Source organism: Rothia sp. HMSC064D08 (assembly GCF_001809525.1).
Lineage (GTDB): Bacteria > Actinomycetota > Actinomycetes > Actinomycetales > Micrococcaceae > Rothia > Rothia dentocariosa.
Genome location: NZ_KV797887.1, coordinates 4,852 through 60,965 on the forward strand (window position 1 = coordinate 4,852; position 56,114 = coordinate 60,965).

Below are 56,114 nucleotides of genomic sequence, written 5' to 3' on the forward strand. Positions count from 1 at the left end.
AGAAACCATCAAAGATTTGCAGCGCTGGCTCAAAGTGACCCAGGATGGGCTCATGGGCTCGCAGACTATATCTGCACTTCAAGCGCGTTATCACCTCCCTCAGGATGGGGTATTGAGCGAGGAGTCTCCCACCATTAAGAAGCTTCAGTCAGAGCTTATCGCGGTTACCTATGACTAATTCAACATACTGAAAATACATCGGTTACCCGATTTTTCTCCGCAATTTCTATATATGTGAGGAGGATAAAAATGATGAACGAACATTCTGGTATTTCTCGCCGTAAGCTGTTGCGTACCACCGCTATTGGTGTTCCCGCTGCTGGTCTGCTCGCCTTTGGTTCGACCTTGGTAAACGCGACGAGTGCGAATGCGCTTGAGGTTGATGGTTACTGGGGTACGGAGACGACGGAACTTCTCCAAAGTGTCCTTATGCAAGGGGTTCTTGGTCAGAGCGATCTTCTTCCTTTTGGGGATCCTTCGGGGACTATTTCTTCTCAGCCAATATCACGTGCTGAGGAGAACCCCGGTCTGGCTTCAGGCTGGCAGTGGGTTTCCGATGAACAGGTGAAGGGTTCAGGTACTATCGCTAGGTTGCAGCGTGAAAAGCTGGGCTTCGAGAAAGGCGATGGGATTATTGGTCCTCAAACGATTAGTGCTTTGCAGACCTGGCTTGGGCAAACCGCTGACGGCGTGCTTGACGGACCTTCGCCGACGATCGAGGCTCTGCAAAACTATCTGAACTCTCAGGCAATTGAGGCCTAAAAGATAAATTATCGCGAAAATGGCGTGACATGTTCTCACCTCGTATGTGGTGATGTGAAGAAGGGATATTATGACTCTCGAAAATACCGATCTTTCTCGCCGTAAGCTGCTGCGTACTACCGCTATTGGTGTGCCCGCTGCCGGTGTGGTTGCTTTGGGAGCGAACCTGGTGATGGCCCCAGCTGCGAATGCAGAGACTGACTTGGGTGCCAAGATGAAAGTAGAGTCTGAGAAGCTTCAGGAGAAAGCTCAGAGGGCTAAAGAACTAGCAGACAGCTTCGATCTTGATGCCGCAGCATTTGATGATCCTGCCCTTGAGGCTGCTGTCAAAGATATCAGCGGCCAGCTGCATGATGCTGCTCAAAAAGCCGAAACGTTGGCTCAGCAACGAGCCCAAGAAGCTCAGGCATCTGAAGATGCTGATCGTGAAAATGCCAGCCGCTTTCAATAATTCGCAGCCAATTGTGTGAGGAAGCGAGATTGGGGCTCGTGGACTTTTGACTGGTGCCAAGATCGCTTCAAACTTTTTATAAGTTTTAGTTGAGGAAGGAGTATTATGACTCTCGAAAATCCCGGACTTTCTCGCCGTAAGTTGTTGCGTACTACCGCCATTGGTGTGCCCGCTGCAGGTATGCTCGCTTTCGGCTCGACCCTTGTGACCGCAACGAGCGCGAATGCTCTTACAGATGATGGTTACTGGGGCTCCGAAACGACGGTTGAGCTGCAGAAGCGTCTCAACAGCATAGCTGCCGTAAACTCTGCGGTGGAGGGCGGTCTTTCCCTCGATGGGCAGATCGATAGTCAGCCCGCATCCCAGTCAAGTGCTAATCCCGGTTTGACGAGCGGTTGGCAGTGGGTTTCTGACGATGCCGCCTCCGGCTCAGAAACCATCAAAGATTTGCAGCGCTGGCTCAGGACGGATGTTGATGGTTTGATCGGACCCTCTACAATCAGTGCTCTGCAGAGCTGGTTGGGTCAAACCGCAGACGGGGTTCTTGACGGTCCCTCACCGGCCATTGTTGCGTTTCAGCGCAAGCTTATTGAAGGTAACTACTCTTAAGGCGTGAGAACCTACACAGCACACAGTCTGTAACCTGCTCGACAACACGGTAGTGCATAACCGTACCCTGACTAAAAAACGTGTTCAGGTGAGTTACGGTTAAAAACTACCAACCGGTTTACCGGTTTCGCATCATGAGGTGCGGCGTTGGCGCTTATCCTAATGGCGCTGACTCTGCACCTCATGGTGTTTTAACACCGCATAAATAAGGAGGACATATGACTGAACTGGGTACCTCACGCCGCCGATTCCTGCGCGCAGCCGCTGTTGGCATTCCCGCTGCGGGCGCGCTCGCGGTTGGTTCGACTCTGACCGCTCCGGCTGCGAACGCCGCGCAGGCTTCGTCAACCCCGTCGAATCAGAACCAGAACCCCGAAGCTCAAGGCGCGGCAACCAACGCGCAGTACCTCAGCGAGAAGGCGAAGAACTTCCATATTCTGCTTGATATGTACAAACAGGCTGGCGACGCGGTAGACGCAACCCAGCTGACCCAGGAGGCGCAGCGCATCCGGGGTGCAGCGGACGAATCAAACAGCCCGTTCCCCAGCAGGCCCGTCTCGTGGGCTGGTGTTCAGCTGGAACGGGACAGGATGCAGCTTGCCGCCAAGATCAACTACGCCGCCATGCGTGCCGAAGAGTTAGCCGATGAGCGTACCCGCGCTGGCGGGGGAGTGCCGCAAGGTCGGGATGCGGTGCGCCAAGCTGCACAGAGGCGCGTGATCTATCGTGTGCTCAGCAGCGCATCCCGAGACACTGATGCGCTGGTGACCAAGCTCGAAAACCTGGCAAAGGGTCGGTAAAGCAACGCTCGTCGTGAGTAGATTCCTGCATAAAAAGGCTCTTTATTCCAATAAAGATGGGGAAAACCCGCTTTATTGGAATAAAGAGCCTTTTTACAGTGCGCAACCCCCGGTAAACATGGCTGGCTCCGGGAAAGAGAACGAAAGGAACCCCTCCGGGAAGGACGGTAAAGAACCCGGAGGGGTTAGCTTAGGGGGCTTACACCCTACTTCTTAATCGGTTCGCGCGAGATAACAACCTTCACCGCGTTATGCTCGGCTGCGTTTGCGAACAGGTCGTATGCCTCCTCGAACTGGTCGAAGGTGAAGTAGTGGGTTGCCATCGCCTTTGCGTTCAGGCGGCCCGAACGCACCATATTCAGCAGGTTGCCCACGGTGTTGCAGTTCACCAGACCCATGTTGATGTTCACGTTCGAGATCCACATGGTGTTAATCGGCAGCTCTACCGGCTTGCCGTGCACACCCGCGTTCGCAATGTTGCCGTAGGGGCGCACGATCTTGGTGCAGGTCTCGAAGGTCTGCGGCACGCCCACAGCCTCAATCGCCACATCCACGCCCAAACCATCGGGGGAGAGGGCCTTAATCTTCTCGATAAAGTCTGGATCGGCGGCGTTTACCTTATCGGTTGCCCCCAGTTCCAGCGCCTTGTTCATGCGGTTATCGTCCATATCGACGGTAATCACACGCCCGGCACCGCACAGGTTCGCCGTCATAATTGCGCCCAGACCCACCGGACCTGCGCCGATAACAGCCACCGTATCGCCCGGCTTGGTGTTGCCGTTGAGAATACCCATCTCGAAACCGGTCGGAAGCGCATCCGTGAGGAAGAGAACATCTTCGTCGGTCAGTCCCTCGGGAACCATGTGAACCGACGTCTCAGCGTAAGGAATGCGCACATACTCAGCCTGGGTGCCGTCAATCATGTACCCGAAAATCCAGCCGACACCGCCCACGGTCTGGCAGTGCGAAGGCTTATTGTCCTTACAGTATGAGCACTTGCCGCAGTTCGTGACCGCCGGAATAATGATGCGGTCGCCAACCTTCAAATCGGTGACCGCAGAGCCGACTTCGGTAATCGTGCCGATAGCCTCATGACCCAGGATGCGCCCTTCTTCAACCTCGGGAACGTCACCCTTGAGGATGTGCAGGTCGGTGCCGCAGATGGTGGTGGTATCAACGCGAGCAATGACGTCGGTGGGTTCAAGGATGGTGGCGTCTGGAACTTCTTCCCAAGCTCGCTTGCCTGGACCGTGGTAAACAACTGCCTTCATGGTGACTCCTAACTGAGATTTTATGAGGGGCTGTAGCTACAGCGTCATCGCTTATAGTCTCAACCTATCAAGGGTTCTTTATAGGTTGTACCTTCATTAAACCGGAAAAATCCATAACTTCCTAGATGTTACGCAGATTACATTTAAGGTTATGGTGACTGTAAGAATGGCAGGCTTATGCGCGATGCGCTCTATACCGCGAGCAGGTGGTTTAGGTATGCCTTGGAAGTCGAAAACAGCCCTACGCTCATGGCCTCAGCCGTTGTTCCGGACTATATCTGTGCTGTATAGTTAGGGCAGTGAGGAACCCATACTGGCAGGGCTGGGTGCCTCACTGCGATGGCGTTCATCAACTAGATTTACCAGTTGATAACGTCTACTAGGTTAGCAATCGCCCGGATCACGCGTGCTAGTGCATTTAAGACACGCGCGATGTCACGGGCGATTTTGCTTTGCCTCTTCGACAATCCGCCAACACCCCCTTCCGCTCATCATCCCTCACGACTAGGTTCAGTACATAGCGATTCGTGGGGTGTAGCCGCGGGGGCAGTACAAGCTTACCTAATTAAGTCAGGTTTAAACGTGAGCAGGTGGTTTTTGGTACGAGCAGGTAAGATTTTCTTACCTGCTCGACCAAAAACCACCTGCTCACGTACATGCAAGAGGGGGAGCGATACAGCACGGTACCGCGCCTCATAGCTTAGATACTTGCGCTATGACCCACCTTCACGTGGCTGTGGCGATCACGTTCCGCATCGTGATAATCCGACTTGAAGCCCTTGAGCACCACCTCAATATCGTTTTCCTTCGCATAAACATTGGAGAAGTCCTCAATCAGCTCCAGCACATCGCTGGCAATATACGAAGAGTTCTCGGCGTTGATCGTGACCTTCGAACCGGGGCGAATATTCTTCAGCGTCTTCTTAATAGCCGCCTTGTTCAGGAACGACACCTCTTCCGCCAAATCCAGCGTAATTTCGTCGGCCTCTGCAAGCTCCTCACGGCTGAGGTAGTAGGCGCGCTTCATATTGCCCTGCAGCACGAAGAAGATACTGATCGCCAGACCAATACCCACGCCCTCCAGCAGGTCAAGGGCAACCACGGCATCACCGCGCGGTGCCGGTAAAAGCCCTCATGGGCGGCAGAAAAACACGACGATAAACGCAGAGCCACGCGCCTCGTAAATGGTAGGGTGGTTGCTAAAAATAGGCTGCATATGGGGGATAGCATGGCGGACAACTACACATACCGGGATATTGCCAGCGGTGAAGCATTCCGCGAGCACCTGGGCTCACTGGGCTGGTCGAAACCACGCAAAAATCAGCCCGGATTCACCCAAGAATACGGTGAAGACCTCATATTTCGGGCTGCTTTTCTCTACGCAACATTCAACCATACGCCGGGGAACTACAGCGGCATCCCGGCGTTTTATGTGATGTCTAAAAAATGGCGTAAAACCCTGCGAAAAATATCGGCACACCTCGATCAGCCTCTTAAATCTGTGCCCTCCCCGCATGACGGCGATATGTACTTTATAAGCGTTGGCCACCCCCGCTACCACGAATTTGTAGATCACGAAGCGAGAATGACTTACCTGAGGTCCGACGGGACACTCAATATAGAAGCACTCACTCGTTTCAGCACCGCCGCTCATCGGTTCATGGAAACCTTTGATCTGGCGGACTATGTGGCGCTCACCGAGCAGGAGCTGCAGCAGCAGCGCCTCGATACTGTGCTGCCGGATGTGCTCGGGTATTTGTCCGTAAACACGATGAACGACCTGCGCGATGAACTCTACCGGAACGTGCACGCACATCTTACCGACCGCAGCGCCACGCTCTTCGCGGATCAGCACGTGCTGCGCCGCCGGTGGGATGTTATCGCAGACTATTTCTCGCTGACCTGACAGGCGATGGTGAGAGCCTTGAGACGGGCGCGGCAAAGCCTAAACCGGCAGGGAATGGGCGGTCTCAGGAATGCGCCTGGCCCGCTGGCGCATCCAGGTGAACACCCACACCAGCACGAAAGCGGCGACCATCGTCAGCACAATCGTGCCGCCAGTCGGCAGGTTAAACGCCCACGAGAAGTACAGCCCCACCGTCGAACACAGCACGCCGAAAACCGGTGAGAACAGCATCATGGTGCCTAAACGGCGGCATGCGAGCCGCGATGCGCTGGCCGGAACCACAATAAGCGCAAGCACCAGCACATTCCCGAGTGTCTGCAAAGAAATCACCACGGAAACCGTCACGAGCACATACAGCAAAATATCCAGCCACAGCACCGGCAAACCCAACGCGCGAGCACTTTCACGATCCAGGCTCACCGTCACCAGCTGTCGATGAAATAGCCACAGAAGCAGCAGAATCCCGGCGGACATAGCCGCCGCCTGGGCAATATCGCCGCGTGAAACCCCCACAATCGAACCGAACAGGAAATCCTGAATCGACCCCGAATACCCCGGTGCCAGCGAAATAATCACAATACCCAACGCGAACGAACCGGCAAAGAAAATACCGATTACCGAATCCTCACGCAGCTTCTGGTTCTGACTAAAAATAGCCACCAAAACCGCCGTGATAACGCCCGCGATCAAGCCCCCGAACACCAAGTTGCCGCCTATAACGAACGCAACCGCCAAGCCGGGAAACACTGAGTGGGCAACCGCATCGCCAATAAAAACCATGCCGCGCATCATCACATGGCACCCCACCACGCCCGTCACCAAAGAAGCCAGCGTCACTGCGGCGAGGGCACGCGGCAGAAACGCCAGGGAAGGGTTGAAAAGGTCAAACAGGAAATCGAGGGGAGTAATCATGCCGCTGCCTCCTGCGGGGTTACACGATGACCGGCAGGATGCCCCTGCCGGGTGCCGCCTGCGCCCGGAACGCCAATCTTAGGCGATGGGCTTGTGCCCGCGTTTCCGCCTTTACCTGTGCTTTCACCCTCGCCCTCAAGTTCGCGCCCGTGCACCCAGGCGTAAAGCTGCTGCGGCGAAAAATCCTCGGCTTTGCCGTCCAAACTCAAGGAACCGCGCACCCCGCACAGCCGCGAACAAGACTCCTGCGCCGCCACAATATCGTGGGTAGACATCAGAATCGTCACGCCCTCGCCCGCCAGCTGCCGGTACAGCTTGGTGAGCGCGGATTGGGTGGGCGCATCCACCCCCGTGAAGGGCTCGTCAAGAAGCAAAAGCGCCGGTTCAACCGCGAGAGCACGCGCCAGAAGCACCCGCTGCCGCTGCCCGCCGGAAAGCTCTCCGATGGGACGGTTCTTCAGCGGCATTAAATCCGTGCGTTCCAAAGCGTGAAAAACCTTGACCCAATCCGCAGTTTTAGGGCGACGAAACCAACCGATCTCGCGGGTTCGCCCGGTCATGACCGCATCCTTGACGGTGATCGGGAAATCCCACTGAAACTGGTGCTTCTGCGGCACATAGCCGATGCGCGCCCGCGCGGTGCGCGCAGTACTGCCCAGCACCCGAATACTCCCCGAAGCAGGATGCAGCAGCCCCATAATGGCACGTAACAGCGTGGTTTTTCCGGCACCGTTCGCCCCGAGAAGACCCACAAATTCGCCGGGGTTCAGGGTGAGCGAAAAGTCCCGCAGCACCGCCCGCCGCCCGTACCCCGCATAGAGGTTCTGGATGCTCAGCGTCGGATTTTCACTCCCCGTCGCAGGGTCGTTTTTGGAGCCTAGCACGGTGGTACCTTTACTCATCCCGCGCACCCTTTCCGCTCGTCATGATGCGCTCGGCCTGCGCCTGCGCGGCCTTATTGCGGCGCATCATGAAGAGCCCTGCTGCGGCAAGTACCGCCACAGCCCCCGCGCCGAGCGCCACCGGAAGGGCAGGGAACCCGCCGGATGAGGCCCCCGGACTATCGGAAGCAGCCGCAGAGTGCGCGCCCTCCGATTCGCCCGCCAGCGTCTGATCCGCGGCTTGCTGCGCCAGAGCGTACACCTCATCCGCAGTCACCGAATCCCCGATGGCGAACTTCATATAGCGGGTATCGGAAACAACCGAACCATCCGCAAGTTCCGCACGAGCCGTCACCTTCAGCAGATAGGCGCCGGGCTTGGTAAACACCCAATTGGCGTGGGTATGCGTGTTCTTCTCAACCCATATATCCTGCGGCTCGTGCTTGGACGAATCCCACAAAACCTGCGGTTTCGAGAAGTTCCCGTTCTCCAGGTACAGCGTGAACTGCCCCGGTCCCTGAACCTGCTCTAGGGTGAGGGTGACCCCGCGCGGGGTTTTCTGCACAAGCCCCGGATCCTGAGTGGTCCAGCCAGGCCAGACGACCCCCTTCGTTTCGGTCTGCGGAATCACATACACCTGCTCGCCGGGCTGTGCACCCACAAACGAATAACGGTCATCGTCAGGAACCTGGCGTAGGGCCGCATCGGAGCCGCGGTACAGCACATCATCCACGCTGCGCCAGATGGGTGTAGCGGCATGATCGTCATGGATCATGAGCTGAAACTTACCGTCGGTAAAACGCGGGCCCATATCAACATGCCCGCTCGAAATTTCGGTGCGTCCCGTGCCCACCGGCTGCTCGGGCGAGAGCGTTTGCTGCAGAGCCTTCTGCTCTTTGCTGAGGTTATCGCTTGTGGCTGCCGTGCTTGACGATGCACCCGGCGCGGGCGTGTGATCGGCATATGCCGGATTGGCTATAGAGGCTGTGAGACCCACGCATAAAGCGAATGAAATAACCTTCTGACTAGTTTTTATTCCAAAAATAGAATATTTCATGTATGTCTTCTTCCTCAACGTTGATGGATGTATATGCATATGTGGCTATGGACGAGAATACGACTTCACCGCCCAACCGCTCGCTGGATAGTATGTGCGTTAGCGCGCATCATATCCGCATAGTGGGGTGCCTCATCATCGAGCGAATCGGAATATAAGGTACCCACCTGAACCCCGTTTTCATGGGCGACCTCACGCAAAACTGGGCTTCGCATGCGAGTATTCCGATCGAGGAATATAGCCGGTACACGCAAATCCCTGATAGTGCGCTGCAGCCGCTGCCGCTGTTGGATGCTTGGCTCACTGCCCGCCACCGGCGTCACAAATCCCGCCACCGTCAGCCCATAAGTACTTGCCAGATAGCGGTACCCGTCATGGGTGGTAATCAGGTTTTTCGAGGCTTCGGGCAAAGATGCATAGATGCCGCGAATCTCCCAGTCCAGCTCATCAAGCTCGCGCATAACACGCTCGGTATTCGCCGTGTACAGGCTGGTTCCGGGTGGGTCAGCTTCGGCGAGAGCATCACGCATGACCTGCGCGGCCGCCTTCATATTTGGCACCGAATGCCATATATGCGGGTCTATCTCGCCGTGCACATGTTTGCCGAGCACCGCCTGCGCCAGCAAATACACCTGCCCCCGATGCTCGCGCGAAGACCCCCTCAAGAACCCGTATTGGCCACCCGCAGGAACCTCCTGCAGAGTGCGCGAAGGAACCGCAATGATCGTGCGAGCCAGGTCGTGTTCGGTGACTTTCCCGCCGCTATCGGCGCGAATTACAAGCCGCCCCGTATATGCCTGAACGGCTATATCCGCATGTCCGGAGGCTAAAACGGTCGTATTTGCGCCCAGACGAGAGGCAGCCTCGGCAGGGTCCTCACCCACCACAACATGCAGTGTTCCCTGCGCCTGCCGCACCCCCTCGGGTGCGTTGCGGGGCGTTGCCAGAACATCAAGTTCGTACACACCGGCATCCGCAAAAGCCCACGAAAGATGCGTATGCGCCTGCAGCGGAAGCTCCAGCGACCCCATATCGCCGGTACGCACCCTCACACCATCCTGCGTGGATTCCTGCGTGCCGCGCGCCTGAGAATCGCACATCATCTCGACCGCGCCGAAGGTCTGCGTAATAAACGCCGCAACCTGCCCGGGACCCTTCACCCGGGTAACCGAAAACGCGACCGAAGCATCCGAATCTGAGGGCGACTCAGCGGAATGGCTAGCGGATGCGCCCGAAGGCTCGGTGCCCTCAACGCGCAGTCCCAACCAGATAGAATCCAGCGAGGCATCCTCCACCACGGGTTCAAGCTTGCCTCCGTACTGCTCAATCCTCTCGGCAACCGCAACCTGTGCCGAACCCTGCGGCAGGTTAGAGCTCACCATCGCCGCCATTTTGCGCTGTTCCAGCAATAGACCGTTGGTGAACGCCAGCCGCGCGTAGGCGACATCGCGCACATCCCGCAGGCTCGGCTCATAGGAATGCGGGTCTGCGCCATTGGGAATGAGGGCGTGTACCCGCGCACGCTCGCCGCCAACAGCACGCGCCACATCCGCCAAAATCGGGGTTGTCGCCACCACCTGAAGACGTCCGTCGGCATCAAAACCTGAGGACGTATTCTGTGCAGTGCAGGCGCTTAACGCCGCGCAGACGGGCAGAAAACCCAGGAAAGCGCGGCGGCTGAGCGGAACTTCGAGTGAGCGCTGCGGTGTGCAAGACTGACGGCGTGAACCTCTAGAGCTCATGACGTTTGCGGCGGCGCACGGTGTATACGATCATGCCTCCCAGCGCGACGGCAAGCACAGAGGTGCTGACCATAAACGGATTAAACCCTGCCCCGGTGTTGGCGAGCTTCCCGGCGGCAGCGGTCTGCTGCGCGTCCTTTAGCTCCTGGTTGGTGAGGGCGCAGTCCTTGCCCGAGGCGGTCTTGCCGACAATGCGCACCTTCGTGCCGTCCGGCTTCGTGACAATACCGCTTGCCGCATCCACGGTGCCCCGCTGGGATTGCTGTTCGGCAGGTTTATGAGTGGTCGAGTTTTCGGCGTTCTCAGGCGCGTTCTTCTCATGATGCGCGGGTGCGGGGTTTGCCGGATTATCGGCATTACCCACCGTAAAGTTCAGGGTCGATGTGCTCTCGACGGTCTGCCCGTTCTTCAGATGCACCTGCCAACCGATCGTCACCCGGTAGCGGCCCTCAGCGGTAAACACCCAGTTGCTGTGTTGGTGCGTATTCAGTGGAACCTGAAATGAGCCGCCACGAGAATCGAAGACTTTCTGACCGGCGGATCCGAAATTGCCCGAAAGGAATACCGACATTGATCCGGGGCCGTCGAATCCCTTCAAGCTCATGGTGACCGGTCCATCGGCCTGTTTGAGAAGTTCGGGATCCTGGGTACTCCACCCCAGCCACGGCACGCCCGCCTGCTGGGTAGCACCAATCATGTGCACGGTACTTCCCGCGGGGGCAATATCTTCCATGCCCGCCGGGAATTTCAGCTTCGCAGCATCGCCGAGGACGAACTCTAAAGAGCCGGGTGACACATGTTTAGGTGGGCTGAACCGATCATCTTTGACGGCAGAACTCAGCGTGGAACCGTTCAAGACCGGACCAACGTCAAAATGCCCCTCGGTAGCGCGATCCGCCGCGGCATGATCCGCAGTCGTTACCATCGGCAGAGTGCCGGGAATATTTGCCGGGCTTTGGGTGCTTCGTGACTGCACGGAATCCTTGACGACAACCTCGGTCGGAATGCACTTCTCGGATTCGGTTCCGGGATAAGACCCGCCGCGAGAACCCGAAGACGGCGCGGTATTGCCCGAAGCCCCTGAACCGCCAGAACCCGCACCCCGGACGGTCGGCGCGGTAACATTCTGGGCATTTGACCCGTTAACCGTGTGGTTCGGTGCACTTGCATTCTGACCGGCTTGTTGCGGTGCCGGGGCGGGCGCATCGGGCGCGGGGGCATCGCCCGTTGCAATCTGGGGGTTGGGCGCCGCATCCGCTGAAGATTCAGGCTGAGCCGGGGCGGCTTCCACACTCGACGAATCTTGATGCGCGGGCTCGATCACCTGATGCTGCGCGCGGGAATTACCCGCGCCGTGATCTTCCTCTGATGAGCGCTCATTCGGGGCGGCATCCCGATGCGCCTGCTCACCGCCTTCCTCATGCTGCGGCTGAGCGGCAGCTGATTCGGCGGAGTCCTGCGGGTTTTGTGCCCGATGCCCCTGCTCGAAAATATCCTGCGGAACTTCGCCCACCACAACGGTGTAGGTCGTCTCAGCGTGAACCTGCGTGCCGTCCGCGAGCTCGGTGCTCGTGCGGAAGGTGAACCGGTAGGTTCCGGCGGCGGTAAACGCCCATGCGGCATGCACATGAGAACCCGCCTCAAGCTCGTAGGGTGCTAGCCGATCCGCCGTGCTGAACATGCGCGATGCCCCGGACAGGTCCTCCTGAAAGACCTCGGCGCGTGCACCTTCGGGAACCTCGCTTTTGACGAGTTCAACCGTGATCTTATTGTTTTTCAGAGCGCCCTGCGGAATGTTTTCGGCACTAAAGCTGGGGTAGAGAAGCCCATCAGTATGCTTCTGCGGAATGTACCAGATGGGGGTGCCTTCGGGGGCAATGAAATCATATCCGGCGGCTACGCGGGTTTGGGACTGATCGTTGGCGGGTAGGTTGAAAACAGTGGTGGAGGGGTTGAAAAGGCCTTCACCATTCTGCGTTTCGGCCTTGGAGTTTAGGGCGAGTTTTCCGTTGTGAAGCTCTGCGTTGAGCAGTTCGGTGTGCACGCCGCGCACGATGTAATTCCCGGTGTAACTGCGCGGTTCTGCCTGTGCTGTACCCGCGCTGTGTTCTTCGTGTGCGAGCGCCGCCGGTGCCGTGTTGAATGCGGGCAGGGCAGGGGAGAGAGCTAGTGTGCATCCCAGGGCGGTGGTTCCGATGATGGTAAATGTTTTTTTGTGGCTGCGTTGTTCTCGCGGCGGGGTTTGCGGGGCGGATCTGCGCATAGTTTTCCTCCAACGACGGTGTGGTGTGTGAGTTCACGACGCATCGGCGCGTGTGATTATGAGAATCACTATACATATCTATTTTGATTATGACAATTATTCTCAATTAGTGATAGGCTGTGTATGCAAAATGAGAAAGGTTGTCATGTACACGAAATACACACATCGTCGTGCGCTGAGTGCATCCCTTGCTCGTATTTCCGCAGTAGCTCTGCTGGCTCTCGCTGGCGCATCGCCTATGCTCCCCGCGCATGCGGGACCCGACGACGGGCGCATTATTACTACTCAGGGCCATGTTGATGCCCCGAAAACCTACTGGGAAAACGGCGGTTTCGCACTCAAAAACGAAGCAAACCCCTATAAGACCGGTGCCGATCTCTACGACCTCGATAAGACCGTCAACTGGGTAGGGAAGGGATGGGATGGCCGCAACGGTGCATCCCAATACACTTTGACCCTCACCGATTCACCTAATCTGCGTTTTCTGGGCGAACCCGGGCAGACCCTCTACATGGCGCCCACCCTGACCTGGGGTAATCACGATCCCATCTGGGCGGGGCTGGGTTCATCCGTCAAAATCCCTACTGAAAACTTCCGTGACGGCATTTATGCGACCGATATTCTCTCGGTTGAAGGCCCCGGCCGCATGGAGCTTTTTCGCTACAACCCCGATGAAGGACCTGCGGACGTAAACCGCATCCTATCAAGCACGAGTACCGGGTGGCACTCCTGGCTGCTCAGCAAAGGAAGCCACACGCATAACACCACAACCTTCACACGACCCGGGCGCTATGTGGTGACCTATCGCACGGTAGCGCGCGGCACGGACGGATCGATCATCCAATCCCCGCCGCAAAAACTTGTGTGGCAGGTGGGTGGGCGTAAGCCCATTCTCGGTGACGGAACCCCGAACGCGGTACCGACCATTGACCGCTACAATGCTGCACCCGTCGGGAACCTGGACTTAGCCAAATACGTGCTTTCCGTGGCACCCCATAAGCTCGACCCTGACCTTGCGAAGAACAAGGATGCCGACGATAAACTCAGCGACATCACCTTCACCGCAGCCGATAAAAACCTTAGTGGAACGTTGACCCTGTACAACAACGGGTACTTCCTCACCGACCTTGAGGTAAAGAACGGCACCGCCACCTGGAGCGAAATGATGGGCGGCGAATCCTCGCATCTGCAGGCTGTCTTCACCCCAAGCGGGAACGAGGGCGCGCGATGGATTTCGCATAAGCTCGCCTATGAACCCGGGCACGCCGAGAGCGTATACAGCGACGACGGCACTGGAGACTGGCCCGTTGAAGAGCCCGATGGGCGCAATACCGTGCTTCCTACCGCTCAATACACCCCCGCCAGCGGCGACTACACCGTACGCACCGTGCCCTCCACGCAGGAAGGGTACCGCACGCTTGAGGTGACCTTCGCCGACCCTAACGTTCGCGGGTTTATCCGGGGCGGATTCTACGCCCCCAACGACTACGAATACCCCAAATTCGATATAGAAACCACGATCGACAACGGGGTAGCGCGCTTCACCTATCGGGAAGACAGCTACTTTGAGAACAGCGAGCTTATCGTGAAAGTGCTGCCGCATCCCGATATGAATGCCCGCACTTCACAGGTGAAACTCACCCAGAATTATCAGCGCGGCGGCGATTACAGCGCCACGGGAACACTGGGTGCGGATGCGCCCGCCGCAAACCCCCAGCCGGGCGACTCGCACACCCCGGAACCCCAGCCAAGCCCTTCCGCTGATCCGAGCGATCCCGGCACCAACGATGCGCCGCCCAGTGCATCCCCCGCCCCGGCGGCTCCCGAGCAGCCGAGCGCAAGCCTGACTCCCTCACGAGATGGGGATGCACAAAACACGCAAAACCCCGCACCGAAGGCGCCCGCCCCCATGCCAACCTGCGAGGCGGGGAAGATCGACGGCCGCTATAAAATCGGCGACGGGCACCTGGACCTTCAAGCACAACTGCGTGATAACCGGCTGGAACTGGGGCTCAAAGACGATAGCGGACTCATAGATGCGGACTCGGTGGTGCGCCCGCTGGATACCGTGGTGTGGACCGTTAGTGATCGTGCCCGCCGCAGCCGCAACGAGCACATGAACTCGCCCAAACTCGACTTTATTGGACCGGTCGGAACTGCATTTTATGGGCTTCCGCAAACCCAGATGCGCGGGCTGCCTTGGCCCGGGTACAGTACCCAGGATGTGGACTACAGTAGGCTCGACGGCGGCGTAACCCTGCACGTTGTGCCCCGCAGCATGCCGAAGGGCGCGCGGTTCGGTGTCTTCACCGAGTCGCTGACCGGCCCCGAGGTTCTGCTGGATTCGACCAAAAATCAACATAGTATATCGATTGACTACGCAACCCACGCGCACGCCAACTGGGTGTTTACCGAGCCTGGGCATTACATGTTTGACGTTCAGTACACCGCAAAACTCAAAGACGGTACCGAGATCACAAGTAAAGTCCAGCATCTTGCCGTCGCCGTCGGGGATGAGGCAAGCAACGCATGCTCCTTTACCGCAGCGCCAGAACCGGGCAAGGGCGCAAACGGCGGTTCATCCTCAGGGCAGAAGACCGGGCAAGACTCCTTGGCACGGGTGGGTACCCCTCAGGGTGCCGTGCGCGTTCCGGATGCCTCGGCGGATGCGGCGCATCCGCACAACCCGACCGAACCGCAGGATGCCTCGGCAGCCCCGCAGAACGGTACAGAGGGCACGAACCCGCAAGGTTCTGAGCAAGCGGCGAACCCGGGAACAGCTCAGAGGGCGGGTACCCAGGCTGGTACAGAGAACGGCACGGTCACCGGATCGTCAGGGAACGGCGTATCGGGCGGTTCAGGTTCGGGCGCATCCGGCGTAGTTCAAGGGGCCGCAGGAGGCGGTGCATCCGCGGGCTCGAACGCCCTGGCACATACCGGATTTGCCGTGATTCCCGTGGTAATCGCGGGCGTTGCGCTTCTGGGCACTGGTGCCGTTTTGGTGATTCGTCGTCGGCAAAAGTAGCCGCAGCGTAAGACACCGAACACGCATCACGCCTTATGACCTCACCATTTTTGCGAAAACGGTGAGGTCATAACCGTTTAAGAGCGTGTTGAGCAGGGGTTTTGGCGGGTAGAGCGCCAAGAGCGCCATCCGTTTTAAATCCCCGCTGACCGTGAGCAAAAGGCTGAATCTTGCGGATGCGCCGGTTACACTAGGTATAGCCGTGAGACCTACCCGAGCACTAGAGCGTGAGGAGCAACCGTGGACGATGCAATAACCGGCATGCGCGAAGGAGCGCCGCTAGGATCTGCCTTCACGCTCATTCGTGCGGTAGGTTCCGGCACGGTCGGCACCGTCTGGGCGGTCTCACGTAAAGGCTCATGGGCGCTGTATGCTGCTAAATTCCTCAAGCCCGAGTACCACAAAGACAGCGAATTTCTTGAGCGGTTCGTGCGCGAACGCACCGTGCTCTCGCAGCTGCACCACCAGTACATCGTGCCAATCGAAGACATGGTGGTTGAGGGTGACAACCTGGCGATCGTCATGGAATACCAGCATGGCGGAAGCGTGCGCGAGTTTTTGCAGAAGCAGAAGAACCTGCTGCCCGGCGAGGCCTTCGGCATTGTCGAGCGCGTGCTTTTGGCGCTGGAATACGCGCATCGTGCCGGGGTTTTGCACCTAGATATTAAGCCCGATAACGTGCTTTTATCGGGGCATTACGGCGATGCCCTCGTGGAGCAGGTGCGGGTTGCCGACTTCGGTATCGCCACGCTCATGGGGCAGACGGAGAGCCAGGGTTTTTACGGTACGCCCGCCTACATGTCGCCCGAGCGTAAAGCCTATGGAAGCTCGGATTCCTCAGCCGATATTTATTCCGCCGGTGTTATGCTGCACGAGCTTCTGGTCGGCGCCGTTCCGCTGGTGGATGCGGATTCTGCCGTTCAGATCAGCGATCACCTTCCCGAGGATGTGTGCACCGTCCTTGAGAATCTTATGAGCCTATCGCCCAAGAACCGCCCGCAGGCCGCGCAGGCTGTGGCGCAGGTTCGGGCTCTGCGCAAGAAATACCAGGATGCTGACCGGTTCGAGTATGAGGAACGTGCCTCAGAAAACCAGAGCACCGGTGGTCGTCAGCGCACGGTTATTCGCGGCGGCGAGCAGGCACCCGCTCAAGCCGCGTCGGATAACTACAGCACCCAAGTACCCGAACTGGGTGAAGCCTCGCATCAGACGATTATCCGCCCGGTGACCGAGGCGCCGGTTGTCGAAGAGGAAGAAATCGACGAAGAATTTGAGAATGAGCAGCCGAGAACGGTTGCCTCACAGCTCAAACGCCCGCTCGTGTGGGGGTCGATATTAGGTATTTTGGCGCTTATTTGCGCGTGCGTTTTCGTCTTTATCAACAGCTCCGGTGAGAAGAAGCAAGAGGGGCCAAAAGAGCATTGGACCGCATCCTCAGGCACGAATTCGCCCCTGCCGAGCGGTTTAGGCACCCGCCTGGAAGCCGACTATGACCCGTCTTCTCATACGGCGACCGTGAAATTTGAGTACTCGACGCAAAAATCCGGGCTGCACGGCGATATTCTGCAGGTCATTCCCGGACTGAGCACCGATTCCTGCCCGCAAACCACATGGAACCAGGCGAGTGAGGCCGAGGAGATCCGCAAAAATCAGGCCGCTATTACCGGGCTGGATACGAAATGCGCCTGGAACGTGAGTAACCTTAAGATTCCGGCGAACTCTGCCGTAACCATGAGCGCCAAGGTCGATATCGATATTCCCGATCAGAAGAGCCTCGAAAAATGGCTGGGCGAGATCACCAAGAAAACCCAGACCGCCATTAGCGACCCGGACGTGAAGTCGGCTTCGTACCCCATTCAGCGCATCCAGAAGATTGAGGTGCAGGTGCCCAACCGCGTGGTTAACCAATCGGCGGTACCGGTTACCCTGCTGCCGGTGTGGCCCAGCGGCAAGGATGACCTGAACCCGCTCATGAAGCTGCCGCAGACCGGCACGCCCTCCCAGGCCATTACCTCGCTGGCGCCGGACACGGGCGATATCGCCTTCACAGACGGATGCTCCGGTCACCTGTCGATTTCAGCGGATCAGAAAAATGTGACGGCCCTATCAGTTGCTCCCCAGTGCAAGCTCAACGTTCAGGTGGGTAACTTCACAAATCTGCAAAGTAACGCTTTCAGTATTACATCACGGTAATTGAACATCTGTTGATCGTGCGACAGAGCGTTAAGATTGGCATATTTCCCGCACATTCTACTCATAGCGCGGTAGAATACCTTTAAGTTGCCTCGAACGGTTTACTCAACGCCACACACATACGATGCAACATTACTGTCCATAAAATCAGCCACCTTCCGGAGTGCCATATGTCTACACGCTTCGACGCGTCAGAATCCCGGCTGACGTGGAAGAGCCGCTGTGTGCGGGTGCCTTTAACCATCGGGGTCATTGGCAGTTTGCTCCTTGCGGCATGCTCCTCGTCAGACCAGCAGAATAGTGATCCTACCTCGCCCGGGCAGACGACCCAGCAGAGCGAACAGCAGGTGCAAAACCCCACGCACGTGCTGCAGAACGTGAACCTTAAACTTGCGAGCAACGGTAACGTTTCTGCTATTGACACCAATAATATCTATGTCAATGAACAAGAGCACAAGAGCTCCAGCAAAACCATCAACTTCAAGGTCAAGGACGTTATTAACGACGTCCCGGTGCGCGTCAGCACCCAGTACCAGAGCTCCAAAGGTACCGGTACAAACCTGAAAGACCTGAACGGTTACTCCGGCGAGCTGACTATTAAGGTCACCGTCGAAAACCTTACGCTCAAGTCCCAAGAGGTAAGCTACGATGCGGGCGGCACCAAACGCACCAACCAGGCGCTCGTCGGTGTTCCGTTTACGGTGGCAGGGTCGGTTTCACTCGATAACGTGAAATCCAACCAGATCATTACCTCCGGCGATAAGACGGACGACAGCGCAACCAACGGCGTGATCAGCACGACCGGGGACGGCAAAGCGAACGTGCAGTGGGGCGCGATCTTGGCGCCTCCGACCTCCGGGGCGAGCACATCGTTCACGCTGAAGGTGAATGCGCAGGACTTCAAGGCACCCGATTTCGATATCGCGGTTCAGCCGGGGTTCGCCTCTGACCTTTCGGGTGAGAGCGTGCTCAACAACAGCTTCAATAAGAACGACGCCAACCAGGTTGCGATGCTTCAGCGCACTATCGACTTGGTGAACAATGTCGATTCGACGATTACCAGTGCCAGTTCGCAGGTGAACGAACTGCGCTCCAGCCTGGACAACACCTCGGACACCCTGGGCCAGGATGCCGCGAAAAACCTGCAGGCTAACAGCGAGAGCCTGACCAAACGTATGGCGGAGCTTGACGGGCAGATTCAGTCCCTCAAGGATGACCTTGCCAAGACTGCTGACGGCAACAAGAACCAGCTCATCAGCCAGCTGGAAAGCACCGTGAACACGATGGATACCCTGCTGGGTGATACCTCGCAGGTTCCGAATGTCTCGGTTTCGCATCAGAACGGGTCATGCACCGTCGATCGCGGTGCAGCCGGAGGCGGATCGAGCGTATACGGCAACCTCGTGCAGCTTTCCCAGATTCTCAACAACTATGCCGATGCCAGCGGCGATTGCCAGCATGCCCTCGCGGACTCGCTGCGCCAGACCATCGGGCCGGACAATCCCAGCCCAGAGGTCTGCCGTGATGGATCTTCGGTCACCTGCTCCCTGTACGGTGCTTCGGTCACCTCGCAGGCAAGCCTGATTGGCCTCGTCGCTAATGGTGAGAAGCTTGTGAACGAGCTGCAGCCCGAGTACCTCAAGGGCGCCAACAAGAACTACCGCGCCCTGCGCGGCGAGGTAGACAACCTGACGAAGTACCTGCAGAGCGATGAAGGTAAGAAAGCCATTCGAGATCACCAGCAGAACGGTGACGTCACGGAATCGCTCAAGTCTAGCCGCCGGTCGGTAGATGAGCTCAAGAAAACCTCGGATGAGCTCACCAAGGCGCTCAACAGCCTGCACAGTAAGGCCGTGGCGGCGCGCAACGACGTGAGCGGAAACTCGAACTCTATAGACCAGCAGAACGAAGATATCGCTAACGAACTCTGCAAGCTCTCGGTAGAAAACGGCGGCAAGCTCTCGCAAGAGGAAGTAGACCGCCTGCGTTCCTACCTGACCTCTACGCCTTGCGGTGAGACCCCGAGAACCCCGCAGCGCGATCAGAATAACCAGAACCAAGGCGATCAGAACACCCCGAACAATAACCAAAACGGGAACAACGGTAACCAGAACGACCAGAACCAGGGTCATCAGGATAATAACCAGAACACCCCCAATAACAACCAGAATGGTCAGAACGATCAGAATGGCCAGGGCGGTGCGCAGGTAACCCCGCAGAACGACCCGACTGAGAATGGCCAGAACGGCCAAAACGATCAAAACGGTCAGAACCAGAACACCCCGAACAATAACCAAAACGGGAACAACGCTAACCAGGGCGGCACCCCCGTAGTCCCGGCGGCACACCGATTTGCTGCCGACAAGCTCCAGGCGCCCGAAGGTTACGGGCAGGCTATGGACGAGCGCCTGAACAACCAGGCACGCGCTTGGGACGAGGTTATCAAGGAAACCGACCTGCAGAACCCGACCACCCCTCTGGCGCAGAACGCAAAGGGATTCTCCGACCAGGTGAACTCCCTGGACTCCGCGCTCAGCTCGGTTGAGAAGGCGTATGCGGGCGAAGGTGACGACCAGAACCGTGATCGCGATGATCGTCAGAACGATCCGAACTCCCTGGATGAAAAGCTCAAGTCGCTGACCAGCGCATCCGACGAATTGGGTAAGAATCTGGATGAACTTTCCAGCCAGCACTCCGAACTTTCGGAAGCTCTCAAGAACGCGTTCAAGGATTCGGCTGACGAAACCAGCAAGAACATCAACAACCTGATTTCGCAGGAGATCCGCCAGGTATCGGCTCAGGGTTCGGCAGGTGCCGATTCCATTCAGAATTCCTTCACCAGCTCGATCTACGGGCTGGCGGAAGCCTCGAACGTAATCGTGCGCGATGCCGGTAACTCTCTGGAAGCGCAGCGCCGTGACATTGCCGGTAAGGTTGAGAACCTCAAGGCATCCTTGGACGGGGTCACCCAGAGCTCCCTGGAACAGCTGGATGCGCGCACCGGAAACGCCAGCCGCGACCTGGCGGGTGCATCCGTGCTTCTTGCCGACGACCTCAACAAGGTTATCCTCGATTTGGGCGATAGCCGAGTCGATGGTTCGGGTCTGTTGGGCGCGTTGAAGACGAACGCCGCGAAAGCTGGCGCCGCTGACTTCCAGCTGGCCCTTGCCTCGCAGAACGCGCAGGGTTACACCAGCGTTCGTGCCGAGGATATTGCGGCCGTGCAGCTGCGGCAGGCACAGTTCAAGGCGTCCTTGGAAAAGCTCAAGTCCCTGCCCTCCTTCCACCTGCCTGACGGTGGTAAGGCCGAAGTGAAGGTGGTTTACACCTTCCACATTGGGGACATGTAGCGTGACCCCAGAGCCTCAGCTTGAGGAAGAACAAACCTCCCGAAGGGTACCCCTGACCATCATTGGCTGGGGTGCCCTTCTGGGGGTCTTGTTATTGGTTATCGTGGTGGCAGCTCACCTGCTGCGACCGGATATTCGACCTCTGCGCGCACCCGGGGATACCGAGGCGATAGCCCCCGTTGTTCCGCAGGAAATTACGCTGCCGAACAACAATAATCGCGACGCTAAGATCGGGATTATTATGACCTACGGCGAGGATGCGGAAGGCTCCGAATGGGTGCTCCCTGCCCAGGGTGCTGCGGTGGCTGCGCACCGTCTGGATCTTGGCAAAACCCCCGTTCAGCTGACAGTCGCTAACGATAAGGGAACTTCCGACGGGGCTCGTGATGCCGTCGAAAAACTCAAATCTGAGGGCGTTCAGGGGATTATTATTTCTTCCTCGGGTGAGCATATTAAGGGTGCGACGAACGCGGCTCGTGAGAGCAGCATCCCGGTAATTGAGGTTTATGACAGCGTAGATACTGGGCGCGGAGTCTGGAGCCTGGCGCCCAACCCCGAGCAGCTTTCGCAGGCGTATGTGCAGGCTTCGCAGCCGAGTACCCAGAGCATCGTGATAGCTCCCAAGGATACTGAGGTGAAGATTCCACAGGTTGCCGCCAAACATGCGTACGACCGCGATACCGATGTGCGTGAGCTGGCGCAAGACGTCAAGAAAGAGTCCCAGAGCTACGGGGCTTCGGCGAATATCTTCGTTTCGGGTTCGGCAATTCGTCAAGCTAAAATCGTCAAAGAGCTGCAATACGCCGGGGTGACGGCTCAGATTCTTTTGAGCCCGCAAGCCGTATCGCCCATTTTCGCGCGAACCCTTGTAGCTGAGGGCGGCACGGTCTCGGCAAACCTGACGACCGTCGGGTACAACATGTCAGACTCTTTGGCTTTGCAGTCCGATGACCCCGGGCGCGGACTCGCCGCCTTCCTCGAAGCGGTGCGTGTTATGGGTCAGGATTCATCCTACATGACCCTGCAGGATGACCAAGCATTCAAATCCGCTGCCCCCTATGCGGATGCGCGCTCCCACAATGCGGTGCTGGCGTTTGCCTATGCGATCGATAAGGTGCACGAACGCAAGCCGGAGGCGGTCACCCGCGTGCTGGAGAGCATGAGGCTCGATGCCGCTCAGGCAATTGCGGGCGACGCACTTGATTTCACTCATGAAAACCCAACGACTGCGCCCGTGCAGACACTCCATGCTACAGAGCAGAGTCTGGGGCTACGGCCCGAGCCGAGCAACGATCAGGAACCGCGCATCGTCTGGTTTGCAGAGCGTGGAACTCGAACGGAAACCTACAATGAATAGCAATTGACTAGTATATATTCCAAATAAAGAATATAAGATGCCGTCTTGTACAGGGCTGTGAGATCGTCAAAGGAACAGTATGCGAATCCAAATATCCCTCGAATCTTTTCAGAAAAGTATCGAACTCGATTCGTGGCAGGAGAACACCACGCTGCGGCAGATCGTCTACACGGCGGGCGGCCCAGAGATAGCCGCTGACGACCCGCTCTATGTAGACTCCCAGCCGGTCACCGGTGACACCACGATGGATACCGTCGTGCTGCTCGAAGGCAGCACCATCGGATACGCCCCCACGCCGGTTGCCGAACCCATTCACGGATGGTCCATCACCGTCGCGGGTGGGTTGCATGCGGGGCGCATCCTGCCCTTGCCGAGCGGTCGCGCCCTCGTGGCGGGACGTTCACCCCAAGCCGATGTTGTACTGGAAACCGAGAGCGCATCCTGGGAACACTTCACCGTCACTCAGACCGATGACGGGGTACTCGTCAAAGACTCGGGATCCACCAACGGAACCTATGTGAACGGCGCAAAACTGGGCGAAGATGGGGTAGAAGTAGACGACGAAGCCGTTATCTACGCCGGGGGAGTGGCATTGCTTGTGCGCCCGCAGCTCACCGAAACCCTGGCACCGCGCGCAGGATCGCTTCCCAACCTGACCCCCAGCCGCACGGCACCCTTCAACCGTCCGCCGCGCGCGGCGCTCATGCCCGAATCAGATACCGTCAAAATACCGAAGCGGAAGAATGTTAATAAGCCCAGCCGATTTAACATTGCTACGGTAATCGCACCGTTGATTTTTGCCGGTGCGATGGTTGCTATTATGCGTGAGCCTCGGTACGGGCTTTTTGCCCTGTTGAGTCCGGTTGCGGCTTTTGTAATGTGGATAGAGCAAAAATGGCGTTTTAAACGCGATAAGCGAGAAGAAGAAAACCGGTTCGAGAAAGAGATTGACGAAACCAAACAAAAATTTGAAGATATCTATAATTATGAACGTCTGCGTCTGCAGGAACTTGCCCCTGACCCCGCCAGCGTAGCCCGGCGCATCAAGCTTCCCAGTGTAGAAGTATGGCAGCGGCGCTTTACCGCGGCTGATTTTATGACCTTGCATGTGGGGTACGGGAACTACGCCTGGATTCCCAAAAACGACCTTTCGACAACGCAAGAGCCCGAAAAAGAAGTAAAAGACCTTCTCGATTCTTCTCAATTACGGGGTGTCCCAATGATTGCCGACCTCACTGACGCCGGTGTTATCGGTATCGTGGGGGATAGGGAAGGGGCCCTTGCCCTAGCACGCAGCCTCGTGATGCAGTCCGTGACCCACTGCGGACCCGCAGACCTCACCCTCGGCGTCTTCTTCGACCGCGGAAAAGAAGACGAATGGTCGTGGACCTCGTGGCTGCCGCATACCCGACAGAGTGGATCTTCCACGGGTGGCCGATGGATTTCGCAGGACTACGAGCACTCCACAGCTATGCTCAAGAATCTGCAGCAGAGCATCGACGGACTGCTCAGCCCCGGACTCATGCTCGTTATTGATTCCGAAACTTTGACTGAAGGGCGCGATGCACCCGCTCGTAAACTCCTCGGGTTTGGGCGCGGTATTAACGCACGTGAAATGGCTCGACGAGACAAGCCGGTCCATAAAGTTACCGGTATCGTAATCGCCTACTCTGAAGAGCAGCTTCCCGCTTCCTGTACCGTAGTTGTTACAGTGGACGAAGACGCCGCCGCAACCTTCTACGAACCCGAGAAACGCCGTACCGTCAACGACGTTATTATCGGCGGCATTGACCTTGACTACGCCACAAAACTGGCGCGGATGCTCGCAGAATTCGACGACCCCGAGCTCATCATCCCCGGTGCGGGTCTGCCCGGGCTGGTGCGCCTACCCGAACTCACCGGCATCGGCACGCCGCCCACCGCCCAAAAGATTATTAACACCTGGCAGAAATCCACCGGATACAGCACCGAAATCGGCGTTGGCGACCAAGGCGTATACACCCTCGACCTCGTCAAAGACGGTCCGCACGGTCTCGTCGGCGGTACCACGGGTTCGGGTAAGAGTGAATTCCTGCGATCCCTCGTCGCCGGTCTGGCGGCCCATAACGACCCCACGCGCCTCAACTTCATTCTGATCGACTTCAAGGGCGGCGCGGCGTTCAAAGCCTGTGAACGGCTGCCGCACACCATCGGCACCATCAGTAACCTCGACGAACAGCTCGCAAACCGTGCGCTGATCAGCCTCGAAGCCGAAATGGAGAGGCGGCAGCGGCTCTTCGCCTCCGTGGGTGAAGGCGTCGACAACATCATCGAATACCACGCCACCAACCCGCCAGAACCCATGCCGCGCCTGCTCCTCGTTATCGACGAGTTCGCCATGCTCGCCAAAGATTTCCCCGACGTGCTCTCATCACTCGTGAGCATCGGCGCCGTGGGCCGTACCCTTGGCGTGCACATGATCCTGGCAACCCAGCGGCCTGCCGGCGTGGTGAACAACGACATCCTGGCGAACACCAACCTGCGTGTTGCACTGCGCGTGCAGTCTAAAGACGACTCCTCCAACGTGATTGAGGTGCCGGACGCCGCATCCATCGAGCGCTCGCAGATGGGTCGCGCCTACATTAAATTGGGGCAAACCGACATCACCCCCATTCAGACTGCGCTGGTAACCGGGTACAGCGGCGTTGTCGAACGAGACCCCATCGAAATGCGTTCAACGAGCGTTTTCGGCATTCCGTCGGCACCGCGTGCCCTGCCGAAACCAAAGAAGACCGATGCGAACGACCTCGACAACCTGATCGACGCTATCGTCGAAGCCAACCACGAGCAGCGCTATGCCCCGCCCCGCAAAGTCTGGCCCGAAGCCCTCGGCGATAACCTGCCGTTGAACGGATTCGAGAAGCCCCTTTACGGGATTGACGAGCCCGCACCCGCAGATGGTGACACTCCGATTGTAGGTACCGTTCAGGGCAGTACCGTCTTCTTCGGTCTTGCCGATATACCCGAAGACCAGGTTCAGGTACCCGCCGGTTGGGATACCAACGTCAGCAATATGTTCCTCGTCGGAACTCCCGGTAGCGGCACTAGCACCGGGCTTGCCTCCATGGCTCTTACCCTCTGCCTGAACACACCTCCTGATCAGTTCGATATGCTCGTTCTTGACTTGGGACCGGGCTCTTTAGCCCCCTTGAAAAACCTGCCGCATGTGAGCGCCTATGTGGGTCCCGGTGAAGGTGCCAAGGAACGTCAGACCAGGTTCTTACGGCATCTTATGGTTGAGCTGGAACGCCGCCGCTCCAATCCGGCTAATACGCGTAAACTCATTATCCTTATTGACGGCTACGGCACCCTGCGCGACGAATTCATGGAGTACACCGGAACCGACTATCTGGGAGCTTTCCACCGCGTATACTCCGAAGGGCCTGCCTTAGGAATGCACTTCATGATGGCGACAAGTCGTTTGAAGGGAATTCCTGCCGTTGTCAGCGACGTAACCCAGCAGCGCTGGCTTTTCCACCTCTCCGATTCCTACGACTACACTACTTACAGGATTCGAGGAACCGACATCCCAGCCGCTGTGCCCGGACGTTGCGTCGATAGTGATACCATCCGACAAATTCAGGTAGCAATACCGCAGATGAGCCTTGACGATGCCGTTCAGCAGGTCGTGCAGCGTTGGGGTACGGTCGATAAGCCCGATGTTATTGGGCAGCTGCCTTCCCTGGTGCATCGTTCCCAGCTAGGTGTAGAGCCAGTGATTGGCGGAGAAAACTGGATTATTCCGGTGGGTATTGCCGAGCATAACCTCAAACCAATAGCATTCGAGCTTTATGAAGGGGAAAGTGCGCTCATTGGCGGCTCACCGCGTTCCGGTAAATCGACCCTGCTCCAGGCTATCGCTGACTCCGTCATGAAACAGCGCGACCGCGGAGAAACGAACGCTCAAGTGTGGGTTATGTGCAGCAGGCGCTCGCCGCTGGCGCATCGTGATTTTGATCGGAAGGCTACGACTCCACAGGATATTAACTCCCTTGCAGCAGAGCTGGAAATTACCGAGGAACCAGTGCTTTTGTTGATTGACGATGCGGAACGTATTGATGATGCTGACCAGGGAATTGCTAATCTTCTCAAAGCGGAGTCCCCATTTGTCCGTGTCATTGCCTCGGGTAAGCCGGGCGAGTTGCGCACCATGTATTCGCACTGGACGAAGGCGGTGCGTAAGTCGCGTACCGGTGTGCTTCTGCAGCCGCATATTGACTACGACGGCGATATGTTCTCAATGACGCTACCGCGCCGTGCACCGGTGGCGCTTACCACGGGTCGCGGCTATGTGGTGTTGGGCGGTTCTGCGGTTTTGGCTCAGACCATGTGCCCCGACGACCTTGAGGTTCGGCCGAAAATGGCATCGTAGAGCATTTTCTCAGCAAAGATCCCTCACGATATGTGTTACCGTGAGGGATCTTTTCTGTATCGGTCAGCATGTGCCTAGTTGAGTTTTGGTTCTATGTTTCCGGTGGCCATGCCGGTGATGCGGGGGTTTGCGGTGAGGAAGTCGATGACGCGGGGGTAGTGTTCGATAGCCCAGGTGATTTCTTGCATGTCTTGGGGGTTGTTGGGGTCTGCCCAGCGGTCTTGGGTGCAGCGGAAGTATAGGTGTGCGGGGATGGTATATTCTTTCATGCCGCGTGGGGAGTAGGCGGCGATGGTGTAGCCTTTGTCGTTCCAGAGCCAGATGCTGTCGGGGTCGGTGCCGTCTTTGTGTGGGTGTTCGGCTTCTCGGGTGTATTGGTATTCGTTGATGGCGGTGATGGGGGTGGTGCGGAGTTTTCCGGTGAGGCCTCGGTAGGTGATGGTGTTGTCGGGGTTGAACCTGAGGTATTTGGTTTCGTAGTAGTACATACCAATCAAACCGAAAATCAGACTACCTATCGCAAAGATAAAATAAATTAATTCGAATTTTTCTGGATGGGTAAAGACGTAGAGGCTGAGTGCTCCGAACATGTAGAGGTAGATGCTCCAGACCCAGGGTTCGGTGCGGGGGAGCCTTTTGACGAGGGCTCCGCTGCGTTTGTCCCGGGCGCGACGTATCTCGTCTCGAATAATATAGAGAGCTACGAGGATAGGGCCGATGATGAAGATGATAAAGGCGAGCATCTAACGGACAGCCTTTCTTATGCTTGATCGTATAACACTACTTATTGGTAAGAACGTGAGGAGGGTTTACTTAAAAGATACCCTTTAAGTAAACCCTCCTCCATCATATGAGCAGGTTAGTTTTCTGAATCGGTGGTTCGCACGACCAAGCGATCGTCAACGCGACCATTTGTACGGTTGTCGTTAATATTGGTACGTGCACCCTTTCCTGCAGATGCTATGTCTTTGAGAGAACCTCGGGCGTTCTTCTGCACTTCCTCCGACCAGGTTTTCCCCCAATCTTGATGGTAATTTTCATCCCCAGCATGGGTGATCTCGTTCTGTGCCACGGTTGCAACAGGTTTAACGGCGGTATTTACCGTACGCGTCCCAATTTCATTCACTATCGTTTTCTGGATGCCACGAGAGGTATGAACTGGAGTACGGCTAATGTTATATGTGGAATCTGAACGTGTGCCGTGGCCTGCCTGACCTGCGTTAAAGTAGAGCTTATCGGTGACCTTAGCCTTAAACCCAGCGGTTCCTGCACCTGTGGCGAGGCCACTTACAGTACCAGTGCCAAAGCTCAGAGCCGCTTCTACAGGGTTCCAATTTTTGGTATCTTTGGTGTAATTCAACGCGTTCGAGACACCACCCGATAGACCACTATCCAAGATCTCCCCGGTGTATTTTTTAAATCCTTCCTTACCAGCACCAAATTTGCTGAATCCAAGATTTTTGGATTTCATGATATTTACTTTGTCGAGGGCAAACCTGTTCCCCATCTTATCGGCTATTTTTTGCCCGTAGGGTCCGAGTTTCTTGGCAACACCTTGTATGGGTTTAAGGAACATCTTTCCCGAGCTAAAGACCTTACCCGCAGCGCCACCGGCAAGACCTATACCAAAACCCCATAAAGCTCCTTTTCCAGCAGATCCCCAATCGAAGTTACCGTTTTCATCCAGCATACCTTCGGCGAACCCAGAAACAGCGCCACCTAGTGCAGCCACGCCTAGGGCTACTAGGGGACCGCCCGGGACGAACACGCTTGCAATCGCTACGGCGGTACCCACCCATGAAATCGCGGTCTTGAGAACCTGAAGGTCTTGCTTTTTAGAGTAGTCGCTGTATTCCTCTTGGCTCATAGGCCGTGTTCCCCAGGGGTCGATCATGCCTACAGGGTCATGTCCCAGGAAGGAGTACGAGTCCGCGAACCAGCCTGCACCTACGATGGGCGGCAACGGGTCTTGGGAGAGGAACTTCTTCGACGATGGGTCAAACACTCGTGCGCCCATCAGCGCAAGCCCGCCCACCGCGAGTGTGCCGGAGCCGGTGAAGGACACACCTTCTGGCAGTCCCACGCTGGTAAGCAGCGCGGACGCACCCGAAATGCCAGGAGCGCCGAGCGCACTGGGCAGACCCGGGATCTGTGACGCAGCAGCACCGGTAGCGCTTATGGTTCCTAAGCCGGGGGCGCTTAGGGCACCAAAACCGACCCCGGTGTTGGGTACCCCGGGGACGCTCCAGGGGTCAAACCCGCCCGGTACTCCCGCTTGGGAGAACCCGCCATCAGCACCGGCAGCCGGGATGGCTCCGGCCCCCAGCAGCTGCGGGGCAGAGGAGATCGGATCCCACAGCAGTGGCACCGTCACCTGATCGTTACCAGTGATCGCGGTGGCAACCCCGGTAGCGTCGGCGTGCACCTGAAGACGTGAGCACAGCTCTGGAACCTCGGCACCGCGAGCGTCGGTAGTCTTGTCGCTAACAGTAGCCAAGGCACCAGTAATACCCCAGGTGTAGCTGCGTTCTTGGATAACACCATCTGAGGTGACGCTCTTCTGCCCGGTGCGTTGCCCGGCTGCGTTATAGGTGTAGGACACTTCGGTACTCACCCACGCGGCAGAAACACCCTCACCCACTGTGTAAGGTCGTTCAATCGTGGTGCAGTGCAGCAGTTGGTTGAGCCCGTTATAGATGAACTGACGCTCACCAAGCAGAACCCTGCCCTGAGTGGTCTCATCCTCGGCGGTGCCATGGTGATAGAGGCGCTCGGCAACCATGAGTCCATCCTCATACACCCAGGTGAGTTCATGCCCGTCAGCGCGAGCACCGGTCAGCTGTCCGGCCTCGTCGTAGGAGTACATCACCAACCCGGTCGTCGTGGAATCAAGCCCGATAATCCGGCCGGTGTGGTCCCGGATCACCTGCACACCCTCAGCAGTGTTTTCATCACCCTGCTCACTGGTGTGTTCATAGGAGGACACCAACCCGTCCTGATCGAAATTCCAGGTCGAGATAGTCTCGCCGACCTGAGCACGTACCAGGTGCCCCATCACATCGTAGGAGAACTCCCCGATGACCGACTCGCGCTCACGCACACCAGGGTCAGCGATCGAGGCGGTGTTGATTGAGCGGATCGGGCGTCCGGCACCATCAAGCACCCACTGGGAAGACCCGTAGGGGGTGAGCATCATCGTGCGGAACCCGTCGGCATCATACGCATAGGTGAGCGTATACGAGCCTGTACTGGTGAACGTCTCCAGGGCCTCAGCCGTACCAGGCTCACTGGTATTCTCGGTCCCATCGACCTGGCGGGTGTACTCGACCAGGTTCCCGGTGGCATCAAAGACACGCCGGTACGTCACCGGGGTATCCCCGGTGTGATCCTTCATCCACGTGATCGTCGATCCCGGCAGCGCGGGTGTACCCGTGCCGTACTCAGCTGCTAAGGAGCCGTCGATGAGCGTGCGGGTCAGATCACCCGTGCGGGCATCGTACTCGAAGGAACGGGTACGCACCCCGTCATCCTCAGACAGCAGGCGCCCGGCGGCATCCCACGTATAGGTGGTGCGAATAGCCGGAGTCGTAACGGTGCTATCCGGGTGAGGCTTCTTCGCAACCTCAAGGATGCGCCCGGCGGCATCGTACTCGTACTCGGTGATAGCCCCGGTCGGATCTGTCACCGAGGTCAGCAGCCCGTCCGCGTCGTAGGCGAAGAATGTCCTATTTCCCAACCCGTCGGTAACCCGCACCAGCTGGCCGAGTTCATTATAGGCGTAGCGGCGGGTACCAAAAGTGGAATCCTGCACCCGCACCAGCTGGTTGCATGCATCCCACGCATAGGTGGCAACGCGGCGACCTGCTTGAACCTTTATCAGCCGTCCGGCGGCATCATAGGTCATCTTTTCCACGAGCCCGTCGGGGGTGTGTCGCTCGATCACCTGCGAGGCAGCATCATACACCAGCGTCGTTACAGCCCACCGGGTCGGTTCTTCCCACGAGGACGCCCCGGTGACGGGATCGGTCACCCGCACAGGCTCATTGAGTCCCACGCTCTCGGTGACAAGACGACCGCAGATATCGTAGGTGTAGTCGGTAAACCGGCCCGCAGCACTAATGATGCGGGTGACACGTCCGGCGGCGTCGCGCACATACTGCGTGAGCCCACCATTGGCGTCCAGAGCTTCAATGATATTCCCAGCAGCATCATACGTAAACATCTGCCGACCCGTCGGATGCGAAGGGGCACCGGCAGTTTCAGCGGCTGCGATAGCCTCAGCAGAGGAGGATACTCCGTGCGGGATACCCGTCCCGGCAGCACCTGCGCCCATAGGCGTCTCAGAGGTACCGTGTGAGGAGGACGCAGATGTGGTGGAAGCACCATCCTGCTGGCTGATTTCGGTCACGCGCCCGAGCACATCCACTTTGAAGAACGCCGACGAGAAAAGACCTTCACCGGTACCGGTAACGGACTCAACACCCTCATGCCGTTCGATAGACCGATGCGAAATAACTCCCGTCGCATCGGTAACCTGAGTAATTTCCCCGGCGCGATCGTATTCAAACCGCGTGATGGCACCGGTAGGATCGGTCAAACCGACCAACTGGGAAAGACCATCCCAGGAGTACTCCCACACCCGGTTCCCGGCGGTGATCATCTTCACCAGGTTCCCGAAGGTGTCGTACTCATGCCGGGTTGTGCCCCCAACCGCGTTCGTGACGGTCGCGATATCCCCACCGGCTGTATAGGTGAATGCGGTGGTATTTCCCGCCGGGTCGGTAACTGCTTCAGGTAGAGCACCGACCGAGGTATCACGGGCTTGGCCGCCCTGCTGATGTGCACGCACCATATATGGTGCGCCATCACCGACCGGCTGCTGCGGGTAGGTGAGCGTCCAGCGTGCCCCAAACGGGTTCGTGAAACTCGTCAGAACACCAGCGGCATTGTATTCAAGCGTGGTAGTAGCCCCCAGCGGGTTCGAGACGCTTGTGACTTGACCGGCAGCATCGCGCGTGAAGCGGATTGCCTCACCGGCAGGGTTGAGCATCGCCACAATATCGTGGTGTTCATCGTACTCAAAAGCCGTAAACACGCCGGTTGGATCGGTAATCTTCAGGACATCGCCCTCGGGAGAATATTCCCACGTTGTGGCTTCCCCTGCACCATCGAGAACAGCTACCGGGTTCGGATTCACTACTAAGGAGCTTTCCTCGTAGTGGTACGAGTTCACCGGCATAGGATCGCTGAGGTTTTTCACATCTCGAGCATCACGCACACTTACCGAGAGCAGCCGATCCTGCTCATCCCAGATGTACGTGTAATCGGCACCCTCAGGGGTACGCTCACGCTTAATATGGCCACGCGCATCGGAGGTGCGCACCAAGCGCGATCCGTCACGCTCGGTAATGCTGATCCGGTTGCTGAACCGGTCATAGCTCATCGACATGCGCGTACCGTCAGTCGCCGTGATGCTTACCAGGCGACCTTTCGAGTCGGAGACCCACAGGTTCTCATTCTCACCGGTACCGGCATCGGCAATAATCGTGGTTAGCGAGGGAGTATACGTATAGGAAATATCCCGCCCGTACTCGCTGATCTGACCGATCACACGACCGGAATCATCATAGGTGTTCGTGACCTCAAGATCGCCGCGCGCGTTAATCACCCGGTGAATCAAACCCCGCTCAGTATGCGTATACGTACGCGTTCCGGTACCGGTCGTTACTCCGGTGAGCAAACCAGATACCTGCACCGAGGCACTGGATTCAGCAGCTTCGGTATAGGAATAGGCAACGTTCTGCACCGGCTCTCCGGCACGCTCACCAATGGTGTTGTATGTGAATGCCGCCGCCGGGCGCACACCACCGGTTTCCTCGGCAGGCTCATAGTTCACATGAATACCGCGATGCGCCACCGGATGCACCAGATCCGTCACGGTACCATCCTCAGCCAGAATAAACACTGTCAGGCTGCTCAGGTGCCCCTGTCGGCGCGCCACCGGCGCACCAGAGGGCGCATAGAAATACGCCTCGTGCTGGTTATTGTGCGCCATCCACACAAACGGAACCTCAGGAACCACAGCAGAACCACCCGTGACTTTAGCCTGCTCGTAGGCGTGCACCTGCGCATCGCGCACCCGAGTAAACAGTTCATCTGTGGCGGGAACCTTCGTCAGCCACCACGACTCCCGGGCGGCGCGGGCGAACCCTTCGCCTTCCCGATCAAAGAGCACCGCACGCCCATCGGGCATAAACCATGAAGCCTGCTCATCCCCAAAGCTCAGGCGGGTATCCAAGGTCGAGAACCAGCCGAGCCCGAACACGCCCGATGGCACCTCATCCGCATGGGTGACCGCCAGACTGTTATACATACGCGTCAGGGATAGCGTAGACTCACTCACTGTCCCGGTGAAGACCAGATCAGTTTCCGGCTCGATAAAGTTACCTGTCGCCACGTTCACCGGGTCATTCGCAAACCCGGACGACGGAACTGCTCCTGTGAGCTCAGAGGCAGTTGCATCAATATGCTGGATTTCAGGCGGTCCATTCCAACCACGATTTTGAAGTGTGAGATCTAAGAAAGCATCCGATGCTGTCACGACCGTGTCACCAGCGCTGCTATCAGCATCGCGAAAGGCTTGAGCTACCTGAGTAAGCCACGCCGTGAGATTTCCACTTTGAGTGTTCAGTGCTTGAAGCCCAGTTGTTGCTGGACGGATATCGAGTGTGCCATATTTACATCCTGCTTCGAAGCCTGACAAAGCAGAAACGATACTGTTGTAATCATTTTCATGAGTCGTAGTATCTGTGTTGCACATGGTGACATAGCTATCAACATCATTGGGCTTGGCAGATGAAGTCCCGTCTCCCCCAGAGGAGGCTACCGGTGCTGGTGCAGCTACAGAAGATGGTTCACTTGGTTTAGGAACATCGGGGTCTGAATGTTTAAGACCTCCGCCCCAGAGTTCATCCCATTTCTTTTGAATCCACCATTTCTTATCCCATTCGCGAGCTGCGGCACGGTTTTTGTTTTCGGCCTCTGCGCACGATTTAAGGTAATCAACAAGACCTGCTGCGTGATTGAGCATTGCCGCAATATTAATAGCGTTGACAGTGAGGTTATTGCGACCATTTTTGGCATCGTCAGCGTAGCGACCCTTAAAATCGTTCCATAGGTCATTGTTCTGCGTGTTACGGCTCCCCGCGGTGCTGCTAGCAGAAGCTCCATAGGAGGACGTTAGATTATTAGCCGCACTTCGTAGAGCTTGGCTAAGCGCATCAGAGGCAGCGTTGTCGTAGGGAACATCCTCCATCGCATGTACATCGGATGTTTCAGCAGCGCACTGTTGGCAACCACTATTGTCAACAAGCCCCGGTGCTTCACCCGGGTCAACTTGTCCTCCCTGAGCTCCGGTCGTCTCTACAGGAGAACCCGAATCGCCGTTTTCAGCATATGATGTAGTTGCGCCATCTTCCTCAGCGGATGAACCTGAGGTGTCAGCTCCGTCAATTTCTCCCTCGGAAGTAACTGGTGATGCGCTTCCAGAGCTTTGAGTAGGAGAGTTTCCTTCTTCTGCATCACTAGAATCAGCAGAACCACCACCGTTATACACGGCTCCGCTTGAAGCTGGAGGAGCCGCAGAATCAGTGTTTGTATGATGATTCCCTACGATGGGGGCTGCTTGTGAAGTCGTACCTTCCCCTGAAGATGAGTTTTCGGACTCACCACCCGCGAGAGTCCCACTTTGAACAGAACTTCCAGTGCCAGAAGAATCTGTATCGCTTGAACCATAATAATCTTGGACAGGCGCACCAGTACCAGCACTACTCTGTGGAATATCATGGCTGTGATCGGCAACAATAGGTGAAGATTGTGACGATGTAATACCACTCCCATCACTGGAGAGCGGGCTACTTACCATCGAGGATGCGCCGGAACTCGCTTGTGGAGTGGGAAATTCATGATGGTCCTGGTTTTGCCATGCCTCATGCTGAGATAGATCAACCTTGTCGTGGTCGGGGTGGAAAGACCCGTACTGTGAGGTAGCTCCACCAACATTCTCAGATGCAGGAATTCCCTGTGCATCAGAAGAAGTAGCAGAATCTGGGTTTGGGAATGCGTGATTATTTGCTGTGTCCGAAGGCGAAGGATGTCCACGATGGTTATCACCAACGATAGATGAAGACTGCGATGCCTCTTGAGATGGGTGGTGAGGGTTGTTAGAAGAAAAGCGACCTTGGACGGAATGAGATTCAGGGGTAGGTGTGGGCATGGCAAAACCTTGTAGTAGAAAAAGCTTTAAATATCGGTGAGCACCATGAGATGTGTAGGCACATAACATTAAATCAATAAGATTTATATACGTGCCTATATAGATTCTCTATAAGATCTCTAGGGATAGAAAACTTCCCCCAAAGAATTGCTGTTACATAGCGGTAATCTTTGAGGGAAGTCTGAACTGGTAAAGCAGCGAAACCTTACGCTGCCCCACCACCGGCCTGGGAGATATCGCTATGGATAGTCTGGGAGTGTGCCTTAACTTCATTGATAGCGGCGGTAGCATCAGTAAGACGCTTGTGCACGGAAGGCCAAATTTCGTTGCGGAACTGCTCGGCATGGGGGCCGTCCCAGACGTTAGGATCTGCAAGAATCTGTGCCTGCTGGTTTAGGCTATTGATCTGGTCAGTCAGACCGCCATCGGTGATAGAGCCAATCTGGGTGTTGGCGTCTTTCGCTTCCTGGGTGACCTTAATAGTGCTGCTCATAGCAGTTCCTTTCAGTGATTGGTGCTCTATCGTCGGTAACAGAGCTACATGTGTAGTCTAGATTTAGATTCTGTGAACGGTCAAGATTGACGCGGGCCGTTATCAAATCTTTACTTTTCTAGGAAACTTTTCTTCCCTTGTGCAGAAAGGGTTTAAGGCTGGGGTGGCTAGAATATACCTGATAAAAATCGGTGTTCATAAGAAACGGCAGCTAAAGAATTTAAATTTCCTAAAACCTGGGTTTGTGTCGTGATGTTACGAAAATATACGGATATATCTATATCGTAATTCGTGTGTGTAAAATAGCGCGCGAGAATATAAATTTATAAACAATACAACCAAAATAAAATACTTATACAAAGGCGTACTTGAGGAATGTGCAGTTGAACTCTCCGGGGCTGATCTTGGTAAATCGGATGGAAAAGCTGAGTATCCCTAGATGCTCGGGGATAACCTCGGCTGTTGGTAGTAGCTTGCATCTGTAGGTCACCTAAGCTTTTGCACGGCCACACCCTCCTTTTCGGGACGGGCTATCGTGTGGGCTATAAAAAGCATCATGTAATGAGGGGTATGGGGTTTGTGTTTTACGGTCTGCTCGGTGGGTTTTTTGGTGAACATCATGCCCGGAGCCAAACGTAAACAAGGATTAGAAACCCTAAATGTAGAGCAGCATCGCCCACCGATCGCCTACATCATCAGCTACGGGATACTCTTCATCGCGTTCATTGGACTGCCCATCTACTTCTGGATGAGATATAGATATGACCCCATAGGATACGCCCTTATATCCATTAGTTGGGTTTGGTCCTATCGCCCTGATATTTACAGCTCATTGTCACAACTACTACCACTGCTTCACCACGACCGGGATTAGATAGCGTAACTGGCGACGCAAAGTCCGCTACTTCGACTACCACAGCATCTACAAAGTCACCTATGAGCAAACTAGTAAGAACGGGTGGGCGAAGATTAGAAGTACCCAACTGCCTAAACACATCAAGTTGGGGTTTGATACGAATCAGTTTGATGCCACGATTCTTTATGCTCAGTTGCAGTGCCGCCTGGAGACTGGTGCTTGGGTGCAGGTGTGGGAGGACGAACGATTCCAACAAATCCTCTCCGGTAGGCCGGGGGTACGGTTTTTACAGGATCACGCTTGGGTCAAACCCCTCGAATTCCCCCGTGAGAATGGGCAGGGTTCATTGGGTTCTAGGGGAAGTTAGGTTGTGGCGCCTCCTGCATTAATGGGGTCATTAGTTGGAGTGCTGAAAGAGCAGTTCCAAAGATGCCTAAGGGTTTTAGGAGAGGCATATGCAATACTCTGATGATACGAGCAATGAAAACATCAATGACCCTTCCGTCATGGATCACTCTAGCGCACGTCAGTACCTTGTGTTTGGGCTGCTCTTAGGAATACCGTCGTGTGTGGCAGCCCTTTTAGGGATTGCACTTTTGATAGCGGATACCAAGAATAACTTGGTCAGTAGTCTTTCCATGATAGGAGTCGGTGCTTTTAACACTGCGCTTGCTGTTTTACTGTTTTTGAGTGGTTATAAGGCTCTCAAGCCTCAGAAGGAGAAATAGTCCTGGTTTCTGATTCTCTGCAGATCGCGGCGATTAAGGTGCAGAATTATGATTATAGTCAGTTGTTTACTCCCACAATACTGCGGTAGAAGCTCTAGGAGTTGTCATGGCACAGCAAGGTACCCAACGTACTAAAAGGCGGAAAGGGATGGTTAGCACTGTTTTATTAATTATTGCAGCCTTTTTACTTTTGTTTCTTCCGGGATATTTGGCACGTATTTTTGGTGATGATAGTGAGGGGAAGTATAAGTACTGCACGGTCGAGAAAGCCTGGGTAGAATACCGTGCTGGCGGTGATCTCTCAGGCAATACCGACTATACCCGGGTAGGGTGGGTTGAGACTCGGGAGTGTGGAAAATTAGCGCTTTCAGATTCCCCGAATAAGGATCAATCAATGGATGATTATATGGCCTCCATTGAACCGGGAGGGTATTACAAGGTGTACTTGAAGAATGTGCAGCTTGGTTCTCCGGGGCTGACATCGGTGACTCGGTTAGAGAAAGCGGAACGTCCATCGTGAGAGTGGGGAGGATTCTTTGGGGTCTAGGAGAAAGTAGGTTGTGGTGCCTTCTGCGTTGATTGGGTTGTTGGCGGGTCTTTTCGTTCGGAATGTTCCCTCGCTGAAACGTACGATGGGTCAGCCCGTGCTCGGGGTCAAACAGCACCGACCTCGGATAGCCTATATCGCTGGCTATGCTCTGTTGGTAGTAACGCTAGTCCTTACCCCTATATTTTGTGGGGTCATGTTTGGTGATTTAGGCGCTTGCTTTATTATCATGTTTGTTCTTGGCGGACCCCTGGTAATTCCGTTTGTGAATCATTGTCATGCGTTTTATATCCAGCAAACCGTCTCGGGAGTCTACTGGCGGAACTGGCGGTGGAAGATTCGGTATATGCCGTATGAGAGTATCAGCGAAGTACTCTTGCAAAGTAATGGGAAGAACGGGTACCTGAGGGTACGCAGCCGCAATATCAAGAGGGTACGGCTGAGTTTTGATCCGTGGCAGTTTGATGCATCTGTGTTGTTTGCGATGGTTTTGTCTCGGGTGGAGCATAAGGAATGGCCACAGGACCTGAACGCGCAACAGGTTGAGGAGTTGGTGGCTGGGTTTGGGTCGTATGAGAAGATGTTTGGGTGTATTGAGCGGTTGTCGTATGAGAGAAAACTCAAACTAGACTAGCCTACGCTGTTTCGTTTTAAGATAAAGGTGACTTTAGTGGATCTCGATGTTCTTCTCTATAAATGGTTCCTCATGATTCTAGGGGGAATCCTTACCGTTGGAACCTTGATCGCTACAATATTTACTCTTGTTTTCGGCCCAGGAATAGGTTGGGCGGCTTTGATGTTGTTTTGTTCGCTGATAGGAGCAGTTACCTTTTATAGTGGCTGGGAGATAGGCCGGAACCGCCCGGAAGAGCAAGAACCTCAAGACCAAGAAATCACTGACGTAGAGCATCGTCAGGAATCATAACCAGTGTGAGGGGTGTGCTCGTGTATTCCACACGAGCACACCCCTCTTGCTCTATTTATGCCCTGATGAGGCCACCAAAGCTCTCTGAAAGTACATGATGAGCATATAAGGAAAAGGTACAGTTTTGAAAAGACGTATCAGCAGATATGGCGGGTTAGAAAGAGGGCTATGAGATGGAAAACGGTATTTTAGGTGGTCTGCTTGGCGGCCTACTCGTCGGAGCTATGCCCGGCATCCAACGTAAAGGTTCACATGTCTCCGTCGGGGTGAGGCAACACCGCCCACGCTTTGTCCTCTACCTCGGATGGGGAATTTTTCTCTTCTTCCTAATTCCATTCCCCATATTTCTAGATATTATGTACGGTTTCGATATCGGGATGCATATTTTTGTATTTATAGTAGGTTGCCCTCTGGGCTTGGTTGCAATCATTAACTATTACATGCTCTATATCCGGTTTGATGAGCACTCGGTCACTTGGCGTAACTCCCTCGGACGCACCTATACCGCACCGTATACCTCAATTGATAGGCTCACGTATCTGGATAACAACCGCAACGGGTGGATTCGTATTATTTTCCGGGATCAGGGCAAGCGTAAGCGGCTGAGTTTTGATCCGGGGCAGTTCGATGGCACGGTGATTTTTGGTCATATTTTGTATAAGGTGCGTACGGGGGAGTGGGCTTCTTCGGTGCAGCAGTTGTCGGAGTCTGGGTTTTTAGAGGGTCGGGAGTCGTTTGAGGCGTTACGAGAGATCCGATTCGTGCGCAACTTGCAAGCCTCAGCACCTTATACCGCGTAATCCCCAGGTACATCAGCAAAACCTGCAAACTCCCCGCACCCGTGGGAACATAGCTTGCCCTAAATGGGTTCTTCCGGTGTATGCACTCTATAATAAATAGGCAATAATCACCGACTGAAAGATAACAACATGCTGACTACTTCTGTATCCCGCCGCGGTGCTCTAGGCGTCTTGGGCCTTGGTTCTGCCGCGTTCTTGGCGGCGTGCTCTTCCTCTAACTCGAACGGCAACGGCGGGGACTCCGGCACATCGGCTTCCTCGACGAGCACCCGCAGCGACTACAGCGGCGAGGCAAAAATCGACAAGTTCGATACCTCAGCTGGCACCTACGAGCTGGCAACTCGCGAGACTCCCGCAAAGAATGTTCCCAAGCCCATCAAGCCTGAGAATATGAACGAAAACTCAGTCGCGGGTCTGTACTCTTCGATCGTGTTCCTTGGCGCGGCTTTGCAGTACGCACTGCAGACCGGCGATGTATCTCTGATCAAAGAAAGCGCTATGAGCGATGAGGATAAAGAGCGCACACTGTCGGGTGCTCTTTTTGCGGAGCTTCAGGGCGGGAAGAGCTGGCTTGCAGACCCTAAAATTGTGATGAACTTTGAGGATGCTAAGCCTAAGGAAGAGAACGGCACCTACACGTGGCCGGTAACCGTGAACGTAACTCGGGGGGAATACGGCGTACATGATGGTGAGGTTGTAGATTTTCCTGAAGAACAGCAGAAGCGCACTCAGAAGATTAACTTCACGGCTAAATACGACAATAACAAATGGAGTGTTGGGGGTTTCTATGAAACTGGTGGATCCGACAGCTCCGCATCCCACGATACCCAGGACAGCTAATCCCTAGCTCCGCATATAAAGCGGTGTCCTCTGGAATTTCCATACGTTCCAGGGGACACCGCTTTTTGCATTAGGGGTTCAGAACCCTATGTTTAGAAACGGGCGGCAACCCGCGCTACCGCATAGATTCAGTACCTAACGCACCCGTGTGAGAAGCTTTCTTGCCTTACCACATGCTTGCGAAATCGAGCACCATACGCCCGTTGATCTTGCCTGCGTTCATCTCCTCGAAGATCTGCGGGGCCTCATCAACCTTGCGCAGCTGCACTACGGGAACTACTAGCCCGTCTGCGCCGAACTGGAACGCTTCGGCAAGATCCTGACGGGTGCCAACCAACGAGCCGAGCACGCGAATACCGTCAAGAACGATCTTTGTGATAGACAGTTCCATCTTCTCGGGCGGAAGACCCACAGCCACCACGCTACCCCCGGCACGCACGCTCTCAACCGCCTGGTTAAAAGCGACCCTCGATACCGCGGTCACCACGGCAGCTTGCGCCCCGCCGTCAGTTACCTCACGAACCTTCGCCGGTACATCCTCAACCTCACGACCGTTAATCGTGACGTCGGCACCGGTTTCGGCGGCAAGCTTCAGCTTGTCATCGTTAATATCGACGGCAATAACCTTGGCACCGAAAACCTTCTTGGCGTACTGCACCGCCAGGTTGCCCAGCCCGCCAGCACCGTAGGCGACCAGCCACTGACCGGGGCGTATCTGCGATTCCTTAATCGCCTTATAGGTGGTCACGCCCGCGCAGGTAATCGAGCTTGCCTGCGCCGCATCTAGGCCTTCGGGAACCTTCACGGCATAGTCTGCCGTGACAAGGGCATACTCACTCATGGCACCGTCCACAGTGTAGCCCGCATTCTTGACGGTACGGCACAGGGTCTCCTTGCCGGAGGTGCAGTATTCGCAGTGCCCGCATCCCTGGAAGAACCATGCAATAGAGACACGGTCACCGGGCTTAAGAGATTCAACGCCTTCACCAACTTCGGTGACAATACCAATACCCTCATGCCCCAGGATGCGCCCCGGAACCTCACCGAAATCGCCCGCCGCAACGTGCAGGTCGGTGTGGCAGACGCCGGAGTACTCTAGCTTCACGAGCGCCTGACCGTGCCCCACCTCGGGCACGGGAACATCGGTGACATTTATCGAGCCATCAACAACATCAGGGACAACTACAGCCTTCATGGGAACCTCCCGTGTACTAGCTCACTATCAATGTTCGTTTAATCGTAAAGCTAACATAGAGACTTTTCTACAGTCCGGTGATATATTCAACCGTTAATACGGAATGATACTTATGAGCGATTTTGCGCTGTGCCGTAGTGCCTCTCTAGGGAGTCCACATAGAGAGCAAATAGATAACGAAATGATGAAGACGTGTCCAGGAACCCAGGGTTCAACAAAGCTCTAAGATACAATCGACGTAATGTCTCTGGTATGGAGCAACAAACTGGGAAGTTGAGGCTTATCTTCCGCCCCTGACTGCGCAGTTTTGGGCAAAAAGATGTGCTGAGACCCGGAACCTCGCTCGTAACCGCATCCCTTGAGAGCACCGATGAAAGGGCAAACATGCCAACCCGTTTACCCCACCATATCTCCCGCCGCGCCGCCTTGGGTGTGCTGGGCGCAGGATCTGCCGCCGTCGTTGTCGGATGCGCCCCCGCCGTCAAACCCGCGAACCTCGGGCAGGGGAGCTCAGCCTCCGCGAGCTCAACGTCGTCAAGCCCTTCATCCTCCAGCTCATCATCGAGTGCATCTACTCTGCCCGGCAACTCGAAAAACACGGGCGAGGTAAAACTCGAAAAGTACGACACTTCCGCGGGTGAACACCAGCCTGCAACCCGTACCGAGAAGCCGAAGAACGTTCCCAAGCCCCTGCTCTCTGATAAAGCCAACGAGAAAACCATAGACGGACTTTACGAAAACATCGCCTATATCGCGGCCTCTATGCAGTACCTCTTCCAGACTGGCGATATGGAGCCCTTCGAGAAATGCGCTCTGGTGTCATCCGAAAAGTCGAGTCTGTCCAGTAATACTAATGCTTCAGAGATGCTCAAAATGATCAAAGAGGGGAATGCCTGGCTGGACAACCCGACCGTTGTGTTCTCACTGAACACTTCAACCCCGAGCAGCAGCGGCAGCTTCTACTCGTGGGGTGGCACGATGAAGATGAATATGGGTTCCTACATCGTCGTGAACTCCATGAGTAAAGATGTGGAGTCCAGTAAACAACACGTTGATACGGATATCACCTTCGAGGCCCTCTATTCGGGCAGCTCGTGGACTATTCGCAGCAGTGGGGGTGCTGCTGGAAGCGGCGGATTCTCCATCTAAAACATTGTTGTTTTAGCGGCTGGGGTTTCTTAGCCTCACTAGATTTATGCCTTGTTCGCTCTGAATAAGGCACATATGAAAGGAAAAAAGAATATTATGTCATCGTTGATCGTGACTCGCCGTAACGCAGCGCTGGGCGTGCTGGGTGCTGGCACCGCGGCCGCGCTCGCAGCATGTTCTTCGTCGAACTCAAACTCAAACTCCAGCGGCAGTTCGTCAAGCTCCAGTAAGTCGGAACCCGCTAAGGATTACAAGGGCGAGGTCAAGTTCGACAGCTTCGATACGTCGGCAGGGGAGTATGTGCCCGCAACTCGAACCGAGCCCGCGAAGAACGTTCCTGTTCCGAAGTTGCCGGAGAACGCTAACGAAAAGTCCGTCGAGGCTTTCTACGCGCATATCGGTTATATTGCAGCCAGCATACAATATCTATTTGCCACAGGAGATGATGCTCCTCTGCGTAAGAGCTCTTTTACCGAAGAAGAGGTTAATGCTTTTTATAAAGATCCTGAGACTAAAAAAATATTCTCTCAAATAAAGAGCGGAGAAATTTGGCTGGATAACCCTAAAGTAACTACTGAGCTGAAAACATCTGCGCCCGAAATTAGTGGTGACCGTTATAAGTGGGGTTCCCAAATGTCGACTGACAAGGGTGCTTTTATGGCAAACGCAGATACTGCGGTTGATTTTTCGGCTGATGAAAGGACCAATACGGAATCTGTAAGTTTCGTAGGAACGTACTCCGATAATAAGTGGAGTATGATCAGCACTCACTAAATTGGACACGATAATACCAGCTAACTTACTAACTTAGTATTTATGCCCCGCAAGATTTCTACAATCTTGCGGGGCTTTTTTGTGTTCGCAAGAAAAGCGGGAGTGCTGATGTGCGGCGGTGAAATGACCCGGCGCGGCGCATCGCGCGAAAAAAACTACCGTATTCTAAGACCCTAGAACGGCAGATATGCGGGCTCCCGCAGCCCCGATACACTAGAGTAGAGAGAAACACCCATGGCGAGTTCATGCGCTCGCCACCCGTGCTTCCCGCAGTCGCCTGCCCGCGGCGTTACGGAAGCCCCGAAAGGAACACCATGTCACCTCATGATGTAACCCGCCGTGCCGCCTTAGGCTTTGTCGGCGCTGGCTCTGTCATTGCTCTTGCCGGATGCGCTGCCTCCGTGAGACCCGTCGATGCCGCCGCTAGCGGCTCCTCAAGCTCTTCATCGTCCGCGTCAAGCTCATCGTCCTCATCCTCTGCATCGCCATCACCCTCGGAGAGCATAAAAGACTACGGTACTACTATCAAAAACGATAAGTACGATACGTCGGCTGGCGCGTATGAACCCGCAACGCGTGAACATCCAGCAAAGAATATCCCTAAACCTGTTTTAGATGATAAAGCTAAAGAGAACTCAGCAGATGGCTTTTACGCTAATCTAGTCTTTATGGCAGGTGCATTGAAGTACCTTTTTGAGACGGGAAGCGACGAAATGATTAATAAGTCTGCATTGGCACAAAGCGAAAAGGATGGTTTCTTAAAAAATGATCAATTCTTTTTCGATAGGATCAAAGATGGTGAGATTTGGTTTGGTAACCCTCAAGTAACGTTTGCCATGCGCTCTCCCCGTCCCTCAAAAGCAAGCGGTGGCGGCTACAATTGGGGCGGTATGATGGTCATCGATTTAGGAGAGTTTCGTGCCTTCCCTGACGGAACTAGCGAGGACTACACCGATGAAAAACAACGTAAGACAGAAACTTCGGTGTATTTTCAGGGTAAGTATTCTGATGGTGCCTGGCAGATCAAAACATTCTAGGTGTTAGTAATTGAATGAATAGATGTGTTTTTCGGAGCATATAGCTGATCCCGCATGCATCGTATTGATGCATGCGGGACCAGCTTTTGCTATCAGTACTATGCGCACAGAAGCATTCCAAAGACAGCTCTTACCGCCATAAAGAAGAATAAAACCGCCGCTATGTACACCTGACGTACCTCTATTGAACACGTGCACAGCACGCCAAATTTTTAGACAAGGTACCTTTTTACAGGGTCGATAACATCGCGCGGGGTGCGTGCTGCGCCGGGCAGCGGGTCTCCAATAGCCCGAAGCTCCCAGCCGCGACCTACGCGTGCCAGCAGGGCTACCATGAGCCCCGTATGTGAGCCCTTTTCCGTCATCGAAAAACGTGCCATCTCCTGGCGGGTAGCAACGTTTTCAACGCGCACAAAGGCGTTGTCAATGTTGCTAAATTGGTCCCCGGAATATGAGGTAATCACCAGTGCCAAGAAAGCAACGCGCGCATCCACGCCCGGGAGGTTAATATCGATAACCTCGTCGTCGCCTTCACCTGCACCCGTCAGGTTATCTCCGTGGTGAATAATAGAGCCATTGACCGAGCGTAACGACCCGTAGAAAACGACCTCAAGCAGGTTACCGGCTGCATCATAGCCGATCACGGAAGCATCCAGATCGACCGCTTTCTCTTTGATACGCCCAAAGAGTCCCTTGGTTTTAATGGGATCCCAGCCTAAGCCCAAACGAACCTGGGTGAGCGAGCTGTCTTTCGAGAGATCTAGTTTCTGGCCTTTTGACAGGTTAATAGCCACAGTGCCTGTACCCTTCGTTAGTTATGTAGTTATGTGGTCATAGAAATGCGGTGGGCGGATGCGCGGCGCACGCTGCGTCCGCATCGTCGCCCACCGCGTTGCTTGAGGGCTATGTGCCCTTGATCCTGCGGTTATGTGCTCTGCACCGGAGCGTCAGGTTCTGCAGTCTTTTCCGCAAGTGCTGCCTCCGCATGGTTTGCCTTGCGGGAGGAGATAATCGACCCGGCGATAAAGACGATGCCGGAAAGACCGATCACGTAGTCGGGAATATCCCACTTGAGGGTTGCCAGAAGCATAAGCGCGAGAACGCCGATAGCCCAGTGCGCGCCGTGGTCCAGATAGCGCAGCTCTTGAAGGGTTCCCTTCTCGACCAGATAAATGGTCATCGACCGCACGAAGAGCGCGCCCACACCCAAACCGATAGCAATAATAATGGGGTCTGAGGTTACCGCGAATGCGCCGAGAACGCCGTCGAAGCTGAAGGAAGCATCAAGAACTTCTAGGAAGATAAACATGGAGAATGCTGCTTTACCGGTAAGTACGGCAACATTCGCCAGGGATTCTTCTTGAGATTCGTTTCGGTCTTCCATAAAGGTCGCCAGACCGTTGGTCGCCAAGAAGGTGAGCATACCCAGAAGCCCCGAGAGCAGAATGGTGTACTGCTCATGATGCTCGGCACCGAAAAGCTGAGAAGCCGTCACTAAGAGAACCCCGGAAACCAATACAGGCATGGAATCAAAGTGCCCGGCTTTGGCGAGCGGTTTCTCGATCACGGATAGCCAGTGGACATCCTTACCAGCCTCGAAGAGGAAGGAAAGGAAGAGCATGAGCAGGAACATGCCGCCGAAGGAAGCGATGGTGTGGTGAGCGGATTCCAAAATGTACCCGTAGGTTCCGGGCGTATGCGGATCGCCGCGTTCCATTGCAAGGTTCCAAGCTTCAACCGGACCTACGTTGCCTGCCAGGCAGACGATCAGGAAGGGGAAGATAAGACGCATACCAAAAACAGCGACCAGAACACCGACTGTCAAGAAGATATTGCGCCATGCATGCGACATTTTGTCTAGGTATTTTGCGTTCACACCCGCGTTGTCGAATGAGAACACGATCTCAAGGACAATCAGGATCGCGGCGGATACCATGCCGACAATACCACCATAAAAGGCGGCACCTATAAGTGCCGCAAGGGTAATCAAGAGATCGTATTTGAAGAATTTTAATAAAGCCATGAGGGCAGAAGGCTCTCCTTCGCGTTAGAGATAAGGCAGGTTGTTAAACTGTGAAACCGTAGGAGGTCAGCAGATGCGGCAGACCACCGGTGAATGGATCTTCTACGGCTTTGAAACGCCATTCGCCGTTGTGGCGGTACACCATTGCGAAGAGTACAGCGGGCGCTGCTGAGCAGTCTTCGGAAAGGTCGTAACGAGCGATTTCTTCATTCGTGTCGTCGTTTATCAGACGTACATAAGCGTTACGTACTACACCGAAATTCTTACCGGTTTTTTCGCCTTCGTAGATGGAGGCGAGGATGTGAAGGCGCTGTACCTTTGGGTCTACTTTATCGAGGTTCACGATAATGGTCTCATCGTCACCTTCAGCATCGCCAGTGCGGTTGTCACCGGTGTGGACGACCGCGCCGTCAAGGCTGGTGGGATTGTTAAAGAAGACGAGGGATGCATCGTCAAAAAGGATCCTGTCATTTTCGTCGGTGATCATGACGGATGCGTCAAGGTCATAGGCTTCACCCGCGAGGGATAGGTCCCAACCCAGGCCGATGGTGAGGTTTTTCAGGCCCGGTGCCTCTTTGGTGAGATTGATGGGGTTTCCTTTGGTGAGCTTAATAGCAGCCACTATATTTTCCTTTCTATTTATGGTGTTGATATTCGCTGAGAAGGGCGATGGCACAGGTAACGTAACCATCCTCACTTAATATTAGCGTACCCTTCCCTAAATCCCGGGTTATGCGCATATCGGGATTAGTGAGCTGAAGGTTCCTGCCGATCAGTTTTAAAGATCGAAGTAGCGTCAAAGATTTGGGGGGAATTGTCAAAACTGTGCCTGCTGCGTTGAGCGATATTTGGGTCATCCGAGAGGCAGCATCAGTTGGGGGAGCGGATGAACCCGACAGCATAATACTCTCACCACCCCAGTTCAGTAGGAATGCAGTCATATCGGTTCCAGTAATACGCAGTTCTCCTACGGCGGCTTGTACTGCATCAAGCATAAAGAGACGTTCGCTCGGGTGAGCGTCGGTGATATTGGGGATGTGACCCCACCAGTGCGGTTCACGCAGGTGTTCGGATGGGGGAGTTATGATTTTTGCTGTGTCTTCGGGTTGAGAATGCTGCCAAGATTCAGCCGATTCCGGGGTGTAGGTTGCCGTCCCGCGAGATTTGCTCATATTTGGGGGCTTAATCTGCCGGTGCTGCATCGGCTGCTCTGCCCCAGATGCGCCCGTCGTTCGGTCCGTTTGGCGGTTTATATTCCGTTGAGTATGCTGCGCCCTCCGGTGCCCCCGCTGGTCAGAGGGAATATCTGCAGACTGCGGCCCCCGGTTTGCTGCTGCAGCAGCAGAGGGGGATGCTTGAGGACGTGCTTTCGGCTCAGGATCCGCTATGTAGGCAGTGATAAAACTGTAGCGACTCATAACCCGAACCCTTGAAGCATGGCGGAAACACTATGCCATTCATCGCACACAGCCCGCACTTTCCATTCACCGCGGTGCCGGTACACCTGCATCAGCCGTACCGCCGCGCTGCGACCTACCTGCACGAGTGGGGCACGGAACATTGTTTTTCCGGTGGTGGGGTTTATCATGCGTGCTCGAATCCCACTGGCACGGTTGAGCCGCACGGTACTTTCCCCGTTTGTGAAGAGCACGATCTCCAGGGAATCTACGTCTTGGGGCACAGTGGGAAGGTGCAGATCGAACTGCACCTGATCGTCGCCCATGAGCTCGCGGCGGCGAACACTGCCCGCACGGTCTAAGACCTGGTGAGTAAATACAAAGTCTTGCCGCGAAACTAGTTTGCCGTTCGAGGTAAGAAGTACCCCTGCCTCCAGAGATTCACGTAAAAGCGGTTCGTCGGTGCGCCACCGCAGTCCTACCAGCACGTGGTCGAGAGCGGGTGCTTCCTGGGTAAGATTGACGTTCTGACCAATGCTCAGTTCCATTTATACCGCCATTCTCTTGCGCATGAACAGGGTGTGCGTTTCAAGTTCAAGGCTGTTATCTGCCCGCACAAGGTTAAGCGCTGTGACGAATTCCTGATTTGCATCAGTAAGAGCCTGCACCAGCTCGGAGGTTTGCTCCGGGGTGGGGTTGTGCGTGCGGGTATAGACAGTCAACAGATTCGGTACATAGGTGGTTAGCGCCGTCTGGAGCGTGTATTCCGTCGTTGAGGGCAGGGCTGCGCGGGTATTACTGCCCGTTTCTGCCGTTATTTTGCGGTAGGTTTCGACCATCTCGAAGGCGGGTACGAGTGCGCGCGGGGGTACAGACACGGCAAAATCCGCCAAATAATGCGAGGCATCATCCAACACATGCTGGGACTGGCGCAGGTACGTGGGCTCCGGGGCAGAAGAATGAGCCGAGGCATCCGTGACGCTTTCTTGTTGGGAGCGGATCGGGGAATCGTCCGGCACACCGAAAAACCGTTTGATAACGCCCACGTGTGCCTCTAATTCTGGGTGAGCGCGCGGTTTGTGGGAGTTCCGCTGGCGTGTGCAGGGGATTCGGGGGCATTATTCCTTCGTGTAACGCGCTCAAGAGATTCTGCCGTCAGTTCGCGCAGCATCTGGTTCGACTGGGCGAATGCTTCTACCGCCCCCTGACGGAATGCGGAAACTTCGTCGAGCGCTTGAAGTACTTTTCCATGTGCCTGCGCCAAAACCTGCGGGTCGATTGCGGGTTGGGACGCCATCTGCTGGATCCGCGTAGCCTGCGAAGACAGCATGTCGGCATTGCGCATAATAGCGTTCTCGGTGGTCTGCTTCAGAGCGCCAAGCTGCTGCAGAACCGCTTCCTGCATGCCTAAGGAACGGGCGATATAGGCGGTCATTTTGTATGCCCATAAGGTGGTGTCTTCGGCGCGGCGGATACCGCGAATGAGTTCTTTGCCGTTGCTGGAGACAACATCGCTTGTCAGGTACGCCTGCCCAGCAATTTCAAGTTTAGTGAGTAGATCGCTGATGCGCTGTTCGGTCACATACAGAACCTTCTCGGTGTAGATGCGCGCGGTTTCTTCATCTCCTTCAAGACGAGTTTCTTCAGCGGCGGCACGTACCATATCGGAGAACTGTTGAAGAACTGCGATCTTCTCGTTCAAATCCGTCATGCCTTCCTGAAGTTTCTCGCGCAGTTTCACGAGTTCCGCCTGCTGCATGACGAGTGCATCGGTGGATTTTTTCAGTTTTTTGCTGATGCCTTCAATATTTCTGTTGACGCTGGCGTACTGGTAGAAGAATTTCTCGATTTTGCTTTTGCCGCGCCCTATCAGGCGTTTTGCGATGCCGCGTTTACCGGGGGTACCGTCAATCGCACTGTAATCCAGCGAGTTGATTTGTGCACGCAGTTCCGCCAGGTTTTGAGATGCTTTGGTTTGTGGGGAGTCCGGCGCAAGCTCAAGCTCCTGCATATTGAGCAGGCGCTGGGTAACCATGTCGATGCCGTTGAAGGTATCGGAACCGTAACTTGAAATCGTATTTTCGAGGGTATCGAGAAGTGAAGGCGACTTCAGATCGGTGTTGTTGAGAGTGATAGCCAGTTCGTCTGCTTCATGACTGATAGTTGCAACCTCAGGGGCACGCGTTTCCCGTTTTACAAGGTCGATAGCTCCCGCTTGGTTAAGTTTAGGCGGTGCTTGAGTTACGACCGGCGGGGCACCAACTTGGGGTTCGGAAGTAGGGATTTCAGCCATGAGATATCCTCTCGTCATGTCGGAACATACTCTTCTATGGTACTCAGCGCAGTGTGCAGAAGAACGTCCTTTCGTTAGAAAGCAATAAAAGTTGCATAAAAAGTACCGGTATGCCTGTGGATAACTTCTCCGGTTTCTTCGTTGCGGAGCGTAAAAACCTCGTTGTTTTATGGGTTTTTCTATGAAAATACGTGGAGGTCAAGATCGGTCTGCAAAGCACCGCTCCCGCTTTATACTCTGGCAGAATCGAGCGAAATCTCACAGAGCGCATACCGTTGAAATCTACCTTAAACCTCTACTTAAGGTGGATAATGAAGGGACTTCCCGCATTTTGATGCCGCGTGAAAGGGGATTCACGGTGGAATATGTGCTAACACGTCGTTCCGCGCTGGGTGCTGCGGGTGCCGGTGCGGTGCTATTTACGGTTGCTTCATGCTCGAATGAACGCAGTGACTATGCCGGAGAAGCCAAACTCGAAAAATATGATAATTCTGCCGGTAGTTTTGAAGCCGCCACACGAGACACCCCTCCTAAGAATGTTCCCAAACCTATCAAACCTGAGAATGCAGATGAAAAGTCCGTTGCCGGATTTTACGCGAGCCTAGCCTATATAGCCGCCGCTATGCAGTATATGTTCGCCACCGGTGACACCGGTCCTTACGATGACAGCGCGCTCACCGAGGACGAGAAACACTATGTTCATAATTCCTCAAACGAGCAAATACTGGCGCGCATGAGGGAAGGGCAAAACTGGTATGAGAACCCGCGCGTCACTATCTCCCTGAATACCGCGCAGCCCGCGATGGAAGGTGATACATACACGTGGGAAGGGAAGTTTTCTATGGAATTCGGGAACTACCGCGTCGATCGTGGGCAGGTAAACGACCTAACGGAACGGCAAAAAAGTAATACCGAAGACATGGTTTTTAAAGGAACATATACCAACGGGCGCTGGAGCATTGAAACTCGGTCAAAGACCGTAGCCTCACAGAGCTCTACAGCTACACCATAGCGTTGTACCGTGCTTGGAAGGGATGCGCTCTGCGCTGGTTCTTGGGTGCGCGCAGGGACGATGAGAAAAATATAACAGCTTATGATGACGTCATATAACGCATGTTCGCACGGCTTAACGGCACAATAGTAAGGTACCCAGCCACATCACAGGGGTTTTAATCGTTGACGATTAAGACGCCGAAAGGAATGAAATATGTCAGAAAGATCTTATGATTTTTCGCGCCGAACCGCTCTTGCGGCAGCCGGTGCGGTGGGTTCGGCGATGGTGCTGAGCGCCTGCGCCCCGAAAGTGAGAGGAATCGCATCCGAGCAGCAGAGTGCGGGGGCAACCGCATCCAGCTCTAGTTCCAGCTCTCCATCTAGTTCCAGTTCAAGTTCTTCGTCCAGTTCCAGCAATTATGCAGGCGAGGTTCGCTTCACGAGTTTCGATACCTCCGCGGGCGCCTATGAGCCTGCCACGAAAGATCATCCGTCAAAGAACGTGCCTAAACCAACGAAACCCTCAGATATAAACGACAAGTCGGCGGCAGGATTTTATGCGGCGATTGGCTATACGACGGCAGCCATGCAGTACGCCATGGAAACCCTGGACTTTAGCCTTGTAGCGGATGCGTTTCCACCAGAATACAAAGATGTCCTGGAATCTAAATTTAACCAGCTGAAACAACAAACCACGAGCAGTAAATCATGGTTTGGCGGCCCCAAATTTAAGGCGATTCTCAAGAGTCCGGAACCGACGATGAACGGTACGAGTGCCACCTGGGAGGGAACAATATCGTTTTCGCTGGGTACCTTTTACGGGCCGAGTGGAGTAAGCCGAGAGTCTGAGACAGAGACATCAGATACCCTCTACCGCGGAACCTACACGGAAGGGCGCTGGTGGGTTATCTACGGCAGCTCCTCGGGTTCGTCAGGATCTGGATCGTCTCAAGAATTTTCACTCTAGAAACACCACACAGATATTCGGGCTAAGAAGTCCACACCACGAAAGGAAAAAGAATGTCCGCTCTACATGTCTCACGTCGCACCGCGTTTGGTTTGGCGGGTGCTGCCTCTGCGACCGTGGCGCTTGCTGCGTGCTCTGGAAACGTTAGCGGAGTCAGTTCCCAAAGCGAGCGCACCGACTTTAGCGGCGAGATCAAGTTCGATAACTTTGACACTTCTGCGGGAGAATACAAGCCCGCAACCAAGGATCACCCCGCCGAAAATGTGCCGAAGCCGAAGAAGCCGGATAACGCTAACGATAAGTCGGCGGCAGGTTTTTACTCGTCTATTGGCTACCTTTTTGCATCCGCACAGTACTTCTTCGAGTCTTTTGACCCCGAACCACTAATTGAAGTTCTGGGGGATTCACAAGTAAATTATGACCAGTTTAAACAGCTGAAATCCTCCAACCTATGGATCGTTAATCCTAAAGTCGTGATCTCCTTGAAGACTCCTCAGCCTAAAGTCGATGGTGATACGTACACATGGGATGCAAAAGGCACCCTTAAATATGATGGGATCGGGAGCAATGTTGATGCTGCACAGCAGGCGGGTGAAGATCAAACAAGCGATATAACTATCAAGGGAACCTATAAGGACGGTCAGTGGCGTATGACAGACCCAGAGGCCACTTCAACATCCGGAAGCTCATCGAGCTCCGGGTCACTTTTCGGTTTCTAAATTTATTTAAGACCTGCTAGTTGCATCTGCATATGCGCCCAGGTTTCAGCATGAGCCTGGGCGCTGAAAGGAAACACATATCATGAACACACATGCGTATCGTCTCTCACGTCGCACCGCGTTTGGTTTGGCGGGTGCTGCCTCTGCGACCGTGGCGCTTGCTGCGTGCTCTGGAGGCGTCAACGGTGTCAGTTCCCAAAGCGAGCGCACCGACTTTAGCGGCGAGATCAAGTTCGATAACTTTGACACTTCTGCGGGAGAATACAAGCCCGCAACCAAGGATCACCCCGCCGAAAATGTGCCGAAGCCGAAGAAGCCGGATAACGCTAACGAAAAGTCAGCGGCAGGTTTTTACTCGTCTATCGGCTACCTTTTTGCATCCATGCAGTACTTCTTCGAGTCTTTTGACCCCGAACCCATGATGGAGGTTATTGCAGACAACACCGGGCAGAAGGTGCCTGCGTCGCAATTTGAGCAGTTCAAGCAGATGGGTGCCGGGGGAGTCATGTGGCTTTATGACACAAAAATTACCGGTAGCCTCAAGACCCCGCAGCCGAAGATGGACGGCGACACCTACACCTGGGATGGAAGCGCTACCATAAAAATCGGCGGTATGGGCGGCCGCGGGGGAATGGGCCGGGAACTGAACCAGGAACAGAGCCAAGACGCTACGTTCAAGGGAATTTATAAGGACGGCAAATGGATGATTACGAACCCAAATCAGGATTCAGCCTCGTCTAGTAGCGCTAGCCCGTCAAGCTCCAGCAGCTCCGGTTCGCTGTTTGGCATCTAGCGAAATTTTACGGCGAGAGTATTCTTTTCTCGTTATCGTGATGGATAGCGGGTATATGCATATGCTGTACCTCCGATGATCGATACCACCCGAGTGTCAGGGCTTGGGTTCCGAAAGGACTAGCATGTCTTCATTGAATATCTCTCGCCGTTCCGCGCTTGGGCTCCTTGGCGCCGGTTCTGCGGCGGTGGCTCTTGCTGCCTGTTCCGGGGCAAATAATGCTGGCGGGTCAGGCTCCTCCGCATCCGGCGGCCAAGACCAAAAGGACTACAGCGGCGAGGTGAAATTCGACAACTACGACACCTCTGCGGGTAAGTACGAGCCCGGCACCAAGGAACAGCCCCCAAAGAACTTCCCCAAGCCCCTCAAACCAGAGCAGATGGGTGAGAAATCCGTTGCTGGTTTCTATGCGGCTATCGGGTACATGGTTGCGGCATGGCAGTATTTTAATAACGCCAATGATCCTGCCCCATTTATGGAAGTTGCTCTCGATCCTCAGGGGAATAAGCTCCCTGCCGATCAGGTTCAGCAAGCTGTTGAAGAACGGAAAAAGCAAAAAACCTGGGCTGAGGACCATAAGCTGACTGCTATTCTGGATTCCCCGCAACCCAAAACCGACGGTGACACCTATACCTGGAACGGAAAGATGAAGGCTACCAACGGCTCCTTCGTCGTGATAGGTGGTCAGGCAATGGATATCCCCGAAGAGCAGCGGACAGAAGAAGTGCCTGCGGTCTTCAAAGGAATTTATAAAGACGGTACCTGGTGGTTGTCCTATCCTCAACAAAACAGCGGAGGTTCTTCAGACGCTCAGGGTGGCTCCCAGAATCAGCAGCAGGGACAGAACCAGCAGCAAACCCCGCAGCAGCAGGCTCCGCAGGAAGGAGCCGGGGAAGGCGCATCCGGCAACGGCGGGGCACAGTAGCAATACCGCACAATCGTCTAGGAGAACCGAGTGTAGGTTCCTACTTAAAGAAAACCCGCAGGAAACACGGTGTTCTTGCGGGTTTTCCGCGCTCTTAGCTGAATCTTTGCTCAGGGAACACTTAAACCTCGCATGAATTTCTACATCATGTACACAATGGGAATATACCCAACCACAGTTTGCGCCTTGATGCACGGGTAAAAGGCGCTGAAAGGACACCATTTCGATGCCCTCCCACACCTCCCGTCGTTTTCCCCGCCGCTCCGCACTCGCGCTGTTGGGCATAGGCTCAGCGGGATTTATTGCCTCCTGCTTATCAAGAAACCAAGGATCTGCCACAAACTCTGACGAAACCCGCACCGACTTTGCGGGTGAGGTTAAATTCGATACATATGATGAATCTGCGGGAGCCTTTAAACCTGCAACTCGTGATCACCCGGCTCAGAACGTGCCTGTGCCCATCAGACCCGAGCATATGAACGATAAATCTGTGCAGGGGCTTTACAATACGATCGCCTATATTTCCGCCGCCCTCCAATATATGAACGCTACCGGCAATACCCGACTTTATGATGAGAGCGCCGCCGCAGAGCCGGGACATAGTGTCATGCGTGGCGAAAAAGACGAAAAAGCGTTCTCTTTAATGCGTGAAGGGCGCGTCTGGTTCGATAACCCCGCGGCCACAGTAACCCTCAAAACCTCCGAACCGACTATTAAGGGCGATACCTACACCTGGGAAGGAAAGACCACCCTCGATTACGGAACCTTTCAGGTGGGCGAGAAAGAGACCGTGAACCTTTCTCTCGCGAAACGGTACGAAGTTGCCCAGACCACCTTCACCGCGGTGCATCGTGACGGCCGCTGGTGGTGTAAGGTGAGCGTTCCCGAAAAGATTGTGGGAGCGCCCGAAAGAACTGATCTTTTCTCACATTTTAGGATGCGTGTAGAAGACCTAACCCCCACGCCGGTACCTACACCGGAGGCAAAGAAATAAAGGCGCTAAGGGTTTTCACGATTACAAATGTGCGTACCAGCAAATAATCAGCTGGGCGGTCTCAACCTGGGAATATGCAAAAATACCTGCGGCAATCCCAAGCATAAATCATGACGCATGGCAGGATAGTTAGAGGTAAACCAACCACAAGAAGCGCTCATGCTCTCTGCCCTATACACGGATATCTTATTGTTATCCGGGCATAAGTAAGGCGCCGAAAGGAATAATATGAATATCCCAGCGCATTATCTGACCCGCCGTTCCGCTCTTGGTGTGATCGGCGGCGGTTCTGCGGCGGTTGCTCTTGCCGCGTGCTCGACCAGTAATTCTAGTGGCGGCGGCGGTTCTGATTCGTCGAAGCGTGACGACTACAGCGGCGAGGTGAAGTATGACAAGTTTGA

At 55.2% G+C, this 56,114-nt stretch carries 43 protein-coding genes; 25 read left to right on the plus strand and 18 right to left on the minus strand.

Annotation, left to right across the window (positions count from 1 at the left end):
- Window positions 1-249: 249 nt before the first annotated feature.
- From HMPREF2625_RS00230 to HMPREF2625_RS00245, 4 genes are all read left to right on the plus strand, one after another.
- On the plus strand, window positions 250-762 hold the full coding sequence (locus HMPREF2625_RS00230) for a muramidase (protein WP_070520311.1): 513 nt from the start codon (window positions 250-252) through the stop codon (window positions 760-762).
- Window positions 763-832: 70 nt separating this feature from the next.
- Window positions 833-1,213: a hypothetical protein gene (locus tag HMPREF2625_RS00235; RefSeq protein WP_048752744.1), complete on the plus strand. Its 381-nt coding sequence runs from the start codon at window positions 833-835 to the stop codon at window positions 1,211-1,213.
- Window positions 1,214-1,318: 105 nt separating this feature from the next.
- Window positions 1,319-1,822, plus strand: coding sequence for a lysozyme family protein (locus tag HMPREF2625_RS00240; protein ID WP_070520314.1), 504 nt, complete (start codon window positions 1,319-1,321; stop codon window positions 1,820-1,822).
- A gap of 218 nt (window positions 1,823-2,040) precedes the next feature.
- Window positions 2,041-2,622 carry a hypothetical protein gene (locus HMPREF2625_RS00245; RefSeq protein WP_070520316.1) on the plus strand — a complete coding sequence of 194 codons (582 nt, stop codon included), beginning with the start codon at window positions 2,041-2,043 and terminating at the stop codon, window positions 2,620-2,622.
- 206 nt (window positions 2,623-2,828) lie between these two features.
- Here HMPREF2625_RS00245 and HMPREF2625_RS00250 read toward each other — a convergent pair whose 3' ends face one another.
- On the minus strand, window positions 2,829-3,893 hold the full coding sequence (locus HMPREF2625_RS00250) for a zinc-dependent alcohol dehydrogenase family protein (protein ID WP_004006357.1): 1,065 nt from the start codon (window positions 3,891-3,893) through the stop codon (window positions 2,829-2,831).
- A gap of 700 nt (window positions 3,894-4,593) precedes the next feature.
- Entirely contained in the window at window positions 4,594-4,995 is a 402-nt protein-coding gene (locus tag HMPREF2625_RS00255; protein WP_004006358.1) for a SulP family inorganic anion transporter, read from the minus strand.
- A 126-nt stretch (window positions 4,996-5,121) separates the two neighbouring features.
- On the opposite strand from HMPREF2625_RS00255, the gene HMPREF2625_RS00260 reads away from it, so the two are divergent.
- Window positions 5,122-5,799: a hypothetical protein gene (locus HMPREF2625_RS00260; RefSeq protein ID WP_070520319.1), complete on the plus strand. Its 678-nt coding sequence runs from the start codon at window positions 5,122-5,124 to the stop codon at window positions 5,797-5,799.
- 39 nt (window positions 5,800-5,838) lie between these two features.
- Here the strand turns inward: HMPREF2625_RS00260 and HMPREF2625_RS00265 are convergent, their stop codons facing one another.
- From HMPREF2625_RS00265 to HMPREF2625_RS00285, 5 genes are all read right to left on the minus strand, one after another.
- Window positions 5,839-6,711 (minus strand): anchored repeat-type ABC transporter permease subunit, encoded by an 873-nt coding sequence (locus HMPREF2625_RS00265; protein ID WP_070520322.1) that lies wholly within the window; start codon window positions 6,709-6,711, stop codon window positions 5,839-5,841.
- A complete protein-coding gene (locus tag HMPREF2625_RS00270) occupies window positions 6,708-7,613 on the minus strand; it encodes an anchored repeat-type ABC transporter ATP-binding subunit (protein WP_070520325.1) in 906 nt (301 codons plus the stop codon). Before HMPREF2625_RS00270 ends, HMPREF2625_RS00265 begins: the two co-directional genes overlap by 4 nt.
- Window positions 7,606-8,649: a choice-of-anchor M domain-containing protein gene (locus tag HMPREF2625_RS00275; RefSeq protein ID WP_083295573.1), complete on the minus strand. Its 1,044-nt coding sequence runs from the start codon at window positions 8,647-8,649 to the stop codon at window positions 7,606-7,608. Before HMPREF2625_RS00275 ends, HMPREF2625_RS00270 begins: the two co-directional genes overlap by 8 nt.
- A gap of 65 nt (window positions 8,650-8,714) precedes the next feature.
- Entirely contained in the window at window positions 8,715-10,391 is a 1,677-nt protein-coding gene (locus HMPREF2625_RS00280) for an anchored repeat ABC transporter, substrate-binding protein (RefSeq protein WP_070520328.1), read from the minus strand.
- Complete coding sequence (locus tag HMPREF2625_RS00285; protein ID WP_070520331.1) at window positions 10,381-12,654, minus strand: TIGR03773 family transporter-associated surface protein; 2,274 nt, start codon at window positions 12,652-12,654, stop codon at window positions 10,381-10,383. Before HMPREF2625_RS00285 ends, HMPREF2625_RS00280 begins: the two co-directional genes overlap by 11 nt.
- A 145-nt stretch (window positions 12,655-12,799) precedes the next feature.
- Here HMPREF2625_RS00285 and HMPREF2625_RS00290 point away from each other — a divergent pair, with 145 nt between their 5' ends.
- The 5 genes from HMPREF2625_RS00290 to HMPREF2625_RS00310 all read left to right on the plus strand — a co-directional run bounded on the left by HMPREF2625_RS00290 (window position 12,800) and on the right by HMPREF2625_RS00310 (window position 26,990).
- Window positions 12,800-15,679, plus strand: coding sequence for a choice-of-anchor M domain-containing protein (locus HMPREF2625_RS00290; RefSeq protein WP_246826552.1), 2,880 nt, complete (start codon window positions 12,800-12,802; stop codon window positions 15,677-15,679).
- Between the two features lie 240 nt (window positions 15,680-15,919).
- On the plus strand, window positions 15,920-17,872 hold the full coding sequence (locus tag HMPREF2625_RS00295; RefSeq protein WP_246826553.1) for a serine/threonine-protein kinase: 1,953 nt from the start codon (window positions 15,920-15,922) through the stop codon (window positions 17,870-17,872).
- A gap of 170 nt (window positions 17,873-18,042) precedes the next feature.
- On the plus strand, window positions 18,043-21,222 hold the full coding sequence (locus HMPREF2625_RS00300; protein WP_070520337.1) for a 1,4-beta-xylanase: 3,180 nt from the start codon (window positions 18,043-18,045) through the stop codon (window positions 21,220-21,222).
- A gap of 1 nt (window position 21,223) precedes the next feature.
- A complete protein-coding gene (locus tag HMPREF2625_RS00305; RefSeq protein ID WP_070520340.1) occupies window positions 21,224-22,579 on the plus strand; it encodes an ABC transporter substrate-binding protein in 1,356 nt (451 codons plus the stop codon).
- Between the two features lie 79 nt (window positions 22,580-22,658).
- Complete coding sequence (locus tag HMPREF2625_RS00310; RefSeq protein ID WP_070520343.1) at window positions 22,659-26,990, plus strand: FtsK/SpoIIIE domain-containing protein; 4,332 nt, start codon at window positions 22,659-22,661, stop codon at window positions 26,988-26,990.
- A gap of 74 nt (window positions 26,991-27,064) precedes the next feature.
- Here HMPREF2625_RS00310 and HMPREF2625_RS00315 read toward each other — a convergent pair whose 3' ends face one another.
- The 3 genes from HMPREF2625_RS00315 to HMPREF2625_RS00325 all read right to left on the minus strand — a co-directional run bounded on the left by HMPREF2625_RS00315 (window position 27,065) and on the right by HMPREF2625_RS00325 (window position 35,758).
- Window positions 27,065-27,733 (minus strand): hypothetical protein, encoded by a 669-nt coding sequence (locus HMPREF2625_RS00315; RefSeq protein ID WP_070520348.1) that lies wholly within the window; start codon window positions 27,731-27,733, stop codon window positions 27,065-27,067.
- Window positions 27,734-27,849: 116 nt separating this feature from the next.
- The gene (locus tag HMPREF2625_RS00320; RefSeq protein ID WP_246826554.1) at window positions 27,850-35,265 is read right to left on the minus strand and encodes a DUF6531 domain-containing protein; all 7,416 of its coding nucleotides are present in this window, start codon (window positions 35,263-35,265) and stop codon (window positions 27,850-27,852) included.
- Between the two features lie 205 nt (window positions 35,266-35,470).
- Entirely contained in the window at window positions 35,471-35,758 is a 288-nt protein-coding gene (locus HMPREF2625_RS00325; protein WP_048754673.1) for a hypothetical protein, read from the minus strand.
- Window positions 35,759-37,069: 1,311 nt separating this feature from the next.
- On the opposite strand from HMPREF2625_RS00325, the gene HMPREF2625_RS00330 reads away from it, so the two are divergent.
- The 6 genes from HMPREF2625_RS00330 (at window position 37,070) to HMPREF2625_RS00355 (ending at window position 40,454) form a co-directional block, all read left to right on the plus strand.
- Window positions 37,070-37,342: a hypothetical protein gene (locus HMPREF2625_RS00330; protein ID WP_070520353.1), complete on the plus strand. Its 273-nt coding sequence runs from the start codon at window positions 37,070-37,072 to the stop codon at window positions 37,340-37,342.
- Between the two features lie 106 nt (window positions 37,343-37,448).
- Entirely contained in the window at window positions 37,449-37,862 is a 414-nt protein-coding gene (locus tag HMPREF2625_RS00335; protein WP_070520356.1) for a hypothetical protein, read from the plus strand.
- Window positions 37,863-37,905: 43 nt separating this feature from the next.
- Window positions 37,906-38,523 carry a hypothetical protein gene (locus tag HMPREF2625_RS00340; RefSeq protein WP_246826555.1) on the plus strand — a complete coding sequence of 206 codons (618 nt, stop codon included), beginning with the start codon at window positions 37,906-37,908 and terminating at the stop codon, window positions 38,521-38,523.
- A 36-nt stretch (window positions 38,524-38,559) separates the two neighbouring features.
- Window positions 38,560-38,814: a hypothetical protein gene (locus HMPREF2625_RS00345; protein ID WP_070520363.1), complete on the plus strand. Its 255-nt coding sequence runs from the start codon at window positions 38,560-38,562 to the stop codon at window positions 38,812-38,814.
- A gap of 173 nt (window positions 38,815-38,987) precedes the next feature.
- The gene (locus tag HMPREF2625_RS00350; protein WP_070520366.1) at window positions 38,988-39,614 is read left to right on the plus strand and encodes a hypothetical protein; all 627 of its coding nucleotides are present in this window, start codon (window positions 38,988-38,990) and stop codon (window positions 39,612-39,614) included.
- A 129-nt stretch (window positions 39,615-39,743) separates the two neighbouring features.
- On the plus strand, window positions 39,744-40,454 hold the full coding sequence (locus HMPREF2625_RS00355) for a DUF6318 family protein (protein WP_070520369.1): 711 nt from the start codon (window positions 39,744-39,746) through the stop codon (window positions 40,452-40,454).
- Between the two features lie 166 nt (window positions 40,455-40,620).
- Here the strand turns inward: HMPREF2625_RS00355 and adhP are convergent, their stop codons facing one another.
- Window positions 40,621-41,649: an alcohol dehydrogenase AdhP gene (adhP, locus tag HMPREF2625_RS00360; protein ID WP_070520372.1), complete on the minus strand. Its 1,029-nt coding sequence runs from the start codon at window positions 41,647-41,649 to the stop codon at window positions 40,621-40,623.
- Between the two features lie 384 nt (window positions 41,650-42,033).
- Here adhP and HMPREF2625_RS00365 point away from each other — a divergent pair, with 384 nt between their 5' ends.
- From HMPREF2625_RS00365 to HMPREF2625_RS00375, 3 genes are all read left to right on the plus strand, one after another.
- On the plus strand, window positions 42,034-42,798 hold the full coding sequence (locus tag HMPREF2625_RS00365; RefSeq protein WP_246826556.1) for a DUF6318 family protein: 765 nt from the start codon (window positions 42,034-42,036) through the stop codon (window positions 42,796-42,798).
- Between the two features lie 96 nt (window positions 42,799-42,894).
- The gene (locus HMPREF2625_RS00370; RefSeq protein WP_070520378.1) at window positions 42,895-43,572 is read left to right on the plus strand and encodes a DUF6318 family protein; all 678 of its coding nucleotides are present in this window, start codon (window positions 42,895-42,897) and stop codon (window positions 43,570-43,572) included.
- A gap of 314 nt (window positions 43,573-43,886) precedes the next feature.
- Window positions 43,887-44,609 carry a DUF6318 family protein gene (locus tag HMPREF2625_RS00375; RefSeq protein WP_070520382.1) on the plus strand — a complete coding sequence of 241 codons (723 nt, stop codon included), beginning with the start codon at window positions 43,887-43,889 and terminating at the stop codon, window positions 44,607-44,609.
- Between the two features lie 212 nt (window positions 44,610-44,821).
- Here the strand turns inward: HMPREF2625_RS00375 and HMPREF2625_RS00380 are convergent, their stop codons facing one another.
- The 7 genes from HMPREF2625_RS00380 to HMPREF2625_RS00410 all read right to left on the minus strand — a co-directional run bounded on the left by HMPREF2625_RS00380 (window position 44,822) and on the right by HMPREF2625_RS00410 (window position 50,322).
- On the minus strand, window positions 44,822-45,403 hold the full coding sequence (locus HMPREF2625_RS00380) for a TerD family protein (RefSeq protein ID WP_004006390.1): 582 nt from the start codon (window positions 45,401-45,403) through the stop codon (window positions 44,822-44,824).
- 131 nt (window positions 45,404-45,534) lie between these two features.
- A complete protein-coding gene (locus HMPREF2625_RS00385; protein ID WP_070520385.1) occupies window positions 45,535-46,632 on the minus strand; it encodes a DUF475 domain-containing protein in 1,098 nt (365 codons plus the stop codon).
- Between the two features lie 43 nt (window positions 46,633-46,675).
- Window positions 46,676-47,254 (minus strand): TerD family protein, encoded by a 579-nt coding sequence (locus HMPREF2625_RS00390; protein WP_004006392.1) that lies wholly within the window; start codon window positions 47,252-47,254, stop codon window positions 46,676-46,678.
- Between the two features lie 13 nt (window positions 47,255-47,267).
- Entirely contained in the window at window positions 47,268-48,050 is a 783-nt protein-coding gene (locus tag HMPREF2625_RS00395) for a hypothetical protein (RefSeq protein ID WP_246826557.1), read from the minus strand.
- Window positions 48,047-48,577 carry a TerD family protein gene (locus HMPREF2625_RS00400; protein WP_070520388.1) on the minus strand — a complete coding sequence of 177 codons (531 nt, stop codon included), beginning with the start codon at window positions 48,575-48,577 and terminating at the stop codon, window positions 48,047-48,049. Before HMPREF2625_RS00400 ends, HMPREF2625_RS00395 begins: the two co-directional genes overlap by 4 nt.
- A complete protein-coding gene (locus HMPREF2625_RS00405; protein WP_070520391.1) occupies window positions 48,578-49,075 on the minus strand; it encodes a hypothetical protein in 498 nt (165 codons plus the stop codon).
- Between the two features lie 8 nt (window positions 49,076-49,083).
- A complete protein-coding gene (locus tag HMPREF2625_RS00410; protein WP_013398268.1) occupies window positions 49,084-50,322 on the minus strand; it encodes a toxic anion resistance protein in 1,239 nt (412 codons plus the stop codon).
- A 358-nt stretch (window positions 50,323-50,680) separates the two neighbouring features.
- On the opposite strand from HMPREF2625_RS00410, the gene HMPREF2625_RS00415 reads away from it, so the two are divergent.
- From HMPREF2625_RS00415 to HMPREF2625_RS00440, 6 genes are all read left to right on the plus strand, one after another.
- The gene (locus HMPREF2625_RS00415) at window positions 50,681-51,334 is read left to right on the plus strand and encodes a DUF6318 family protein (RefSeq protein ID WP_246826558.1); all 654 of its coding nucleotides are present in this window, start codon (window positions 50,681-50,683) and stop codon (window positions 51,332-51,334) included.
- Between the two features lie 195 nt (window positions 51,335-51,529).
- The gene (locus tag HMPREF2625_RS00420) at window positions 51,530-52,282 is read left to right on the plus strand and encodes a DUF6318 family protein (RefSeq protein WP_070520397.1); all 753 of its coding nucleotides are present in this window, start codon (window positions 51,530-51,532) and stop codon (window positions 52,280-52,282) included.
- A gap of 53 nt (window positions 52,283-52,335) precedes the next feature.
- Window positions 52,336-53,001: a DUF6318 family protein gene (locus tag HMPREF2625_RS00425; protein ID WP_070520401.1), complete on the plus strand. Its 666-nt coding sequence runs from the start codon at window positions 52,336-52,338 to the stop codon at window positions 52,999-53,001.
- 82 nt (window positions 53,002-53,083) lie between these two features.
- A complete protein-coding gene (locus tag HMPREF2625_RS00430; RefSeq protein WP_070520405.1) occupies window positions 53,084-53,794 on the plus strand; it encodes a DUF6318 family protein in 711 nt (236 codons plus the stop codon).
- Between the two features lie 124 nt (window positions 53,795-53,918).
- Entirely contained in the window at window positions 53,919-54,719 is an 801-nt protein-coding gene (locus HMPREF2625_RS00435; protein ID WP_070520408.1) for a DUF6318 family protein, read from the plus strand.
- Between the two features lie 226 nt (window positions 54,720-54,945).
- On the plus strand, window positions 54,946-55,713 hold the full coding sequence (locus HMPREF2625_RS00440; RefSeq protein ID WP_048752484.1) for a DUF6318 family protein: 768 nt from the start codon (window positions 54,946-54,948) through the stop codon (window positions 55,711-55,713).
- Window positions 55,714-56,114 lie beyond the last annotated feature (401 nt).

What these genes read in the sequence shown, in the direction of transcription:
- HMPREF2625_RS00230 (WP_070520311.1), top strand. Translation starts at nt 250, where the DNA reads ATGATGAACGAACATTCTGGTATTTCTCGCCGTAAGCTGTTGCGTACC.
- HMPREF2625_RS00235 (WP_048752744.1), top strand. Translation starts at nt 833, where the DNA reads ATGACTCTCGAAAATACCGATCTTTCTCGCCGTAAGCTGCTGCGTACT.
- HMPREF2625_RS00240 (WP_070520314.1), top strand. Translation starts at nt 1,319, where the DNA reads ATGACTCTCGAAAATCCCGGACTTTCTCGCCGTAAGTTGTTGCGTACT.
- HMPREF2625_RS00245 (WP_070520316.1), top strand. Translation starts at nt 2,041, where the DNA reads ATGACTGAACTGGGTACCTCACGCCGCCGATTCCTGCGCGCAGCCGCT.
- HMPREF2625_RS00250 (WP_004006357.1), bottom strand. Translation starts at nt 3,893, where the DNA reads ATGAAGGCAGTTGTTTACCACGGTCCAGGCAAGCGAGCTTGGGAAGAA.
- HMPREF2625_RS00260 (WP_070520319.1), top strand. Translation starts at nt 5,122, where the DNA reads ATGGCGGACAACTACACATACCGGGATATTGCCAGCGGTGAAGCATTC.
- HMPREF2625_RS00265 (WP_070520322.1), bottom strand. Translation starts at nt 6,711, where the DNA reads ATGATTACTCCCCTCGATTTCCTGTTTGACCTTTTCAACCCTTCCCTG.
- HMPREF2625_RS00270 (WP_070520325.1), bottom strand. Translation starts at nt 7,613, where the DNA reads ATGAGTAAAGGTACCACCGTGCTAGGCTCCAAAAACGACCCTGCGACG.
- HMPREF2625_RS00275 (WP_083295573.1), bottom strand. Translation starts at nt 8,649, where the DNA reads ATGAAATATTCTATTTTTGGAATAAAAACTAGTCAGAAGGTTATTTCA.
- HMPREF2625_RS00280 (WP_070520328.1), bottom strand. Translation starts at nt 10,391, where the DNA reads ATGAGCTCTAGAGGTTCACGCCGTCAGTCTTGCACACCGCAGCGCTCA.
- HMPREF2625_RS00285 (WP_070520331.1), bottom strand. Translation starts at nt 12,654, where the DNA reads ATGCGCAGATCCGCCCCGCAAACCCCGCCGCGAGAACAACGCAGCCAC.
- HMPREF2625_RS00290 (WP_246826552.1), top strand. Translation starts at nt 12,800, where the DNA reads ATGTACACGAAATACACACATCGTCGTGCGCTGAGTGCATCCCTTGCT.
- HMPREF2625_RS00300 (WP_070520337.1), top strand. Translation starts at nt 18,043, where the DNA reads ATGTCTACACGCTTCGACGCGTCAGAATCCCGGCTGACGTGGAAGAGC.
- HMPREF2625_RS00310 (WP_070520343.1), top strand. Translation starts at nt 22,659, where the DNA reads ATGCGAATCCAAATATCCCTCGAATCTTTTCAGAAAAGTATCGAACTC.
- HMPREF2625_RS00315 (WP_070520348.1), bottom strand. Translation starts at nt 27,733, where the DNA reads ATGCTCGCCTTTATCATCTTCATCATCGGCCCTATCCTCGTAGCTCTC.
- HMPREF2625_RS00320 (WP_246826554.1), bottom strand. Translation starts at nt 35,265, where the DNA reads ATGCCCACACCTACCCCTGAATCTCATTCCGTCCAAGGTCGCTTTTCT.
- HMPREF2625_RS00325 (WP_048754673.1), bottom strand. Translation starts at nt 35,758, where the DNA reads ATGAGCAGCACTATTAAGGTCACCCAGGAAGCGAAAGACGCCAACACC.
- HMPREF2625_RS00330 (WP_070520353.1), top strand. Translation starts at nt 37,070, where the DNA reads ATGCAATACTCTGATGATACGAGCAATGAAAACATCAATGACCCTTCC.
- HMPREF2625_RS00335 (WP_070520356.1), top strand. Translation starts at nt 37,449, where the DNA reads ATGGCACAGCAAGGTACCCAACGTACTAAAAGGCGGAAAGGGATGGTT.
- HMPREF2625_RS00350 (WP_070520366.1), top strand. Translation starts at nt 38,988, where the DNA reads ATGGAAAACGGTATTTTAGGTGGTCTGCTTGGCGGCCTACTCGTCGGA.
- HMPREF2625_RS00355 (WP_070520369.1), top strand. Translation starts at nt 39,744, where the DNA reads ATGCTGACTACTTCTGTATCCCGCCGCGGTGCTCTAGGCGTCTTGGGC.
- adhP (WP_070520372.1), bottom strand. Translation starts at nt 41,649, where the DNA reads ATGAAGGCTGTAGTTGTCCCTGATGTTGTTGATGGCTCGATAAATGTC.
- HMPREF2625_RS00365 (WP_246826556.1), top strand. Translation starts at nt 42,034, where the DNA reads ATGCCAACCCGTTTACCCCACCATATCTCCCGCCGCGCCGCCTTGGGT.
- HMPREF2625_RS00370 (WP_070520378.1), top strand. Translation starts at nt 42,895, where the DNA reads ATGTCATCGTTGATCGTGACTCGCCGTAACGCAGCGCTGGGCGTGCTG.
- HMPREF2625_RS00375 (WP_070520382.1), top strand. Translation starts at nt 43,887, where the DNA reads ATGTCACCTCATGATGTAACCCGCCGTGCCGCCTTAGGCTTTGTCGGC.
- HMPREF2625_RS00385 (WP_070520385.1), bottom strand. Translation starts at nt 46,632, where the DNA reads ATGGCTTTATTAAAATTCTTCAAATACGATCTCTTGATTACCCTTGCG.
- HMPREF2625_RS00395 (WP_246826557.1), bottom strand. Translation starts at nt 48,050, where the DNA reads ATGAGTCGCTACAGTTTTATCACTGCCTACATAGCGGATCCTGAGCCG.
- HMPREF2625_RS00400 (WP_070520388.1), bottom strand. Translation starts at nt 48,577, where the DNA reads ATGGAACTGAGCATTGGTCAGAACGTCAATCTTACCCAGGAAGCACCC.
- HMPREF2625_RS00410 (WP_013398268.1), bottom strand. Translation starts at nt 50,322, where the DNA reads ATGGCTGAAATCCCTACTTCCGAACCCCAAGTTGGTGCCCCGCCGGTC.
- HMPREF2625_RS00420 (WP_070520397.1), top strand. Translation starts at nt 51,530, where the DNA reads ATGTCAGAAAGATCTTATGATTTTTCGCGCCGAACCGCTCTTGCGGCA.
- HMPREF2625_RS00425 (WP_070520401.1), top strand. Translation starts at nt 52,336, where the DNA reads ATGTCCGCTCTACATGTCTCACGTCGCACCGCGTTTGGTTTGGCGGGT.
- HMPREF2625_RS00430 (WP_070520405.1), top strand. Translation starts at nt 53,084, where the DNA reads ATGAACACACATGCGTATCGTCTCTCACGTCGCACCGCGTTTGGTTTG.
- HMPREF2625_RS00435 (WP_070520408.1), top strand. Translation starts at nt 53,919, where the DNA reads ATGTCTTCATTGAATATCTCTCGCCGTTCCGCGCTTGGGCTCCTTGGC.
- HMPREF2625_RS00440 (WP_048752484.1), top strand. Translation starts at nt 54,946, where the DNA reads ATGCCCTCCCACACCTCCCGTCGTTTTCCCCGCCGCTCCGCACTCGCG.